The sequence below is a fragment of the Clostridium neonatale genome, assembly GCF_900465025.1.
Taxonomy (GTDB): domain Bacteria; phylum Bacillota; class Clostridia; order Clostridiales; family Clostridiaceae; genus Clostridium; species Clostridium neonatale.
This window is the reverse complement of record NZ_UICR01000001.1, coordinates 2,032,229-2,089,899: the sequence shown is the minus strand read 5'-3', so window position 1 is coordinate 2,089,899 and position 57,671 is coordinate 2,032,229. Positions and strand designations below refer to the sequence as shown.

General features: G+C 27.0%; 56 protein-coding genes, 1 pseudogene and 1 other annotated feature (1 of these 58 cut by a window edge). Of the genes and pseudogenes, 13 read left to right on the top strand and 44 right to left on the bottom strand.

Translation table 11 applies throughout. The annotated features are described in order from the left end of the window. The 3 genes from CNEONATNEC86_RS09730 to CNEONATNEC86_RS09720 form a co-directional block, all read left to right on the top strand. Positions 1-674: the end of a putative bifunctional diguanylate cyclase/phosphodiesterase gene (locus CNEONATNEC86_RS09730; RefSeq protein ID WP_058295037.1), read on the top strand. It extends 1,495 nt beyond the left edge of the window; 674 of the gene's 2,169 nt are visible here — the last part of the coding sequence; the start codon falls outside the window, past its left edge; its stop codon occupies positions 672-674. A 191-nt stretch (positions 675-865) separates the two neighbouring features. Further along, positions 866-1,966: an HD-GYP domain-containing protein gene (locus tag CNEONATNEC86_RS09725; RefSeq protein ID WP_159116156.1), complete on the top strand. Its 1,101-nt coding sequence runs from the start codon at positions 866-868 to the stop codon at positions 1,964-1,966. 122 nt (positions 1,967-2,088) lie between these two features. Next, positions 2,089-2,451, top strand: coding sequence for a YccF domain-containing protein (locus CNEONATNEC86_RS09720; protein ID WP_058295035.1), 363 nt, complete (start codon positions 2,089-2,091; stop codon positions 2,449-2,451). A gap of 33 nt (positions 2,452-2,484) precedes the next feature. Here the strand turns inward: CNEONATNEC86_RS09720 and CNEONATNEC86_RS09715 are convergent, their stop codons facing one another. The 19 genes from CNEONATNEC86_RS09715 to CNEONATNEC86_RS09625 all read right to left on the bottom strand — a co-directional run bounded on the left by CNEONATNEC86_RS09715 (position 2,485) and on the right by CNEONATNEC86_RS09625 (position 22,867). Continuing rightward, complete coding sequence (locus CNEONATNEC86_RS09715; protein ID WP_058295034.1) at positions 2,485-3,135, bottom strand: trimeric intracellular cation channel family protein; 651 nt, start codon at positions 3,133-3,135, stop codon at positions 2,485-2,487. 132 nt (positions 3,136-3,267) lie between these two features. Continuing rightward, complete coding sequence (gatB, locus tag CNEONATNEC86_RS09710) at positions 3,268-4,707, bottom strand: Asp-tRNA(Asn)/Glu-tRNA(Gln) amidotransferase subunit GatB (protein ID WP_159135895.1); 1,440 nt, start codon at positions 4,705-4,707, stop codon at positions 3,268-3,270. Positions 4,708-4,719: 12 nt separating this feature from the next. Next, positions 4,720-6,159: an Asp-tRNA(Asn)/Glu-tRNA(Gln) amidotransferase subunit GatA gene (gatA, locus tag CNEONATNEC86_RS09705; RefSeq protein WP_125150288.1), complete on the bottom strand. Its 1,440-nt coding sequence runs from the start codon at positions 6,157-6,159 to the stop codon at positions 4,720-4,722. A 12-nt stretch (positions 6,160-6,171) separates the two neighbouring features. Then, entirely contained in the window at positions 6,172-6,453 is a 282-nt protein-coding gene (gene gatC / locus CNEONATNEC86_RS09700) for an Asp-tRNA(Asn)/Glu-tRNA(Gln) amidotransferase subunit GatC (protein WP_125150287.1), read from the bottom strand. A gap of 171 nt (positions 6,454-6,624) precedes the next feature. Continuing rightward, positions 6,625-7,914 carry an aspartate--tRNA(Asn) ligase gene (aspS, locus tag CNEONATNEC86_RS09695; protein ID WP_159116153.1) on the bottom strand — a complete coding sequence of 430 codons (1,290 nt, stop codon included), beginning with the start codon at positions 7,912-7,914 and terminating at the stop codon, positions 6,625-6,627. A gap of 125 nt (positions 7,915-8,039) precedes the next feature. Then, positions 8,040-8,339 (bottom strand) — a binding site (T-box leader). A gap of 202 nt (positions 8,340-8,541) precedes the next feature. Beyond that, positions 8,542-8,940, bottom strand: coding sequence for a DUF2500 domain-containing protein (locus tag CNEONATNEC86_RS09690; RefSeq protein ID WP_159135894.1), 399 nt, complete (start codon positions 8,938-8,940; stop codon positions 8,542-8,544). Positions 8,941-8,961: 21 nt separating this feature from the next. Next, on the bottom strand, positions 8,962-9,516 hold the full coding sequence (locus tag CNEONATNEC86_RS09685; protein ID WP_058295028.1) for a GNAT family N-acetyltransferase: 555 nt from the start codon (positions 9,514-9,516) through the stop codon (positions 8,962-8,964). A gap of 84 nt (positions 9,517-9,600) precedes the next feature. Then, entirely contained in the window at positions 9,601-10,716 is a 1,116-nt protein-coding gene (locus CNEONATNEC86_RS09680; protein WP_058295027.1) for an alpha/beta fold hydrolase, read from the bottom strand. A gap of 105 nt (positions 10,717-10,821) precedes the next feature. Beyond that, positions 10,822-11,163 carry a hypothetical protein gene (locus CNEONATNEC86_RS09675; RefSeq protein ID WP_058295026.1) on the bottom strand — a complete coding sequence of 114 codons (342 nt, stop codon included), beginning with the start codon at positions 11,161-11,163 and terminating at the stop codon, positions 10,822-10,824. 205 nt (positions 11,164-11,368) lie between these two features. Beyond that, positions 11,369-13,660: a sensor histidine kinase gene (locus tag CNEONATNEC86_RS09670; RefSeq protein WP_230131950.1), complete on the bottom strand. Its 2,292-nt coding sequence runs from the start codon at positions 13,658-13,660 to the stop codon at positions 11,369-11,371. Beyond that, positions 13,632-14,339, bottom strand: a complete 708-nt coding sequence (locus CNEONATNEC86_RS09665; protein ID WP_159116150.1) for a response regulator transcription factor — start codon at positions 14,337-14,339, stop codon at positions 13,632-13,634. The genes CNEONATNEC86_RS09670 and CNEONATNEC86_RS09665 overlap by 29 nt, the downstream gene beginning before the upstream one ends. Positions 14,340-14,410: 71 nt before the next feature. After that, positions 14,411-14,650, bottom strand: coding sequence for a hypothetical protein (locus CNEONATNEC86_RS09660; RefSeq protein WP_058295023.1), 240 nt, complete (start codon positions 14,648-14,650; stop codon positions 14,411-14,413). Between the two features lie 151 nt (positions 14,651-14,801). After that, positions 14,802-16,055: an HD domain-containing phosphohydrolase gene (locus CNEONATNEC86_RS09655; RefSeq protein WP_159135893.1), complete on the bottom strand. Its 1,254-nt coding sequence runs from the start codon at positions 16,053-16,055 to the stop codon at positions 14,802-14,804. Between the two features lie 148 nt (positions 16,056-16,203). Further along, positions 16,204-17,004 (bottom strand): histidinol-phosphatase HisJ, encoded by an 801-nt coding sequence (hisJ, locus tag CNEONATNEC86_RS09650; protein WP_159116148.1) that lies wholly within the window; start codon positions 17,002-17,004, stop codon positions 16,204-16,206. A gap of 32 nt (positions 17,005-17,036) precedes the next feature. Then, positions 17,037-17,573 (bottom strand): cysteine hydrolase family protein, encoded by a 537-nt coding sequence (locus CNEONATNEC86_RS09645; protein ID WP_058295021.1) that lies wholly within the window; start codon positions 17,571-17,573, stop codon positions 17,037-17,039. A gap of 36 nt (positions 17,574-17,609) precedes the next feature. Next, the gene (locus CNEONATNEC86_RS09640) at positions 17,610-18,500 is read right to left on the bottom strand and encodes an NUDIX hydrolase (protein ID WP_159135892.1); all 891 of its coding nucleotides are present in this window, start codon (positions 18,498-18,500) and stop codon (positions 17,610-17,612) included. Between the two features lie 625 nt (positions 18,501-19,125). Next, positions 19,126-20,343 (bottom strand): L-lactate MFS transporter, encoded by a 1,218-nt coding sequence (locus CNEONATNEC86_RS09635; protein ID WP_159116147.1) that lies wholly within the window; start codon positions 20,341-20,343, stop codon positions 19,126-19,128. 152 nt (positions 20,344-20,495) lie between these two features. Beyond that, complete coding sequence (locus CNEONATNEC86_RS09630) at positions 20,496-21,218, bottom strand: LytR/AlgR family response regulator transcription factor (RefSeq protein ID WP_159135891.1); 723 nt, start codon at positions 21,216-21,218, stop codon at positions 20,496-20,498. Continuing rightward, positions 21,215-22,867: a LytS/YhcK type 5TM receptor domain-containing protein gene (locus CNEONATNEC86_RS09625; protein WP_159135890.1), complete on the bottom strand. Its 1,653-nt coding sequence runs from the start codon at positions 22,865-22,867 to the stop codon at positions 21,215-21,217. Before CNEONATNEC86_RS09625 ends, CNEONATNEC86_RS09630 begins: the two co-directional genes overlap by 4 nt. Before the next feature lie 194 nt (positions 22,868-23,061). On the opposite strand from CNEONATNEC86_RS09625, the gene CNEONATNEC86_RS09620 reads away from it, so the two are divergent. From CNEONATNEC86_RS09620 to CNEONATNEC86_RS09600, 5 genes are all read left to right on the top strand, one after another. Beyond that, positions 23,062-23,802 (top strand): NADPH-dependent oxidoreductase, encoded by a 741-nt coding sequence (locus tag CNEONATNEC86_RS09620; RefSeq protein WP_159135889.1) that lies wholly within the window; start codon positions 23,062-23,064, stop codon positions 23,800-23,802. 83 nt (positions 23,803-23,885) lie between these two features. Further along, positions 23,886-24,929 carry an NADH:flavin oxidoreductase/NADH oxidase gene (locus tag CNEONATNEC86_RS09615; RefSeq protein ID WP_058295015.1) on the top strand — a complete coding sequence of 348 codons (1,044 nt, stop codon included), beginning with the start codon at positions 23,886-23,888 and terminating at the stop codon, positions 24,927-24,929. A 183-nt stretch (positions 24,930-25,112) separates the two neighbouring features. Next, the gene (locus CNEONATNEC86_RS09610; RefSeq protein WP_083498770.1) at positions 25,113-25,280 is read left to right on the top strand and encodes a spore coat associated protein CotJA; all 168 of its coding nucleotides are present in this window, start codon (positions 25,113-25,115) and stop codon (positions 25,278-25,280) included. A gap of 17 nt (positions 25,281-25,297) precedes the next feature. Then, positions 25,298-25,564 (top strand): spore coat protein CotJB, encoded by a 267-nt coding sequence (locus CNEONATNEC86_RS09605; protein ID WP_058295014.1) that lies wholly within the window; start codon positions 25,298-25,300, stop codon positions 25,562-25,564. A 3-nt stretch (positions 25,565-25,567) separates the two neighbouring features. Further along, the gene (locus tag CNEONATNEC86_RS09600; protein ID WP_058295013.1) at positions 25,568-26,131 is read left to right on the top strand and encodes a manganese catalase family protein; all 564 of its coding nucleotides are present in this window, start codon (positions 25,568-25,570) and stop codon (positions 26,129-26,131) included. Between the two features lie 99 nt (positions 26,132-26,230). On the opposite strand, the gene CNEONATNEC86_RS09595 is transcribed toward CNEONATNEC86_RS09600, so the two are convergent. From CNEONATNEC86_RS09595 to CNEONATNEC86_RS09555, 9 genes are all read right to left on the bottom strand, one after another. After that, complete coding sequence (locus tag CNEONATNEC86_RS09595) at positions 26,231-27,364, bottom strand: DUF116 domain-containing protein (protein WP_159135888.1); 1,134 nt, start codon at positions 27,362-27,364, stop codon at positions 26,231-26,233. A 111-nt stretch (positions 27,365-27,475) separates the two neighbouring features. Next, positions 27,476-28,009: an NUDIX domain-containing protein gene (locus CNEONATNEC86_RS09590; protein ID WP_159135887.1), complete on the bottom strand. Its 534-nt coding sequence runs from the start codon at positions 28,007-28,009 to the stop codon at positions 27,476-27,478. Between the two features lie 380 nt (positions 28,010-28,389). Continuing rightward, positions 28,390-29,028, bottom strand: a complete 639-nt coding sequence (locus CNEONATNEC86_RS09585; RefSeq protein WP_125149019.1) for a DUF3793 family protein — start codon at positions 29,026-29,028, stop codon at positions 28,390-28,392. A gap of 20 nt (positions 29,029-29,048) precedes the next feature. Then, positions 29,049-29,465, bottom strand: coding sequence for a flavodoxin (locus CNEONATNEC86_RS09580; protein WP_058295008.1), 417 nt, complete (start codon positions 29,463-29,465; stop codon positions 29,049-29,051). A 169-nt stretch (positions 29,466-29,634) separates the two neighbouring features. Further along, positions 29,635-30,522, bottom strand: a complete 888-nt coding sequence (locus tag CNEONATNEC86_RS09575) for a DMT family transporter (RefSeq protein ID WP_125149025.1) — start codon at positions 30,520-30,522, stop codon at positions 29,635-29,637. Positions 30,523-30,661: 139 nt separating this feature from the next. After that, positions 30,662-31,186: a GNAT family N-acetyltransferase gene (locus CNEONATNEC86_RS09570; protein ID WP_159135886.1), complete on the bottom strand. Its 525-nt coding sequence runs from the start codon at positions 31,184-31,186 to the stop codon at positions 30,662-30,664. Between the two features lie 241 nt (positions 31,187-31,427). After that, positions 31,428-32,270 (bottom strand): DUF2971 domain-containing protein, encoded by an 843-nt coding sequence (locus CNEONATNEC86_RS09565; protein ID WP_159135885.1) that lies wholly within the window; start codon positions 32,268-32,270, stop codon positions 31,428-31,430. An 87-nt stretch (positions 32,271-32,357) separates the two neighbouring features. Next, positions 32,358-33,224 (bottom strand): SDR family oxidoreductase, encoded by an 867-nt coding sequence (locus tag CNEONATNEC86_RS09560; RefSeq protein ID WP_058295004.1) that lies wholly within the window; start codon positions 33,222-33,224, stop codon positions 32,358-32,360. Between the two features lie 163 nt (positions 33,225-33,387). Next, positions 33,388-33,753, bottom strand: coding sequence for a hypothetical protein (locus CNEONATNEC86_RS09555; protein WP_125149022.1), 366 nt, complete (start codon positions 33,751-33,753; stop codon positions 33,388-33,390). A gap of 393 nt (positions 33,754-34,146) precedes the next feature. Here CNEONATNEC86_RS09555 and CNEONATNEC86_RS09550 point away from each other — a divergent pair. Continuing rightward, positions 34,147-35,486, top strand: a pseudogene (locus tag CNEONATNEC86_RS09550) (MATE family efflux transporter). A gap of 83 nt (positions 35,487-35,569) precedes the next feature. Here CNEONATNEC86_RS09550 and CNEONATNEC86_RS09545 read toward each other — a convergent pair. From CNEONATNEC86_RS09545 to CNEONATNEC86_RS09530, 4 genes are all read right to left on the bottom strand, one after another. Then, positions 35,570-35,743 carry a hypothetical protein gene (locus CNEONATNEC86_RS09545; RefSeq protein WP_159116142.1) on the bottom strand — a complete coding sequence of 58 codons (174 nt, stop codon included), beginning with the start codon at positions 35,741-35,743 and terminating at the stop codon, positions 35,570-35,572. Between the two features lie 74 nt (positions 35,744-35,817). Further along, the gene (locus tag CNEONATNEC86_RS09540) at positions 35,818-37,518 is read right to left on the bottom strand and encodes a molecular chaperone HscC (RefSeq protein ID WP_159135884.1); all 1,701 of its coding nucleotides are present in this window, start codon (positions 37,516-37,518) and stop codon (positions 35,818-35,820) included. A 28-nt stretch (positions 37,519-37,546) separates the two neighbouring features. Continuing rightward, on the bottom strand, positions 37,547-40,753 hold the full coding sequence (locus CNEONATNEC86_RS09535; RefSeq protein ID WP_159135883.1) for a J domain-containing protein: 3,207 nt from the start codon (positions 40,751-40,753) through the stop codon (positions 37,547-37,549). 59 nt (positions 40,754-40,812) lie between these two features. Next, positions 40,813-41,940: a DUF6348 family protein gene (locus CNEONATNEC86_RS09530; RefSeq protein WP_159135882.1), complete on the bottom strand. Its 1,128-nt coding sequence runs from the start codon at positions 41,938-41,940 to the stop codon at positions 40,813-40,815. A gap of 267 nt (positions 41,941-42,207) precedes the next feature. Between CNEONATNEC86_RS09530 and CNEONATNEC86_RS09525 the strand changes: the two genes are divergently transcribed. Continuing rightward, on the top strand, positions 42,208-42,765 hold the full coding sequence (locus CNEONATNEC86_RS09525) for an NUDIX hydrolase (protein ID WP_159135881.1): 558 nt from the start codon (positions 42,208-42,210) through the stop codon (positions 42,763-42,765). A 165-nt stretch (positions 42,766-42,930) separates the two neighbouring features. Here CNEONATNEC86_RS09525 and CNEONATNEC86_RS09520 read toward each other — a convergent pair whose 3' ends face one another. Both CNEONATNEC86_RS09520 and CNEONATNEC86_RS09515 read right to left on the bottom strand, forming a co-directional pair. Next, positions 42,931-43,200: a late competence development ComFB family protein gene (locus CNEONATNEC86_RS09520; RefSeq protein WP_058294996.1), complete on the bottom strand. Its 270-nt coding sequence runs from the start codon at positions 43,198-43,200 to the stop codon at positions 42,931-42,933. An 83-nt stretch (positions 43,201-43,283) separates the two neighbouring features. Next, positions 43,284-45,323, bottom strand: a complete 2,040-nt coding sequence (locus CNEONATNEC86_RS09515) for a penicillin-binding transpeptidase domain-containing protein (protein ID WP_159135880.1) — start codon at positions 45,321-45,323, stop codon at positions 43,284-43,286. 139 nt (positions 45,324-45,462) lie between these two features. Here CNEONATNEC86_RS09515 and CNEONATNEC86_RS21250 point away from each other — a divergent pair, with 139 nt between their 5' ends. After that, the gene (locus CNEONATNEC86_RS21250) at positions 45,463-45,606 is read left to right on the top strand and encodes a hypothetical protein (RefSeq protein ID WP_200847552.1); all 144 of its coding nucleotides are present in this window, start codon (positions 45,463-45,465) and stop codon (positions 45,604-45,606) included. Between the two features lie 84 nt (positions 45,607-45,690). On the opposite strand, the gene CNEONATNEC86_RS09510 is transcribed toward CNEONATNEC86_RS21250, so the two are convergent. The 10 genes from CNEONATNEC86_RS09510 to yjeM form a co-directional block, all read right to left on the bottom strand. Then, on the bottom strand, positions 45,691-47,013 hold the full coding sequence (locus CNEONATNEC86_RS09510) for a CCA tRNA nucleotidyltransferase (protein WP_230131948.1): 1,323 nt from the start codon (positions 47,011-47,013) through the stop codon (positions 45,691-45,693). Positions 47,014-47,081: 68 nt separating this feature from the next. Further along, complete coding sequence (locus tag CNEONATNEC86_RS09505) at positions 47,082-47,978, bottom strand: MurR/RpiR family transcriptional regulator (protein ID WP_058294993.1); 897 nt, start codon at positions 47,976-47,978, stop codon at positions 47,082-47,084. Between the two features lie 194 nt (positions 47,979-48,172). Next, positions 48,173-48,889, bottom strand: a complete 717-nt coding sequence (locus tag CNEONATNEC86_RS09500) for a pseudouridine synthase (RefSeq protein ID WP_125148369.1) — start codon at positions 48,887-48,889, stop codon at positions 48,173-48,175. A 208-nt stretch (positions 48,890-49,097) separates the two neighbouring features. After that, the gene (locus CNEONATNEC86_RS09495; protein WP_097919347.1) at positions 49,098-49,379 is read right to left on the bottom strand and encodes a ground-like protein; all 282 of its coding nucleotides are present in this window, start codon (positions 49,377-49,379) and stop codon (positions 49,098-49,100) included. Positions 49,380-49,485: 106 nt separating this feature from the next. Continuing rightward, on the bottom strand, positions 49,486-50,013 hold the full coding sequence (locus tag CNEONATNEC86_RS09490) for an ECF transporter S component (protein ID WP_058294990.1): 528 nt from the start codon (positions 50,011-50,013) through the stop codon (positions 49,486-49,488). A 261-nt stretch (positions 50,014-50,274) separates the two neighbouring features. Next, a complete protein-coding gene (locus CNEONATNEC86_RS09485; RefSeq protein ID WP_125148372.1) occupies positions 50,275-51,336 on the bottom strand; it encodes a hypothetical protein in 1,062 nt (353 codons plus the stop codon). Then, a complete protein-coding gene (locus tag CNEONATNEC86_RS09480; protein WP_125148373.1) occupies positions 51,320-52,213 on the bottom strand; it encodes an ABC transporter ATP-binding protein in 894 nt (297 codons plus the stop codon). Before CNEONATNEC86_RS09480 ends, CNEONATNEC86_RS09485 begins: the two co-directional genes overlap by 17 nt. Continuing rightward, entirely contained in the window at positions 52,197-52,595 is a 399-nt protein-coding gene (locus CNEONATNEC86_RS09475; RefSeq protein ID WP_058294987.1) for a GntR family transcriptional regulator, read from the bottom strand. The genes CNEONATNEC86_RS09480 and CNEONATNEC86_RS09475 overlap by 17 nt, the downstream gene beginning before the upstream one ends. A 15-nt stretch (positions 52,596-52,610) precedes the next feature. After that, on the bottom strand, positions 52,611-53,144 hold the full coding sequence (locus tag CNEONATNEC86_RS09470) for a hypothetical protein (RefSeq protein ID WP_125148374.1): 534 nt from the start codon (positions 53,142-53,144) through the stop codon (positions 52,611-52,613). 337 nt (positions 53,145-53,481) lie between these two features. Then, entirely contained in the window at positions 53,482-54,972 is a 1,491-nt protein-coding gene (yjeM, locus tag CNEONATNEC86_RS09465; protein ID WP_125148375.1) for a glutamate/gamma-aminobutyrate family transporter YjeM, read from the bottom strand. A gap of 367 nt (positions 54,973-55,339) precedes the next feature. Between yjeM and CNEONATNEC86_RS09460 the strand changes: the two genes are divergently transcribed. Together CNEONATNEC86_RS09460 and CNEONATNEC86_RS09455 are read left to right on the top strand one after the other, a co-directional pair. Then, positions 55,340-56,329 carry a sulfide/dihydroorotate dehydrogenase-like FAD/NAD-binding protein gene (locus CNEONATNEC86_RS09460; RefSeq protein WP_159135879.1) on the top strand — a complete coding sequence of 330 codons (990 nt, stop codon included), beginning with the start codon at positions 55,340-55,342 and terminating at the stop codon, positions 56,327-56,329. Beyond that, positions 56,326-57,603: an FAD-dependent oxidoreductase gene (locus CNEONATNEC86_RS09455; RefSeq protein ID WP_058294978.1), complete on the top strand. Its 1,278-nt coding sequence runs from the start codon at positions 56,326-56,328 to the stop codon at positions 57,601-57,603. The genes CNEONATNEC86_RS09460 and CNEONATNEC86_RS09455 overlap by 4 nt, the downstream gene beginning before the upstream one ends. Positions 57,604-57,671 lie beyond the last annotated feature (68 nt).

The window sequence follows — 57,671 nt, the reverse complement described above, 5'->3', positions numbered from 1 at the left end:
CAGAAGCATTAGTTCGTTGGCTTCCACCAGATGAAAATTTAATTCCTCCAAAGGATTTTATTCCTTTATTTGAAAAAAACGGGTTTGTAGTTGAATTAGATTTTTATGTTTACGAAGAGGTATTTAAAGTTTTACGAAAATGGCTTGATGAAAAAAGATGTTTAGTTCCTATTTCTTTAAATGTATCTAGGATTCATTTACGAGATTATAATTTTGTTCCTAGACTAACTTCTTTAATAAATAAATATAATCTTCCAACAGATCTTATTGAATTAGAAATTACTGAAAGTACATTCTTTGAAAATATAAATCAATTACTTAAAGTCATTAGTGAATTAAAACATTATGGATTTACTTTTTCAATAGATGATTTTGGTTCTGGATATTCATCACTAAATATTTTGAAAGATCTACCTATTGATGTCTTAAAATTAGATAAAGGATTTTTTCCAAGAGATAATATTAGTAAAAAAGAAAAAATAATTGTTTCAACTATTGTTGATATGGCAAAGAAATTAGATATAAGAGTTATATCTGAAGGCATTGAGACTATTGAACAATGTGATTTTTTAACTAACATTGGTTGTGATATGGTTCAAGGTTATTTATTTGCGAAACCAATGCCTATTTCTGAATTTGAAAAGATAGTTTCTAGTTCTAATTATGATTTTTAAAATAGAATAGATTATTATTTAGTCTATTTTAATATCATAAAATTCACAGGAAATATCTTTGTTCTAAAATTTATATATTATTTATAAAAATAAATATCTATCTAATTGCATAAATTTAAGTTATTGCATCACATATCGAAATTAATAATATATATTTAATATATATTATAGTATGATAGGACTGATATTGTATGGATGGTAATATAAAAATTTTAACTTGTAATGAATTAACTCCTGGTATGGTGTTAGCAAAATCCATTTTAAAAGATGGAAATGTTTTGGCTTATAGAAATTCACCTCTAAAAGAAAAAGATATTCTTACTATAAAAAAAGAAATTCCAAATGAAACAATTTTTGTTTATGATAGCATAATATATTCTGATGAAAAAGTTGCTGTAAACGGCAGCTCAAAAGTTAAACCTTTCATTCCTAAAACATTAAAAGAACAAGTACAGAATTTGGAACAAAAATATAATGAACTTTCTATGGCTTTAAATAGTATTTTTTATAAACTTAAGATATTCCAAAACTCTAATATTAAAGAAATTCGAGAATTCTCTAATGTTCTTATCTCTCAAACAAAAGATACGAACACACTAATACAAGATCTTGTGTTCTTTGGAAGTAGTGATGATCCCATTTACAGACATGGAATTAATGTTGCACTTCTTAGCAATCTTCTTGGAAATTGGATAGGCCTAAGAGAAGAACAACTTAATCTACTTACATTTTCCGCTTTATTACATGATATTGGTAAAGCTCGTATTAATAAAGAAATACTAACTAAAAAAGCTTCCTTGAACTTCTCAGAACGAGAAGAATATAAGGAACATGTAAAGCATGGATATAACATTGTCAAAGAAATAGTATACCTAGATAAGTCTGTAGCACAAGGTGTACTATTTCATCATGAAAGACTGGATGGCAGCGGATATCCATTTAAATTAACCTCTGAAAGAATACCTGAATTTTCAAAAATTATAGCAATTGCTGATTCATTTGATAATGCAAATTCTTCTAGAGGAAACTGTAAAAAACTAAACCCATTTGAAGCAATTGAAAAAATAAAACAAGAAAGTTTTGGCAGATTAGATTATGGATATTCAAACATTTTTATAAATAATATATTAAATTTCTTTATTGGAAAAGATGTTCTTCTTGATAATGGTGATAAAGCCCAAATTATACTTATGAATGTTAATGACCTTAGTCGCCCTATCATAATTCTAAATAACGATATTATTGACTTATTAAAAAGCAAAGAGCTTAACATTAAAGAATTTGCTTTTTAAGCAAAAAATATATTAAGGTTTTCTTATTATATTCTTAAATATCATATATACTGTACAAAATATCTATTTTCTAATATATAATATTTCATGTATTTATATATAATGTTTTAAAAGGAGATATTATGAGTTGTTTAGGTAATATTATTTGGTTTATCTTCGGTGGATTTTTTAATGCTATAGGCTGGTTCTTTACAGGAATACTTTGGTGCATAACAATTATTGGAATACCTATAGGGCTTCAATGTTTCAAGATGGCAGGTTTACAGCTTGCTCCTTTTGGAAAAGAAGTTGTAGAAACAAATTTTGGAATCGGAAGCCTCTTTTTAAATATATTATGGATTATATTTGGTGGCTTAGAATTATGTATAGCTAATCTTTTAAGTGCATTTTTCTTATGCATTACTATTGTAGGAATTCCATTTGCTGCTCAGTCTTTAAAATTAGCTAAGCTTTCCCTTATGCCGTTTGGCAAAGAAATACGTTAAAATAGGATTAGATAGTAAGTATACTATCTAATCCTATTTTTTTATCTTTGGTAAATTCCATTTATATTTTGCTGATGCAATTCTTATTGCTATTACAATTAATGAACTTAATACCATGGATAAAATATTATCTATCTCTAATTTAATAAATAATATATAACTTATAGCTCCAATGATAGATGCAGAAGCATATACATGTTTTACAAGTACAAAAGGAGTTACTCCAGCCATTATATCTCGTATCATTCCCCCACCTATACCTGTTACTACGCCAACAAATGTAAGTAAAAAAATATTATCTTCTATTCCCATATTAATTGCTGTATTTATTCCTACTACTGTAAATATTCCAAGTCCAATAGCATCAAATAAAATCATGATCTGTTCATAGTGTTCTAAAAATTGACTGCTTAAAATTTCATTTTTAATATATATAATTAAAAACAAAATACATGATATTAAAATTGATATTGTTACATATATATAATTTCTAAATACACTTGGTGGTGTTATTCCTAAAATCAAATCTCTTATTATACCACCTCCGATTGCAGTCGTAATTCCTAGTACATTAACTCCAAATATGTCCATATTCTTCTTTATACCTACCATAGCACCAGAAGATGCAAATGCTATTGTTCCAACCATTTCCATAACAAATACCATAAATTCTGTATATGTCATTATACTGTCATCCCCCCCTTATAAGAATCTAGTTGCAAACATGTCTATAATACACTGTTTAAGATAAAAAAACAATTTATATAAGAAAAAAACACCTAAAAATTTTAGATGCTTTTTCTTATATAAATCTTATTATAGTTTACTTAACTTATCATCAATAAGTTGTTTACAAACTTTAGGATTAGCTTTTCCTTGACTCTTCTTCATTACTTGCCCCATTAAGAATCCTGATGCTTTGGTTTTTCCTGCCTTAAAATCTTCTACTGATTGAGGATTAGCTACTATTACTTCATCAACTATTTTTTCTAGTTCATCGCTTGAACTTATTTGCATAAGTCCTTTTTCTTCAATTACTTTTATTGGATCTTTATTTTCATCAAATATGTCTTCAAGAACCTCACGTCCTATATTATTGCTTATTTTTCCTTCACTAACAACATTAAGAAGCTTTGCAAAGTTTACTGAATCTAATGTCATTTCTAATGATTCTGTCTTTCTGTCCTTTAATATTCTTAAAATATCTCCAAGGATCCAGTTCGCTGCCATCTTAGGTGCTATTCCTTCTTTAGCGACAGCTTCAAAGAACATAGCAAGACCCATATCTGAAATTAATATATCTACTTCTTTTTCAGTTAACTCGTATTCATTTAAGAATCTTTCCCTTTTAACCTCTGGCATTTCTGGAAGTGATTTTTTAATTACATCTATTTGCTCATCATATAGTATTATTGGTGGTAAATCTGGTTCAACTACATATCTATAATCATGTGCTTGTTCTTTTGAACGCATAGATATAGTCTTTCCTTTTGCAGCATCCCATCTTCTAGTTTCTTGAACAACTTTATATCCTTCATTAAAGCTATATAATTCTCTTTGTCTTTTTTCTTCTTTTTTAAGAGCTTTTTCAAGCTCTCTAAATGAGTTTATATTTTTAAGCTCAACTTTTGTGCCAAATTCTTCTTGTCCTACAGGTCTTAAAGATATATTAGCATCACATCTTAATGATCCTTGCTCCATACGGCAATCTGAAACGCCGGCATATTCTAAAATAGACTTTAACTTTCTTAAAAATTCTACAGCTTCACCAACACTTCTCATATCTGGTTCTGTAACTATCTCAGCAAGAGGTACGCCAACTCTGTTATAATCAATTAATGAAATTGGTTCATCTTCTACGTGAATAAGCTTACCAGCATCTTCTTCTATATGAATTCTATTTAATCTTACCTTAACTGTTTTTCCTTCATATTCGTATTCAATAACACCACCTGAACATATTGGCATATCAAATTGTGAAGTTTGATAGTTTTTAGGAAGATCAGGATAAAAGTAGTTTTTTCTATCCATTTTGTTAAACTTATTTATTTTGCACCCAAGAGCTGTACCAGCTTTTATTGCTAAATTTACAACTTCTTCATTAAGCACTGGAAGTGTTCCTGGAACCCCTGTACATATAGGACATGTATTTGTATTAGGCTCTGCTCCAAATGCTGTTGAGCATGAACAGAATATTTTTGTTTTAGATTTTAATTCAGCATGTATTTCAAGACCAATTACTGTTTCAAAGTTCATTTTTCTTACCTCCTATAACTCAACATTTAAGCTTTGTTCTAAGCTATATGCAGCTTTAAAGATTTTTTCTTCACATAGCATATCTCCCATAAGCTGAATACCAATAGGAAGACCTTCTTTTGATATGCCTCCCGGAATTGATATTGCAGGAATTCCAGCTAAGTTTACGTTTATTGTATAAATATCAGCTAAATACATGGCAAGTGGATCTGCATTTTTTTCACCTATCTTAAATGGTAATACTGGTGATACTGGTCCAAGTATTAAATCATACTTTTCAAATGTTTTTGATAAATCATATTTAAGCTTAGTTCTAAACTTATCTGCTTTATTATAATATGCATCATAATATCCTGAACAAAGTGCATATGTTCCTATCATGATTCTTCTCTTAACTTCTGGTCCAAATCCTTCTGTTCTACTTCTTTCCACTAAATCTTCAACATCTACAAATTCCTCTGGTCTATATCCATATCTTATACCATCATATCTTGAAAGATTTGTTGATGCTTCAGCAGATGACATTATATAGTACGCTGCAAGGCCATCTTTCATTATTGGAAGTGAGAATTTAGAAACTTCAGCACCATTTTCTTTTAATACTTCAATAGCTTTTACTACAGTCTCTCTTATTTCTTCATCTAATCCCTCACCAAAGAATTCTTCTGGAATCCCAATTTTCATACCTTTAACACCATCTTTTAAATTCTTTGTATAATCTTTTACTTCTAGATCTCTTATACTTGTTGAATCATAAAAGTCAGTTCCAGCTATTACATTAAGCATATAAGCACTATCTTCAACATTTTGTGAAAATGGACCAATTTGATCTAAAGATGATCCGAAAGCTACAAGACCAAATCTAGAAACTAATCCATAGGTTGGCTTAAGACCTACAACTCCACAGAATGCAGCTGGTTGTCTTATTGATCCACCAGTATCTGATCCCAAAGATATCGGACACATATCCGCTCCAACTGCTGCTGCTGATCCACCTGATGATCCACCTGGAACTCTGTCTAAATTTCTTGGATTGTGAGTCTTTTTAAATGCTGAGTTTTCTGTTGAAGATCCCATTGCAAATTCATCCATATTTGTTTTTCCAATTATTATTGCATCTTCCTCAAGTAATTTTTTTACAACTGTTGCATCATATGGAGGAATAAAATCTTCAAGCATTTTTGATGCACAACTTGTATTTACACCTTCTGTACAAATATTATCCTTAATAGCTATAGGAATTCCAGCAAGTTTTCCTAGTGCTTCTCCTTTTGCTATTTTAGCATCTATTTCTTTGGCTTTTTCTAAAGCCTCATCACATGAAAGACTTAAAAAAGCATTAACTTTAGGTTCTTTCTCTAAAATATTTTCAATATAAGATTTAACTAATTCTTCACTGGTCATTTCTTTAGACTTTATTTTTTCTACCATTTCTTTTAATGTCATTTTCATTTATTTCACCACCTATTCAATAATCTTTGGTACTTTGATGTACGTATCTTGTTTTTCTTTAGCATTTCTAAATAAATCGTTGCATTCAAATTTCTTTACTTCATCTTTTCTAACTATAGGTTTTAATTCCTTTTTTATTTCATCATCATTTATTTCTAAATCCAATTCACTTAAATATTTGAAATTTTCTAAAATACCTTCAAATTCGCTTGCAAACTTTGCTGCTTCTTCATCTGTAAATCTAAGCTTAGAAAGCTTAGCTATATATTTAACTTCATCAATTGTTACGTTCATTTTTAACACCTCATTTTTTTATTTTTTAATGAAACTCGGACTCACATTCGTTCGTTCGAGTAAGCGATTCACACAAAATCATAGATTTTGGTTCTCTGCTTATGAAACTCGGACTCATATTCCTTCGTTCGAGTAAGTTCCAGCAACCAAATCATAGATTTGGGCTGTCACTTATGGTTCAATTCTCTTCATATCTCTTGGGAATAATGCTGCTTCTCTTATATTTGAAAGATCAAGAACTTGCTTTGTAATTCTTTCAAGACCTATTGCAAACCCTCCATGTGGTGGCATTCCATATTTAAATGTATCTAAATAGAATTTAAATGCTTCTAAATCTAATCCAAGTCTTTCCATCTTACCTTTAAGCATTTCATAATCATGAATTCTTTGACCACCAGTTGTAATTTCAAGTCCTTTGTAAATTAAATCAAAACTCTTAGTAATTTCAGGATTATCTTCACATTCCATTGCGTACATAGGGCGTTTTGCTGTTGGATACTCAGTTAAGAATACAAAATCACAGTTATATTTTTCTTTTACATATTGTGCAAATAACAATTCACCTTCATTATCAATATTTCCAACTGGTGATTTCTTTCCATACTCAGCTAGTAATATTTCTTGTGCTTCACTTAATGGAATTCTTGGAATATTAAGTTCATCTGGAAGCTCTGTATCATATAATTTTAATTCTTCCTTGCAAGTTTCTTTTAAGTGCTTAAACATATATCTTAAGAAGTTTTCTTCAATATCCATTAAATCTTTTTCATCTTTTATAAAGCCAATTTCAACGTCTAAGCTTATATATTCATTTAAATGTCTATAAGTGTTGTGAAGCTCTGCTCTGTATGCATATCCTACTTCAAATACTCTTTCAAATCCTGCTCCAACCATCATCTGCTTATAAAATTGTGGACTTTGTGCTAAAAATGCTCTTCTACCAAAGTAGTCTACAGTGAACATTTCAGATCCACCTTCAGTTCCTGAGTTTATAATCTTTGGAGTATGAATTTCTTCAAAATCATTTTCTTTAAAAAATCTTCTAAAACTTTCTTCAATTTCATTTTGAATCTTAAATATTGCTTTCTTTTTAGGTATTCTAAGACTCATTGTTCTATAATCCAATTGAGTTTCTAAGGAAACCTTGGTTTTATATCCTTGAATCTCAAATGGAAGCTTATCGTAATAAACTTTTCCAACCATATCTATTTTTTCAGCTTCTATTTCAATTCCTCCGAGTGCTTTTTCATTTTCGCGAACCATTCCAGTAACTTCTATTGAATTTTCAAGTCTTAAACCTTTAATTTGTTCCTTAGTACAAACGAGTTGAATTATTCCACTTTTATCTCTAAGCATTACAAATGTTACACTTGCTAAATCTCTGATTTTGTGAACCCATCCTCTTAATAATACTTTTTCTTCTTCACATACTTTTAAATCTTTTATAAATGTTCTTTTCATATCTCTTACTCCTTTTTACTTATTTTGAATTTTATTGAAACGAATGTTTAGAAATCTCTTGTGTTTAACCTTTATTACTAAGTTTAAAATTTAAACAATAAAAAAATCTCGTTCCTATGCTTTCGCATAGGGACGAGATATAATAATCATATTCCGCGGTACCACCCTGTTTAACCTGATAACAAGTTCACTTAATAAATACAGAGTGCATAATGTAAAAATTTTGAGATACTTTCGTAAACACACTACTACTCTATATCCTTCACTTTTAACGGTGTGATTCCGGCTAAGTCTACTATTACGTACTTGTAATTTCGGTTAACTGCTCCAAAGTGTTCTTTCATTCAAGACTCATACAGATATTCCACCATCATCTGCTCTCTAAAAATCATCATAGAATTACTTTTCTTTATCGTTGCATTTATTCATTTCCTAATGTTGTATTCATTATATTGCACTTTTTTTTATAAATCAACACTTTTTTTAAATTTTTTTTATCTCTTTACTTTCTTAAGTTATATAATATTATCAGAATTCAATTTAATCTTCCAATTTTACTAGTCTCTCTAATAATTTCATATTTTAATATATTATACCCAAAAACTTTATTTAATTAAGGAAGCAAACTTAATTTTTCTCTCTTAAAAAGCATTTATATCTTGTCCCTTGAAAAGTTAGAGTTCCATAATCACCTTCAGCTAACATACCGTATTGCTCTCCCGTTACTGAAAATTCCATTCTGTCTCCACTATTTACTTCAAATGTAATATAATAATAAGTCGTGGATGAATGCATCATATTATTTTCACCTGTATTTGTAACATTATGCGAAACATCTGCTCTTTTACTAACTACGGTTGCTTTAACCTCAAGAACTGGTGAATTATTATTTTTGTTCCATTGTGAAAGCCCCTTTATGGCTCTATATATAAAAGTTCCTATAACAATACAAAAAATAATAAAAATAAATACCTGCCCAAAACTAAACATAAAACCATATCCAAATTCATTATATGATAAGTCCATTTACATCCCTCCAATATATATTTATATTCTCTTCATAAAAACGTACCTTCTCAAACCTCCATATTTTTCTTTTTCACATACAATTTCAAACCCTAACTCCTTAATATTATCAGAACTGTATTTATTATCTGGTGCTGCTGTAGCACAAATATACTTTATATTATCAGCTTTTGCTAATTCTTCAAGCTTTTCAATAAGTATTTTTTGAAGCTTATTTCCTCTATAATCTGGATGTACAATTGTAGATTCAAAATTTGCAATGTATAGCAACTCTTCCCCTTTAACACCAATGTCATATCCATAATTTTCTTCATCATATCCAAACTTTGCATATACTCCAATAGCAACTAATTCGTCAGTTGACTCCACAATGCAGCCTAAAATTTTACCCCTCTCAGTTAAATCTTTTTTTAAATCTTCTTCACTGCAACACGAATAAAATTCTTTTTCCTCTAATAAATCATATATATATTTCTGGAGTTCTAAAATCTTATCTAAATATGAAATATCTAATAATTTGATTGTAGCTTTTACTTTTTCTCCATCTCTTCTCTTTAATATAAGTTCTGCATTCATTGCTTATACTCTCCTATATTTATTATACCAAATGTTGAAATTTAATATTTTCACTATAAAGCAGAGCTTAATTTATATTACGTTCTATTTTAAATTTTCTTCATAAAAATTTAAAACATATATTAAATAGGAAATTTGAATTTTATCAACTTCTCTATATATTTCATGCCTAGAAGTTTCAAATTTTATTAATTTACAATTTTCTGCATATCTTTCAAACTTTCTTTCACCTTTAGGTGTAACATAAATATCATTACCTGCTTCACATAAAAGTATTGGTATTTTTAATTTTTTTATATTTTTCTTTTTAGTTGTTTCTCTGCATAACTCTAATGCTTCATTTAACCATTTATAACTTGCTCCACCTTTTTGAAATTCTACTTTTTTTTCAACATAATCATCATAATATTTATGCCGTACCTTACTTGATGTAGCCCATTTATCCATATCTTCTTCTGGTAAATATCTTCTAAAACCAATAACATAAACATGCCCCTTATTAAGTGCGATAGCAGCTTTTGATAATAAATGAGTAAAAAAATCTGGTATTGAGCCTGTGTTAAGGCTAAGCATTGGAGCACTTAAAATAGCAGCATCAAAATATTCTGGATATAACTGTATGAACCTTGCACCTATTCCTCCACCCATAGAATGTGAAAAAAGAAATATTTTTTTTGAATTTTTATATGGCATCACTACTATATCCATAAATGTTTTAAAATCATATATATAATCTTCATAATTTTCCACATACATCTGACTAATATCATCTACTCCAAGATTTTCTGATCTTCCATGCCCTCTATGCTCTATTCCAAAGACATTAAATCCAGCTCTTAAAAAATAGTATATTATTTCATGATATTTATCCAGGCTTTCTGTATATCCATGTGATATTACAATGTTTCCTTTATTTTTGTCTAAAATATAATTTTCATAATATATATCTTTATCTTCTATACCTTTGAAGGATCCTTGATCTATTAATTTATTTAAATATGGCTCTACTTCATTAACCATTAAATTTTCATATTGATTTTCATTAATATGAATTGCATTTATTAAATTTTCTGTATTTATAGCATAACTGATATTTTGTGCAACTGATACAAAAATGCAATTTATCAAAAATATTGTAAATATCAAAAAAATTAAAATTCTTGAATAAATATAATATTTTTTATTTTTTAAAAATTTCATATGATATTCACGCATCCCTTCGTAAACTTAAAATCATAATTTTAAGTTTAAATCTATACGCATATATCTTTTGCATTTTATTTTTTTATACTACTAAATTTAAAACTATTCTAAAATAGAAATAACCCATTTATTACATGCTGTACACTTATGTATTGTTATCACAAATAAATCAAATTGTTTCTTATCAGCCATAAAGCCCATTTTATCACGCTCATTTTTAGTAACAAATTCATCATTTTCATCTACATATCCAATGATTTCAACTAGATAATTTTTTTTAGTATCATTGCAGCATCCATTGGATCCTGCAATTTCTATGATTTCATAATCTAATTCTTCACTTAACTCTTGTACTATATCAATTATGTCTTCATAGTCATGTATATCTTCAACGAAATCTTCTTCATAAAATTCTAAATCTTTAATTTGAAATAATTTATTCATACATTTCTCCAATCTTATATTAATTTAATTCTATATTTTAAATTATATATGTGCAACTATCATAAAGTAAACAAAAATAATAAAAGCCATTATAAATTGCATTTTTATAGTTTTTAACTTTTTTTATAAAAAACATAAAAAATTGAAAAAACACTAAATTAACAAAATAATTAAATTTCATTAATTTAGTGTTTTTTAAGTCAAATTATTTTTTAAATGTAATTATTACTTTAAATAAGTCTCCATCAATTTCAATATTAAAATTGCCTCCTTGTGCTTCCACAAAACTTTTAGCAATTGCAAGACCAAGTCCTGATCCTTCAGTATTTCTTGATTTATCTCCTCTTTGAAATCTTTCTACGATTTCATCAGGTGTAAAATTAATTTCGTTTGCAGACATATTTCTAATTGTAATTTCTGCTGTATCAATATTATCCACTATATTTATATATACCCTTGAATTTTCCATAGCATACTTAGCTACATTATTTAAAAGATTTTCAAATACCCTATAAGTTTTTTGACTATCTAAATTAAGTATTATTTTATTTTCCGGATAGTCATTTCTAACTACAAGTTTTGAATTTTTTAATTTATCTTGAAGCTCTATCTGTGTTTGTCTCATAAGCTCTACTATATCAACTTTTACTAAGTTCAATTTAATATTTCCGCTTGTAGCCTTGCTTACTTCAAATAAATCTTCAATTAAAAATTTTAATCTTTGAGATTTTTTATCTAATGTATCTATATATGATTTTCTTTCTTCTTCTGTAATCTCAGGATTCTTTAATAAATCAACATAAGTTATTATTGATGTTAATGGGGTTTTTAAATCATGTGATACGTTTGAAATCAATTCAGTTTTCATTCTTTGACTTTTTACTTCTTCATCTACAGCATTTTTAAATCCCTTCTTAATATTAAGAATTGCTTCTTTGACTGGATTAAATATTCCTAAATCTTCATCTATTTCTATACCTAAATTTCCTTCTGCAATTTTATTTGTTGACTCTAAAAGTTTTGAAAACTTTATCTTTATATCGTCAACATATTTAGTTACTATAAAGAATAATACAATAGAATAAATAGCCGCTGCGCCAATTCCAAAGATCCAAATTGCTGAAATTAATGATAGTATTAAAAAGTTAATTAGAATAATCTTTATTATCATTTTATTAGATTTATCCTTTAAATCTAAATGATATAGTTCATTTCTAATATTATTTATTTTTCTAACAAAAAATCTATAAAGCTTACATAGAAGCATGTTTTCTTTTAAATATGTTTTAAGCCCTGTTGTAAATATATATTTTAATAACATAACTCCAGAAAAAATTGAATATATAGATATACTCCACATAAAGATATTTGCTATAAATAGTATTGTATTTGAATAACCTGTACCTAAGCGCAAATTATTAAGTGCTTTAATAGCATTTCCATCTAAAGTGCTTTGAAGTCCGAGTAAACAAAGTGCTGCTATACTCAAAGCCAAGCATATATAAATAACTATATTTATTTCTGTTGGAATCTTATTTATAAATCTTATACCAACTATATTTTTTCCTTTATTATATGGAAGAAAAAAGGATACTATAAGAATGACAACAAATACAGAACCAACAAATGCCATAATTACATTTTGATCAACGCCTTCATTATATGAAGTTCTTAATTCAGTTATATAATCTACATATTTCAGTTCTTTTGGAATTGCATATATAAATTTACAATCGCTTATTGAATTTAAAGATGCCTTAGTGTAATTATACTGATAGGTTTCGTTTTTGTTATAATTATAATTTGACATTCTATTACTAAGTAAATCTTCATCTATTCCATGACTTTTTAATATATCTGCCAATCCATTTTTATTAAATGCTAATTCAACATAAAAATCATATTTTTCTTTAATATTATCAATATTTAAAAGATCTTGCTCTACATTACTTGCTATTAAATTATTATCATTATCAAATACTGCATATTGTACATTTCTTAAATCATTTTGTAATGTTCTTTTATTCTGCAGATAGTTTTCATCTAAATTTCTTACTATGTTTTTCTTATCTGCTTCAATTTCTTTATCTAAACTGATATTAACCTCTGATTTTGTTATTTCTCTATTCCCATCTTCATAATTAGATTCATCTGAAAAAGACCCAGTACCATAATAATTATCTTGGTAATAATCATCTACTAAGTACTCTTTTATATAGGCTTCTTCAATTGATATTTCTGAGCCCTTTTTATGTTCTAAAACATCCTTATATAACATATAACTTGAATCATATATTTTATCTAAAAAATAGTTATCTTCATAAATTTGTGTTTTATCCATTTTTGCACATTCTTTTAACTTTGGATAAAAAAGCATTATTCCACCAGAAATTATAACTAAAAGAATTATTGCAATTATATTGATATTAATATTTTTTTTATTAGAATTATTTTTTATTATTTCAGTATTATTTCTGTTTTTCAATTTTATAGCCAACTCCCCACACCACCTTTAAATATCTAGGATTCTTTGAATCAATTTCAATCTTTTCTCTTATGTTTCTTACATGTACCATAACTGTATCAGTATTCACTGCCTGCTCCTTCCACACACTTTCGTATATTTCTTCTGCTGAAAATACTCTTCCTGGATTTTTCATTAATAAATGAAGAATCTTAAATTCAATAGGTGTAACTTTTATATTTTCTCCATCAACATATATCTCTTTTGTTTCAACATTTATTTCAAGTCCACCTACTACCACATTATTATTTTTCTTCTCTAAATTATTTATTATATTTAAATATTTTGAATATCTTCTAAGCTGTGAATTAACTCTTGCAATTAATTCCATAGGATTAAATGGTTTTGTTACATAGTCATCTGCGCCAATATTTAGTCCCATAATCTTATCCATTTCTTCGGATTTAGCTGTAAGCATTATTACTGGAAATTCATGTTCTTCTCTAAGCTTCATAACCATTGTTGTTCCATCCATCCTTGGCATCATTATATCTACTATTGCCAAATGTATATCTTCTTTTTCTATAATTTCAAGACCTTCTATTCCATTATTAGCTTTAAATACATTGTATCCCTGATTTCTTAAATATATTGCAACTCCATCACAGATTTCTTTTTCATCTTCAACTATTAAAATATTATATGCTTTCATTATTTTCCCACCTTTATATAATTGTATGATTAGTATTTATAGAATCATATAATATATTATCATAACTTATTTTAACTTTGTCTTTTTATTAATTTAATAGTTGAATTTCTTTTTACACATTCATTTATAATTAAAAATGTAATTATAATCCCCCCTAAAGCTACTAAAATAAATTTAATTGCAAAATTAAAGTTTAACTGCAAAATACTATCTTTTATATTCAATATAAAAATATAAAAAAATGATGTATTTACACATTCACTTATTAAAAGTAATAGACTAGCAATATAGATAATAATTAATTTTTTCAATCTCAAATTCCCCCTTTCTTTTGATCTAAACAAATTGTAATTCTAAAAATTTAAGATATACATCTAAAAAAGCTAAAGAATTTCTAAAGAAAAATAAAATAACACTTAAAGTAATTGCAATACCTTAAGTGTTATCTTTAAAATTCAAATTCTAACTAAATCTATGTAACATTTCATTATATTCTTTTTTTATATTTATATATGACTGCATTAACTCTTGAGATCTAATGTTAGCTTGACCAATTACATAATCATATTTTTCTACAAATAAATTTACTACTTTCTTATCTATTTTTTTATTGCTCACCATATCATTCAATATTTTTATTATTTCTTCTTTCTTAAATTCTTCTTTATAACTACGTCTTCCTATTAATGCACTGATAATATCAGCGACTGCTACTATTCTCATCTCTAAAGTTAATTTATCTTCTTTCAATCCAAATGGATACCCAGTTCCATCTAATTTTTCATGATGAAGCGTTGCTATATCTCTTATATCATCGATATTAAGTCCACTTAATATATCATATCCTATCTTTGCATGACTTTTCATTATCTCAAATTCTTCATTAGTTAGTTTACCTGGCTTCTCTAGGATCTCAGTTGGAATGCTTATTTTCCCAATATCATGTAATGTTGCTGAAAGCGCTATTTTATTAACTGTTTCTTCATCTAATTCGCATAACTTTGCTATTTCATAAGAAATAGCTTCAACAGCTATTGTATGCTTTACTGTAGCTTCACTTCTAAAATCTATTGAATATGCAAGCATTTTACTATACGCTAAAACATCTTCTCTTAAAAATGTCTTCTTCTTAAAGAATTCCATAAATTCATCTATATATGTTCCATCTTTAAGTTTTGAGATAAATCTATATTCTTTATCTGCTTTGTTTAATAAATCTAAAAATTTATTTGAATAATTTGCTATTATATATTTATTTTTCTCAATATCAACATATCCATTTTTAACTGTTATTCTATCTACATAATCTGCAAAACTAAGCAACAATCCCTCTTTTGATATAATATCTATATTTCTCTCTCTATAATATCTTTCAGTAAAGTGATGTGTTAGTACCATCTTATATTTATCTGAAAGAGGTGAAAAATATTTTATAAATAATGAACCATAGATGGCATGATTAAATGGTGAATTTTCTTCTACATCTGCTAATTTTTCTCTTTCTGCCACTTTATATGCTCCCAAATCATGAAATATAGAAATAGTACATATTTCAAATATTTCTTCCTCTGTATAATTCTTTTCGAATTTTAAAAGATTCATCATTATATACGCAACTCTTTTACCATGATCTAAAAGTTTTTCATCGATAGAATTAATAGCTTTATAAATAACCAAAATTATATTATATGCAGGTATTCTTATTTTATTTTTCATATTACTTTATCTCCAAACTCTCAAATAAAATATACAATCAGACCTTCTAAGCACTTATTCATATTATATCCCTCCTCATTACCACTTGAAATTCTTCTTAAATATTAATAATTCGAAATATATATGAAAAATTTGCTTATTAGTTCCATTATTCCTTGTCAAAATCCCGCCCTACATCTTTACTTGTGTGTGAATCTGAGCCATATACTTTCTTTACATTATATTCTTCAACTAATTCTTTAAATATACCGCTCACATAAAGTTCTTTGCAATATGGCTTTCTAATCCCAGCTGTATTCACATCCACTTCATAATTTTTATATTTAATGGCTTTTACTATTTCCTCCAATATAAATCTATTCTTATATTCAATTGGATATAACTCATTAAATATACGTATTAAATTAGGATGTCCTACTCTTTTAGGTTTATAAGTTCCCAAATCACTTTGTATTGCCAAGAGTAAAGTTTCATAATACTTATCATAAACATTTTCTACTGATCCTAAGTTTTCTAAAGCTCTTTCAAATCCTTTTATTCCATCAATATCTGTATATTCACCATTATTTAGTTTTATAAAGTGTAGTGACAACAGTGCATCTTCTAAATTTTCTCCATACTTATTTAAAAGCCTTGTTGTTTTATCTTCATATCCTTCTATAAAATCTACTTCAAGTCCAATATTTATTTTTATTTTATTTTTATATTTTTCTTTAATAAGTTTTAGTTCTTCAAAATATTTTTCTATTTGCTCTTCATTTGGTGAACATTCATCTAAAAATTTCTTATCATCCATAAAATATCCTGGAAGCGGCATATGTTCTGTAAAGCTTATTTCTTGAAGCCCTTGCTCTATTGCTTTTTCTATATACTTTTCAAAAGAATCATTTGTTCCATGTGGACAAAATGGCGAATGTATATGCCCATCTCTAATTATTTTTTCTTTCATTTTATTGCCCCTCTCCATCTAAAAATTATAATTTATTTTATCACTTGAACTTGCAACCCTTCCATAACATCTAATACTTTTTCATGTAAAGATTCATCAAAACTTGCACAAAGATTACTATCTACAGTTATTTGCGCATTAGGATATTGTGCCTGAAAAGTACATACATTACTTATAACGCAAATATTTGATACAACTCCTACTAACTCTATTTCATCAATATCTCCAAGTTCTTCTGCAAGTTTAATCATATCTTTAGGAGCTATTCCAAAAGCTTCTTTCTTTACGTGTATTGTATTTTCTTCATTTATAAAATCTTTTAAATTTCCATATAAATTATGACCTTCACTGCCTAAATAACAATGTGGAACTGGAAGATGCTTTCCCTCTTTTGTATCTAAATAATTTTCAAAATGTGTATCATATGTGAATACAACTTTATTATTATTATCTAAATATTCTTTTACTTTATTGTATATACCTGCCTCTAATGTTTCAGCTTTTTTAAACCCTAATGCACCATCTACAAAATCTTTTTGATAATCAATAACTGCTAATATCTTTTTCATAATTTCCTCCTTTATTTATATCTTAATATTACTTACTTAAAAATTATGTTCATATTCCTCATTATATTTAAACATCTTAGCTGGTCTAAATGGTTTTCCTTCAATTATTTCATCAGTTTCTATTATCATATCTCCCATTTTGCGTCTAAAATTCAATATTTCTCTTCCCATAATTGCCTCATACACATTTTGTAGTTCTTTTACAGTAAATAATCTAGGAAGTAAATTTAAAGCAATTGGAGTATATTCAACTTTATTTCTTATTCTATCAATAGCATAATCTAATATTTTATAATGATCAAAGGCCAATTCATCTTTTCCCAAAATATTGTTATATATTTCATTTTTTCTTTTTAATATATTTTTTTCAACTTTCTCTGTAATTTCATATTTAATTTCAATATTTCCATCTTCACTTATCAAACTTAATTCATATATATTTATAATATAATCTTCACTATTTACTTTATTTAATATTTTTTTATTTATCCAAAACCACATTGATTCCATATTTTTATTAGATTTATTATAATTAATATTCTCTTTAGATATTAACGCTATATTTCCAATACTTATTACTCTTGTTCTAGAATCTCTATTAGTTTCACCAAAAGTATATAATTGTTCCATATAAACATTATCCATTCCTGTTTCTTCTTTTAATTTTCTTGTTGCGCCATCTTCTAAACTTTCATTAATATGCACAAAGCCACCAGGAATTGCCCACTTTCCTTTTTCAGGATACTCATCTCTTTTAACTAAAAGAACCTGCATTCCTTTTCTGGGAACTTTTCTTATATTCTCTTCTTCCATATTCTCTGTTGTAAAAATTATTAAATCATTTGTAACACTAGGCTTATCAAACTTATTAGAGTCATAGTCTTTTAAAAACTCTTCTTCACTACTATAAATTTGTTTCTCTTTCATTATGATCACCTCTATGATTTTAAAATCAAATATAGATTTTACTATTCTAAATTAATATATTGTATTAATCAGATACTTTAAAATTGATATTATCTATGTAATATTATATCATATATTTTAATCAATAGGATTTATTTTGATTCATTCTGAATTTCAATTTATATAAAAATAAAAATTATGATGTCACACAGAATGAATAAAGGACGTAGAATCAGAGTTTAGTGGATAACAGTCGAAATTCTATATCTGAATATATTGTTGCCTTCTTAAAAATTATAAAATATTAGCTTGCTTAAATAACTATTCCTTAATTTAAAAATATATTTATGTGTAACACCAATAATACTGAAACTTTGAGCTTAGATGAAACAAAGAAATAAAGCTCTCATATTGGGCGGAGACTTGCATTCCAAAATGGAGCTTTAAAATTTTTACATCAATGATTGTTCCAAAATTGTTTGTCTAATTTTACATTGGAGCAAACGGTTTTGGGCACGATCATTGATGTTTAAATTTTTAGCTTCATTTTGGTAGCAAGCGAGCCCAATTTGAGAGCTTTATTTCGGTGTCATTCACTAAACTTTAGTTCTACGTCCTTTATTTATTCTATGAACAATAGCCACAATTATTTTTCTAATATTATCCTATTGTTAAATGCACTTTTTGCTAAGTGCTTATGTGGAGCATTTATTGTAGCTATTATTATTATTGAAACTAGACATAGTATTGCAATTGCTATAAATGTCGGTTTAAATCCACCTGTTAATGTAGCAATAAATGTTCCTAATAATGATCCAACTCCAAAGCCTTGATATATGATGCCATAATTGTTAGTCTCATTATTTATCCCAAAGAAATCTCCTACTATTCCTGGGAATACTGTGATACATCCGCCAAAACAAAATGCAATAGCTGCAATACATACGAAAAATGTTATTAAATTCAACTGTACAAAACTTAAAACTATTACTGATACTGCTGTTATTACCAATGCATACATAACAACTTTTAGTTGTCCTATTTTATCTGATAATGAACCCAAAACAATTCTGCCCATAGTATTAAATATAGCTACCATAGCTACTGCATTAGCTGCAACTAAAGGTGTTAATCCCACCAAATCAACTCCTATATCTTTTACTATTCCTATTACATAAAGGCCACTCATACATGCTGTAATAAATACTAAGAATAACAAGTAAGCTTCCTTAGTCTTTAACATTTCTAAAACCGTAAACTCTTTGTCACCTGAAGTACCACTTGTTTCTTCTTGAATCTCTGGGGCATCTTTTAAAAATTTACCGCCTACAACTATTAATATCATGGCAAGTATCCCCCAATAGAAAAATGCTGAAGATACCCCTTTTGAATTTATCATATATCCATTAATATATTTAAAAATCAAACTGCCTGTTCCATATGCACCAACTGAAATTCCTGATATTAATCCTTTCTTTTCCGGAAACCATTTTATGCAATTTGACAATATGGATAAATATGCAATCCCATCCGCTGCACCAAGTATAATTCCTGCTGTAACATATAACATAACTACTGAATCGATTTTTGATGCTAAAAGCAAGCTAATCCCTAAAACAATTCCTGATACTATTGTAAGTTTTTTAATTCCTATCTTTTCTTGAATTTTACCCGCAAATAGTGTGGAAAATGCTAATGAAATACTTGTTATTGAAAAAGTTACTGATATCTTATTAAAATCCCAGCCAAATTCATCAGCAATCGGCTGATTAAATAAACTCCAAGTATATATTGTTCCTAGTCCTATCTGTGCAATAACAGTACCTATTATAATTAACAAACGACTATCTAATTTCTTCTTCATTTTATTGCACTCCCTTCATTTATATAATAAAATCTTCTGTATTTAAATAATCTCAATAAACATTACCTTTATTGTTTAGCTAATTATACATCTAATATAGACAATTCTATTAATAAATGATTGAAATGCTTAAATGTGTATTTAAAATACACTTATATATTCATAAGCTGCTTAAATTTTTTTATTTTACTTCTACTCACTGGTATTTCTTTTTCTATACCATTAAGTTTTAAATTATATGTATTATTAAACCAAGGTATTATTTCTCTTATCTTAGTTATATTTACTATGTAAGATCTATGACATTTATAAAATTTATCTTTTGGTAAACTATTATAGAATTCAGATATACTTGAATGTACTAAATATTCTTCATCTTTTGTATAAACAGAAGTTATACCATCTTTTGCAGTACAATAATATATCTCATCCATATCTAAAACTATAATTTTTTCATTCTTCCATAGATTTATTTTTCCTAAAGTATGATTTTCATTATTTTTATTTTTTTCAAGATTGTAATTCATTTCAAGTTTCCTAAGCATCGATATTATTCTATCTTCAGAATAAGGCTTTAGTATATAGTCAAAGGCTTCTATTTCAAAAGCTTCAGCTGCATGTTCTTTATACGCTGTAATAAAAATAATATATGGCTTTACAGCAAATTTACTTATATTTTTTGCAAGAAATACTCCATCCAAAGAGGCTATATTTATATCTAAAAATATAGCATCTACTTCATTTTCTTGAAGAAATTTAAGTACGTCTAAACCATCATCAAATTCACCCACTATTTCTATACCGCTATAATTTTTAATAAAATATTTAAGTTCCTCTCTAGATAAATACTCATCTTCAACGATTATTCCTTTCATTGTTTTACCTCCCTTACAAAAAACTCTATTTTAGTTCCTTTATTAAGCCTTGTTATTGTAAGGCCCTGCCCATAAATAAGTTTTAATCTTGAATTCACATTATAAAGCCCTATATTTTCCTTTGGAACCCCATCATTATACATGTTTTGTATTATCTCTTCATTTATTCCTATCCCGTCATCCATTATGATTATTTGAACATCTTCTTGATGCTTTTTTACAATTACTTTTATAGTTCCTTTTCCCTTGTTCTTTAAAATACCATGAACTATAGCATTTTCTACTAACGGTTGTATTATTAAACTTGGGATTTTTACATTTACATCATCTACATCACATACTACATTTATTTTATCTCCAAATCTAGCTTTTTCAATTTCTATATAATTTCTAACTTGCTGTAATTCATCATTTATATCTATAAATTCATCGTTTAATTCTAAATTATATCTTAGATAGCTAGAAAGATTAATAATAAGTTCTCTAGCTTTTTGTGGATTTATTCTTATAGATGATGCTATAGCATTTAATGCATTGAATAGAAAATGTGGATTTATTTGAGTTTGAAGGGCTTTTAATTCTGATTTATCAGCCATCTTTTTAATATCTTCTAATTTAGCAATTTCCATTAATGTTGAAATAATTTCTGCAAGACCTGTTGAAAGATTTATTAATGGTTCAGTTATTTTATTTTCTTTTATATAATATATTTTTAAACATCCAATAACATCTTTTTTGTCATGAAGTGGTAATATGATTGCAGATTTTAATATTCTTGTTCTACTTGGAAATCCATGATTTTTTATTATTATTTCATTGTTTTCTATTGCATCCTTTGCAACTTGAGTTATTATTTCATGTCCTATTTTATAATATTCTTTTCCAACTCCAACATAAGCCAAAATATTCTTCTTATCAGTTATTGCAACTGCATCTGCTTCTATATTTTCTTTAATAATTGAACATACTTTATTTAGAGAATCAGTATTTATGTTTCTAAAATAAGGAAGAGCTTCATTAGCAATATCTAATGATAACTTAGCATGTCTTGCTGCTAATTTTTCTTTTTCATCTTCAATACTTTGAATTATTTGTATAATGAATCCAACACTAATATTACCAATTATCATCGGAATACCTATCTTTGATACTATACTAAATCCTATAGAGTGAGGCTTACTAATAAGAATTATTAATATCATAGTTACTGTTTCAGATAGCATTCCAGTGGCTATTGCTGCAATCCATTGTAAACTTCTATCTGCTTTTTTATATACATATCCTGATATAAAACCTGCTAAAATACTGCTAATTAAACATGGAATAGAACTTATCCCATTCATATCTATTAGATATCTATGAATACCTGAAATAATTCCTGTTGTAATTCCCACAATTGGTCCAAAAAGTACTCCACCTGCTACTATTGTGATTATTCGAGCGTTTATTAAAGAACCATCAATTTTTATTCCAGTATATGTTGCAAATATGGCAAGTAATGAAAAAATAATTGAAATTATTATTTTATCTTTTTTGCTATGGCTTTTCTTCGCAAAAATATTTTTTAAAATATACACTCTAGTCAACAAAAATATACATATTAAAAGAAGCGTAATTCTACCTAAAAACTCGAATAATAAATCTAACATGCTTATTAAATACCTCCATAATTTATAAAAATTATATCATATAATTAATTCTATAATATATATTATAAACCTTAAATGTATATTACAAAATTAAATTGTATTAAATTTAATATACATCTATTGATTTTTATTCTTAGTAAGACTATAATTTCTAATAACAATATAATATAAAAATAAATGAAGGTGAAATATAGATGAATAATACAATAGAAATAATTAAAAATCATAGATCAATAAGACAATACTTAGATAAAGATATACCAGATGAAATTATTGATGAAATAATAATGTCAGCTCAAGCTATGCCAAACTCAATAAATGGTCAGCAAACAACTATAATCATAGTTAAGGACAAAGCTAAACGAGAAAAATTAGCAGAGCTTACTGGAAATCAACCACATGTTGCAGAAGCCCCAGTTTTTCTTGTTTTTCTAATTGATTTCTATAGGACATACCTTGCTGCCAAAAAAAATCATGTTGAACAAGTAGTTCATGAATATGTTGAAGGCACTGAAGTTGGATCAGTCGATGCTGGAATAGCTTTAGGTGCAGCTACAATTGCTGCTGAATCACTTGGACTTGGTGTAGTTCCAATAGGAGGTATTAGAAAGAATCCGGAAAAAGTTATTGAGCTTTTAGAACTTCCAAAATATACTTTTCCAGTAGTTGGATTAGTAGTTGGTTATCCAGCTGACAAATCGCACAAAAAACCAAGAATTCCTTTTAATAGTTATAGACATATTGATAAATACGATAAAAAAATTGTTGAATCTTCAATTGATTCTTATGATGATCAAATGGCTTCATACTTAAAAGATATCGGAAGATATGATAAAGAAAAAAATTGGAGTTCTCAAACATCTGGATATTACAAATTGAATTATTACCCAAAAGTTAAAGCTATTATGGAAAGGCAAGGGTTTACTAATAAATAATATTAATTTATAACAGTTGGTTGATTGTATAATTCATAAAAAAGAATTTACCAATCAGCCAATTTCTGAAAGGAGAATTTAATATGAGTGATTTATTTACACCTTATGAACTAAAGAGCCTCAAATTAAAAAACAGAATAGTTATGCCACCTATGTGTCAATATTCAGTAGAAAATAAAGATGGAATTGCTACTGATTGGCATTACATACATTATGTAAGCCGAGCTATAGGCGGAACTGGTTTAATAATCATTGAAATGACTGATGTAGAACCTGATGGCCGTATTACCGATTATGATTTAGGACTATGGTCAGATGATCAAATACCTGGCATTAAGAGAATTGTAGATGAATGCCACAAATATGGAGCTAAAGTTGCTATACAGATAGCCCATGCCGGGCGTAAAGCTGAAGATGCTAAAGTTCCTGTTGCTCCATCTCCAATTCCTTTTGATAATAAATCAAAGACTCCACATGAACTTACAACTGATGAAATTAAAAAAATCATAGAAAAATTTCGTCTATCAGTAAGACGTGCTGTAAAAGCTGGAGTAGACGCTATTGAAATTCATGGAGCTCATGGATATTTAATACATGAATTTCAATCTCCATTAACTAATAAGAGAACTGATGAATATGGACAAGATTTGTATAAATTCGGTAAAGAGGTCGTTGAAGTATCTAAAAGTGAAATGCCTAATGATATGCCATTAATTATGCGTATATCAGCAAAAGAATATGTTGATGGTGGTTATGGAATTAACGAAAGTATTCTATTTTCTAAAGAATATAAAAATGCTGGTGTTGATATATTTCATGTAAGTTCAGGTGGAGAAGGTCCAATTGGATCTTCTGGAAAACCTGGAACACATGCTGCATATCAAGTTCCGCTAGCTCGAAAAATTAAAGAAGCTTTAAATGTTCCTGTTATTGCAGTTGGAAAATTAGGTGATCCTGAGCTTGCTAATTCAATTATAGGAAATGATGATGCTGATCTTGTAGCAATTGGAAGGGATATGCTTAGAAATCCATATTGGGCATTGGAAGCCTCTATTAAATTAAATAAGGAAATTCTTATTCCTAGCCAATACAAAAGAGGATTTCCTAGAATAATTGAAAATAAATAATTAGATATGTCCTAAAACATTTTGTTTTAGGACATATTATTTTTCTATAAATTATAAAATTCTATATTAATAAGTATATTTAAACTTTAAATTTATAAAAATATTGTCATTTTCCCTCACATAAATAAGTTTCATGCATAATATAACTATTGAATAAGCAACAAATATGAGAGGAAAAATTTTATGTACAGACACGAAGAATGCATGCATAAATTTGATGAATATGCTCGTGCATATATATTACCACAAAAATATGAAGATTTATTTTCTTGCAAAGAGGGATTTACTAAAGGAACAATTTTTAAAGTTCTCTATGACCCTTATGTAAAAAGTAAACTTAGTGAATGTTAATTTGAGAGGTGATATGTATGTGTAAAATGAATGACTTATTAAATAGTATACAAGTTTATCAATTTTGTGCTATTGACCTTAACTTATTCTTAGACAATTACCCTGATAATACAAATGCCAAGGAAGATTATTGCAGAGTATCAGCAAAATTAAAAGAGTTAATTAGTCAATATGAAAAAGAATATGGACCATTAACTAACTTTGGATCAAGCTATATTGAAAATCCGGAAAAATGGATTAATACGCCTTGGCCTTGGGAGAATATGTATAAGGAGGATAAGTAGGTTATGTGGTATTACGTGAAAACATTAGAGCATCCAATAAATTTAAAATGTAAAGATCTTAATATGGCAAAGTATTTAATTACTCAATATGGTGGTCCTGATGGTGAATTAGGTGCTGCACTTAGATATTTAGATCAAAGATATACAATGCCAACAAATAAATCCAAAGGATTATTAACCGATATAGGCACTGAAGAAATGGCCCATGTTGAGATGATAGCAACTATGGTATATCAGCTAATGGAAAATGCAACTGTAGAAGAACTAAAAAAAGCTGGCCTTGGCGGTCAATATGCAGATCATAGAAAAGCATTATTTTATACTGATGCTACCGGCAATCCATGGACCGCAACTTATATTCAAGCTAAAGGTGATGTAATTGCAGATTTACATGAAGATATGGCTGCTGAACAGAAAGCCAGAGCTACTTATGAAAATTTAATCAATTTAACTGATGAACAAGATATAAAAGATGTGTTAAAATTCTTAAGGGAACGTGAGGTTGTCCATTATCAAAGATTTGGCGAAGCTTTAATGGATGTTCAAGATCATGTTTGTAAAAAATAATATCCTATTTTATTTCATATAAATATTATAAAAAATAATTAATATAAGTAGAATATAAAAGAACTTTAATACTATTAAAGTTCTTTTATATTTATATTTCTATCCATTAATTATTTTTTTTATATAATCTGTATTCGCATAACTCATTTTAGAACTTTCCAGCCAATGCTTTGAGCATCCACATTCATCTAAAATTACACATTGTGGTATAAAACCCATTCTAATAGCTTTCCACCCTCCAGAAATTAAATTTAAGACACATGCAACTCCAATAATTCCAATTTCACCATTATTATTATCTTTCAATTTAAGAAATGAGCTTTCATGAGATACTACATATGTAGAATAATGAAGTGCTTTCCCTAGGTCATTTATAATATTTACATTACAATCTTTTGAACAACACTTGCATACAAACCCCTTTTCACTTTTTATACCTAAGCATTTTGATTTATTTTGCCTCATACAAGATGGTAAAAAAACTATCTTTTCTCTGGTTTTTAAAAACCTATTTTTATAAATATCATTCATTATTTGACTACAGACCATATTAAAATAATACTGTAATTTGCTTTTACCACAATATATAATATTCTCTTTGTATTTATGATCTCTTTTATATTTTTTTAAATACAAGTCTACATTAGCCACATATTTGCTTAGTATATCTTCAGAAATACTATATAAATTATCTATACAAAAATTGCTTAATATCATAAATTCTGATATATCTTTATCTTTTAATTCAACAAAAAATAAATGCCATCTTTTTATTCTAATACCTTCTTCTTTAAAGTCTCCAGAAGCTTCAAGCCACTTAATTAGATATTCCATATCTTTTATAGATACTTCTTTATTTATTTTCTTAGACTTTAAAAGTATTTTCGTATTCAATATTCCTCTTATCTTGTCTACTTTTATTTTTAATATTTCATTTTTTCGCATACTATTTAAAATAGTAAAAATATAATTGAGCTTATATTTAAAGGCTCTAGCATTATCTATGTATTCATTAACAAGAACTCCTATTAAAACAATTTCTATTAAATATTCTTCTCTAGATCGTAGTTTTTCAATCTCATTGCTTTCTATAAACATCATAAATTCATTTATAAGTTTACTACATTTCTGCAAAACTTTATTCATAAATAAATCCTTTGCAGCTTTACTATCTTTATAATAATCAATTGAGCTTTTATTATCTAATTTCAATGAATATGTTTTAAATGACATACATATCCCCCTTTTAATATGTGTGTGACTAAACCAATATTTAATTATATATGTATGCTTTTAAATTTTAATTTTTTATTAAAATAAATCACCTAAAAAAATATAGGTGATTTAGAAGTTTAAAATATTTTTATTTATAGCATTTTCAATTTCTTTCAAAACATATGTTTCTCTATATATCCAGTTAGGAATATTTGATATATTATCTTCTATAATTAATTTATTTTGCAAAATTGCTTCCTCTATATTTATCCAAACCGGTTTAAATTCTAATTCTTTTTCATAATCATCAAGTTTCTGTTCCTTTTGTACATCAGAAACTTCCACAATATAATAATAAGATATCATTTTAAATAATTTATTATGATGAAACCTGTCTTTACTTTTTTCTGTTACTATTCCTATAATATCTTTTACATCCGAACAAACATACCCTGTTTCTTCTTCTACTTCTCTTTTTAATGCATCTAATTTTTCTTCATATTTTTTCACTCCACCTCCTGGAAATTTATAATCTTTATTTTTAGAATTTACCATTAATATTTTATTATTTTTAATTATTACCGCTCTTACTGCTTCTCTAAAATTAACTTTACCTATGGATTCATTTACTTTTTCTATTTCAATTATTTTATCAAATACCATAAACTATGCTCCCTTAAATAAAATATCAAGTTTTAATATTATCTTATAATATTAATTATACTTCAATTTATACTTTATATACAATAAGATAGGTTTATAAGATAAATCTATCTTATAAACCTTATGGTAATTTTATGAAATGCATTTGATTAAATATAATATATTTTAAATTGTTTGTACTGTGTTTACTATACATAGTCAATTTTATATTAATCTATCTTCTATTATTTAGCTGTGTGCGGAACTAAATAATAATTTTAATAACATATTTGAATAGTGTGGATATTTAAATATATTATTATTTTAAGATATATTTTTTTTATAATATATTAATTGTATGCAAAATTAATTATCATCTAAAAATTATAAATCTTGGAGCATTATATATATTTAACATTATTATAAAAGGAGTCTTTTATACTTACTATAAGGCTATGCGATGAGTTATTGCCTTTTAGTATATTTTTTATAGTATATTCTTTTATTTCATCATATTTATCAAATATCTTTTTTGCTTCAATCGTATTGTTGTATACCTTCCAATATCCACATAAAAGACACTTTTTTTCTTTGCATTCCATAAAATCTTTAACATCTTCAAATGGTATCCCTAAAAATAATCCTAATTCATGTGGACAATGATATTTATTATATCTATTTTTTAAATTCTTTATGCAATCATCTATAATAAAATTCTCTTTATATCCTAAGTTTATTAAGAATTCCTTATTTTCTTTTATATTTAGATTTTTGTCAAGAACATGTCTATCGTAAATCATTAATATTATATAGTCCATATTTTCCCTTAATTCAGTATATTCCAAATTAATTTCATTAATGAAATTTGTTCCAAATTTAACCCAACTATTATATAATCTATGATTACTTTTCTTTACAGTTATTGTAACTGCTGGCTTGATACCTGCAATAATTAAGGAAGTATTATATAAGAGATAATTTTCTATATATTCATCATCTTCCATTGAATTTAACTTATTATAAAAATCTAGATATTTCATTATGCCACATCACTTTCAAATTATAAATTAGCTACTTTTTTACCAAACTCTATACATTCTTCTTCTCTGTCATCTGGCTCATTTTGTATTATTAACGGTTCTTCATTTATTATGCAGCCATTACCTTCCATTCTTTCTTGCCAATCTCTCATCCATTGGCCATCACCCCATCCGTAAGAGCCAAATAGAGCTACCTTTTTACCAGAGATTTTACTTGAAATTTCCTCTATGAATGGTTCAAATTCTCCTTCCTCTAACACCTCATCTCCCATAGCTGAACATCCCAATATTAAAATTTCTTCTTTCAATACCTCTTCCACATTAGCTTCTGAAACCGAAATCATTTCAGCTTCTTTGCCAGCTTCTTCAATTCCTCTTTTTATAAGTTCAGCCATCTTTTCTGTGTTACCTGTTCCTGACCAATAGACTATTTTCATATTTCCATCCCCTTATCAATTATTTTTGAAAATCATTCTCAATTAGTATATTAAATTATATTGATAATGTTGTCAAGTCTTATATAAAAAATTTTTATATAATTAAAATCACTAAAATATTCTTATAAAATCAATGGCAACAGGATTTGCTTTCCTGTTGCCATTAATCTTATTTTTCCTTATCAAGTTTTTTATTAAATGCAAATATTGCAAATGATGCAAGAAATATAATAACATATCCTACTACACTTACCCAATCTGGTAATACGCCAAAAAGTATTAAACTAATTAAAGCTGAGAAGATAATATTTGTATAATCAAATATTGATATCTCTTTTGCCGGAGCAAATTTATACGCTAGTGTAATTCCAAATTGCCCTAAACTTGCAAATACACCCGCTAATAATAAATAAGCTAGTTGTTGAATACTCATTGGTTTATATACTCCTAACATAAGCGGAAGCGTAACCATGCTTGAAAAGAACGAAAAATAAAATACTATAGTGTTCGGTTTCTCTTTATTTCCCAAACCTCTTACACAAGTATATGCACCTGCTGCACTTATTCCGCCTAAAAGTCCAATTAATGCCGGTATAGTTTCAAGATTAAAAGATGGTTTTATAATAAATAATGAACCTATAAATGCCACTGTACATGCCATGCTTACAACAATTCCTTGTTTAGGCTTCATCTTTTCTTTTAAGAATATGGTTGAAAAGATTATTGAAAAGAATGGACTTAATTTATTTAGCATATTTGCGTCTGACAACACTAATTTATCAATAGAATAAAAATTAAATAATATTCCTAATGTTCCAAGTGTTGACCTAAGTATTAAGAGCTTTTGATTTTCTTTCTTCCCAAAAAATGTCCCTTTATTTTTAATAATTATCGATGCTGCAACTGCTACCGAAACTATATTCCTAAAAAAAGTTTTTTGAAGTGATGGTAAATCTCCTGATAATTTAACAAATGCAGACATCATAGCAAATCCAAAAGCTGACATTATAATAAAGAATATCCCCTTGCTTCTGTCACTTAAACTATCAAATTTCATATTAATTATCCTTTCATGATATTTTTTGATTTTAATAAAAGCTGAAAATTAGATATAACCTAATTCTCAGCCATCAAAAGAAATTTTATTAACATGCATATATTACCATAGTTATTTTTTTTAGTCAATTTTCATTGTTTTATTCTATAAATATCTTTTCTAAAAAATCTTTATCTTTTAAAGTTTGACAGTCTTTTCTATCTATACATATATTAATTAAATCCTTATCACAACACATTATACTATCTTTTATCTCATTACCAATCCTTTTTAAAAGTTTAATATTAAATTTATCAAACCTATGAACATTACAATATATTTTATCCAGGTTAATCACATTAAAAATATAATCACAAATATAAAATATTATAGTAGAAATTATATCTCTTTCTTTAAAATGTATATCTTGTATGCTATATTCTAAACAACATTCCTTATTTTTTATATCTATATTATTTATATTTATCACACCTATTTTTATATTATTAATATCTATAATCCAATATTTGCACATTTCATCAGTCATAATTTTATTAAACCATATTCTTTCTTTTTCTAGATTAAATTGAATTTCTGAGCTATGTTTGTTTAAAAATTTATTATTAATTCGCCACTTTCCCAATAGATACAAATCATCTTCTTTTAATTTCCTTAAAGATATCATATCTTCCTCCTATAACTATCGATCTCACTGCATACCTGTTATGTTTAATAAATGTGGCATCCATTTTTTTATCTATTCAAATTATAATATTAACAATTATTACTATAAAATATAATATTCCGCTTATATTTTATAGTTACTAATATAAAAATTAAATGTGAGAAACATTAGTTCAGCTTGTCTCTCACATTTTTATTTTAATTATAGTTATTTTCTTTTTTATATGTAACTAATGCTCTTCTTAAATCTGCTTACTTATTAATTTATAGTCTACACCATATTTATTGAAATCCATCTTATATACATTACATTTTATCTTCTTTGATATATTAATCAATTCATTCACATAATCATCTTCACACTTATATCCAATATATATAGATTTTACATTCATATCTTCATCTTCTATTTTAATTACCTTTTCTGTATTTACTTCAATTTCATCTGTTTTATATAACATCCTATACTCATTTTCATATTCCCAAAACTTATTTTTACAACATAAAGATAAATAAAAATAAGAAAATATTTTATAGAATTCTTCTTTATGATTATTTAAATTACTGTAATAATCATAAAGTTCTCTAACCATATTTGTTAACTCCTTAGAATTATTATTTCTGAATTGCTCATAAAATACAGGATATATTTTTTCTGTGTTATTTATCTCATATTCTACACAATATCCTTTATGATTGTTAGCATAATGTGCCCACATAGGCATATTATCATTTATTGTTGTAAAACATGCTACAAGAATTTTATTTTTAAATGCATTTAAGAATTTATCTATTTCTTTAATATCATAATTTTCTTTTTGTAATTTATCCATGTCTACTGAAAGCATTTCAAATTCAAATGGATCATTAAAGCATCTATAATTAGTAACATAAATTTTGTTTTCTTTTAATGACTCTAATCTTTTTTCATTCTTTTCTATATAATTGTTATATCTTTTATCTAATAAAGCATTGTATTGGAATAATCTTTTTGGTATATACTCATTCTTATATTTTATTGCGGAATCCAGACCTTCTTTCTCTACAATATTGTTAAATTGATTAAAACCCATTTTTAATTCCATTGAATACTCCTTATAAATAAAAAATTCATTATCTAATATACTTTTATATCTTTTCCCATCCCGCTTTTAATTTATAATATTTTTCATCTAACTATTTAAAAAATCTCCACCATCTATATGTATCGTTTGGCCTGTAATATACGATGCTGAATCTGATGCTAAAAATACATATGCACCTGCACATTCCACTGGCTGCCCTGCTCTTCCCATTGGCGTTGTACTTCCATGCTTAGATGTTTTTATCTCATCAAAGCTTGATGGTATAAGAGGTGTCCATATTGGTCCTGGTGCAACAGCATTGACTCTTATCCCAGTCTTTCCCTTTGCTAGAGCTAAAGCCAAACTTCTAGTAAAAGCTACAAGGGCTCCTTTTGTCATTGAATAATCTATTAATATATCATTTCCTTTATATGCCACAACTGATGTTGTATTTATTATACATCCACCACTTTTTAAAACATTCATTGCTGCTTTTGTCATATAAAAAGTCCCATATACATTAGTCTTAAATGTCTTATCAAATTGCTCATCAGGTAATTGTTTTATATCTTTACACTCATATTGTACTGCACTATTATTAATCAATATATCTAGTTTTTTATATTCTTTTATTGTTAAATCAATTACTGAATTACAAAAATCTTTATTTGAAATATCACCTTCTATTAAGGTACATTTTCTTCCTATAGAATCTACTATTTTTTTTGTATCTTCTGCATCTTTCTTTTCATTATAATAAACTATAACTATATCGGCCCCTTGCTTTGCATAAGCAATTGCAACTGCTTTACCTATCCCACTATCTCCACCTGTTATTATGGCTACTTTATCTTTTAGTACTTCACAACAACTATTGTATTTTGGATCATCAAATATAGGCATTGGGTTCATTTCGTATTCAAGTCCCGGCTGAATATTTTGCTTTTGCTTTGGAAACGAAGTTGGAAAATTCATATTTAAATACTCCTTTCTATAAACACAATTTTAAATATTATTGTGTTTATTTTTACTTAAATTATTCATATATATAATCAAAAAATAACAAAGCTACCTCAATAAATGATTTGTAACTTTGTTATTCAAAATTAATGTAAACCTTTAAATAAAGTATGAAAATTTATCCACTTATAGCTAATTCATTTGCTGCTAATAAATTCCTACTTATTAAACATGCTATTTCTATTCTATCCTTAAATATATATTTATAAAAAGTTTCGTGATATCTATCAATTATCCACTGGTTATGAACATTTAACAATAACTTCTTTAATACATCCATTATATCATTATAAGAAATATAGTATTTATTAAATCTTTCTACTACATTTAAAAGTTTTTGATGAATCTCTAAAGTGTTATGTGTCTTGTCTACTTCTCCCAATCTAGATATGTATTCTGCATCTTCCATTATTTTAATATCATTTTTAACTTTATTTAAATTTACTAGTCCATCATATAAAACATTTATTACATATAAAAGCAAAAAAATCTCTCCTTACCTTCAAATCGTTTTCATACATTAACATAATTATACACTATTTATGTTACTTATTCTATATTTTTTTATAAAATCCTTCATAAAAAATTATTTATTAAAAGCTATCTCATAGAATAGTACCCATATAAATTCTTTTAAATACTTAATAACATATATTTATGCAAATATCCTGCTCATTATATACTTTTATTATTATGACACTTTTATCTAATTTAATATTCCATATAATTATGGAAACTTTTTTGTCATTTTATATTCTATATATCTCAAAATTCCCAACGTCATAAAAAAATAAATTCAATTAATTTTTTCTTGCAATTTTAAAATAAACGATGATATTCTAAAGTAGATTAATATATATTTAGAAATGATAAACATATGACAAAAGATATGACTACTGGCAATCCAGTTAAACTAATTTTATTCTTCTCAATTCCTCTGCTTATAGGAAATGTTTTTCAACAATTTTATAGTATGGTTGACACCATAATAGTTGGCAGATATGTAGAAGTACAAGCACTTGCTGCTGTAGGTGTTACTGGTTCTCTTTCATTTCTTATTCTTGGATTTACTTTTGGACTAACAGGTGGATTTTCAGTCATTATTGCACAACGTTTTGGTGCTAATGATGAGGATGGACTTAGAAAGTCTGTTGCTACATCAACTATTCTAAGCATTATATCAACTATTATAATTACACTTGCTAGTATGTTATCTGCAAAACCTGTACTTTCACTTATGAATACACCAGACGATATTATAAATGATGCTACAATATACATAATTATAATTTATGCTGGTACTTGTGCGACTGTATTTTATAATATGATTGCCGGAATATTAAGATCTCTTGGTGATTCTAAGACACCTTTATATTTTCTTATTCTATCTTCAATTTTAAATATTATATTGGACTTATTTTTCATATTAAATTTTAATATGGGGGTAAGAGGAGCTGCTTATGCAACTGTAATTGCTCAAGGAATTTCTGATATCTTATGCCTAATATATGCATTAAAAAAATATCCGATTTTAAGATTAAAAAAGAAGATTGGATATGGGATAAAAATTTTGCTTTAAAACACCTTAATGTGGGTATTCCTATGGCTCTTCAATTTTCAATTACAGCAACTGGAGTAATGGTTCTTCAAACTGCATTGAATGCCTTTGGATCTACTGTTATCGCAGCATACACAGCTGCATCTAAAGTTGAGCAAATAGTTACTCAGCCCGGTATATCATTTGGAACTACCATGGCTACATATTGTGGTCAAAATCTTGGAGCCGGTAAATATGATCGTATTAAAGAAGGCGTAAAAAAAGGTTCTATCATAACTATAATGGTTAGTATAATTGCTGCTGTAGTATTATTTGTATTCGGTAAATCATTAAGCACATTATTTATAAGCAGTGACCAAATTGAAGCACTTAATTACAGTAAGCAGTATCTTAATACTGTCGCTGCCTTTCTTCCTATTCTTGGAATGTTATTTATATATAGAAACTCACTTCAAGGAATTGGTGATGCATTTATACCAATGATGGCTGGTGTTGCAGAACTTGTTGCAAGGGTTATTGTAGCATTTACTTTGCCTGCATTTATAGGCTATATTGGTATATGTCTTGCTAGCCCTTTTGCATGGATTGGTGCAACCATTCCAATGGCAATCAAGTATAGAATTTTAATTAAAAGAATGCTAATAGAAAAAACTGAATAAATTACAGCTAAAAAAATTACCTTAGAGTTCTTCCTAAGGTAATTTCTTATATTTTCTTTAAAGTTTTAAAAAACTCATATCCTTTACCAATCCGGATTTGGAAATATCCTCATCAAAACCTCTTTATTTCCATCATTGTTTGACAAATAATTATATCCTTCATCATAATCTACAAGCTCATATCCATCAATCTCATCATTATAATTAGTTCCTTTTCCATATTTAGTTGAAATAACTTTATCACTTTTATTACTCATACTAAACTCTCCTTTATTACTAAATATAATAATAAGAGTTTCTCCAAGAAAAATAATCTTATTCTTTTATTTTTTTAATCAAGTCCATCATTTTCAACTATATCAAAAAATTTTTTTAATTCCTCTGCTGATACCTCTATATCATGCTTATTCTGTTTATCTAATGTTTCCTCAAAGTCTCTTAAATACATATCAATAGTACGTCTTGCCTCTCCAAAGCTTTCTTCATAGAGTCTTTCACCTTTTGCAAGTAAAAGTTTATTTTCTTCTTTATCTCTTGGATGTATTTTGAGATAACTTAACTCTTTAAGTCTTTCTTCAATTTCTTCTTCACTCATGGCGCCTTCATTTTTTTGTATTACAATTCGTTTTTTTAACTTTGTTGAAACTACTGTTACTTCTACTTCAAGTATTGAATTAATATCATAAGTATAAGTAACATCAACTGCTTCTCTTCCTGCTGGACCTTTTGGAACATCTATATTTAATTCACCAAGGAAAAGATTATTTTTAGCGAAACGACTTTCACCTTGAAGTATTTCTATGTTAATAGATGGCTGATTATCATATGTTGTATATAACCTCTCAGTTTTACTTACTGGAATAACTGTGTTTCTTTCTATTATTGGATAAAAGTGACCTGATTCATAAGAATCATCCTCCCTTCTTAATGAAACATTAGTTCCAAGTGTATATGAACACACATCAGTAAGTACAATTTCCTTTATTGCTTCATTTCTTTCCTTCATTGCTCCATGAATAGCAACGCCAAGTGCCACAGCTTCATCTGGATTTATATTAGTATTTGGCAATCTTCCAAATAGCTTGCCTACAAAGTTTCTAACAATTGATGACTTCGTAGCACCACCAACTAATATTATTTCATCTATTTCTCTAACCTTTATTGCAGCATCTTTTAGTACTCTTTCAATAGGTTTTCTTATTTTTGCCAAAAGAAGCTGACAATTCTTTTCATACTCTTCAATGAAAAATTCTTGTTCAATTAATTCTCCATTAATCTTACATTTCATAATAACATTTTTACTATTCGAGAATTCCTGCTTACAGAGTTCAGCCTGCTTTCTTACATGCTCAATAATTTTAGTATCAAATGAATTACATTTTATTTTTTTAGAATTGAAAAACATATTAACTAAAATTTCAGTAAAATCTTCTCCACCTAAGAAATTATCTCCTGCAACTGCTCTTACTTCCATAATATTTTTATACAGTTCTAAAATAGATATATCAAATGTACCTCCACCAAGATCAAATACTAAAAACCTAGTATTTAAATTTTCATTATGAAGTCCATAAGCAATGGAAGCTGCTGTTGGTTCATTTATCATCCTTTCGACTTTTAAACCTGCAAGTTTTCCAGCTCTTTGAGTTGCTTTTCTTTGTGCATCATTAAAATATGCTGGTACACTTATAACAGCTTCATTTATTGTTTGTCCTAAATATTCTTCTGCATCTTCTTTTAAAGAACGGAGAACAAATGAAGATAGCTCTTCTGCTGAGAATTCTTCTTCTCCAAGATGGAATTTCTTGTCTGTTCCCATACTTCTTTTAAATATATCTGCAGTTAAATTCGGATGAGTAATTTTTCTTTCCTTTGCTATTTTTCCTACATATATTTCTCCATTTTCTTCATTTATGCTGACTACAGAAGGAGTGAGATTATCTCCAAGCCTATTAGGTATAATAACTGGGCCACCTTCTGTAAAGTATGATACTAAACTATTTGTAGTACCAAGATCAATTCCTATAATCATATAACCCTCCAAATACTAAATAAAAGTTTTAGTCAATATTTAAAATTTTTTTTATTCTTTCTAAAGCTTCAACATGTTCTTCCAAATTATCTCGTATATCATATGCTTTTTTATAATACTTATAGGCCGTTTCATAATCTTTTTCATTCTCATACATTTCACCTAATATATAATACGCTTCATAGCATCCATCAAAATCGCAATTATTACATGGCTTTTCAATAGCTTTATTCAAATAAAAAACGGCTTCTTTATGCTTATTCAGCTCCATATAGCATCTTCCTATTTCACAAACATCAAATGATGAATCTCTATTCCTATCCATGTACAGCTTTAAAGCTTTTTTATAATAAATACGTGCTTTTATTTTCTGCTTTTTATATTTATATGCTCCTGCTAAACATATATAATTTAATGGATTATTATCATTTATTTTTATCTGCTTTAAATAATATGCAATTGCAGTATCATAATGATTTTTTCTTTCATAAGCATTTCCAATCTGTCTATATTCAAAACTATGATTAGGATTTAATTTTATTACCTTTTCATACCATATAATAGCATTATCATATTCTTGAAGTGCTTTATATGCATCACCTATTTCATCATAAAAATCTTCTTTATCTGCATCATTTAGCTTAGCTCCTTCAATATATACTTCTATTGCTTCTTCATATTTTCTCATAGCCATAAGAGTTTTTGCTTTATTATAATACAGACTTGGCTCATTTTCTAATTTGCATATTCCTTCATCGTAATATTTTATTGCATTATCAAATTCTTTTATGTTCTTATATGATTTTCCAATATTATTATAAAATTGAACATAAACATCATCATCCATTACTTCAATTGCTTTTATAAAATATTGAATTGCCTTTTCAAATTCGCCTCTATCCTTATAAATAACTCCAATGTTATTGTAAGCATGTGGATTTTTAGGATCTATTTTTATTGTCTCTTCATAGTCTTTAACTGCTTCATCTTCTCTATCTATTTTTTTATAAAGAAGTCCACGATTAATTAAATAATATGGTTCCTTTTTTACTTCTATTTGTTTATTATAATATTCTAAAGCCTTATCATATTCATGTAATTCTTCATAGATTTCTCCAATTTCATTATTAACATACTCATGTTTAGAATCTATTTCTAGAACCTTCTTATATTCAGTTATACTTTTTTCTTTGTCATTCTGAATTCTATAAATTTCAGCTTTTCTTAAATAAGAGAATATGTCTTCTGGAGCTCTATCTATTGCATAATCATAATCTTTAATTGCTTTATCATATTCCTTTAATTCTTTATAAATATATCCCCTGCAATAATAAAACTTTAATTTTCTTTTATCTATATCAAAAGACTTATTTATATATGATAAAGCTGTTTTATAATCACGTCTATCACAATAAATCAATGATAATTCATAATATACTTCATCAGCAATATTACATACATCATCATTTTCCTTAATTGAATTTAAAATATTTATAGCTATTTCTTCTGATTCATCTAATTTTTTCATGCTGTTTATTGTCTTCAATTTATATAAATTTATTTTATCGTCTACAACGCCTTGTTTTTCTACTTCTTCATATATTTCCAGTATTCTTTCATATTCTGAATGCTCATAATAAATTTCCATTTCTAAAGCATACGCTTCTGAATTATATGGATATATATTTATTGCTTCTTCTAAAGAATCTAAAGCATCTCTATGATAGCCAAGTTCATACAGTGATTCTGCTTTGTTCATATGGAATTTAACATTGGAATTATCTAGTTCTAATGCTTCTTCACTAATTTTTAAAGCTTCTTCAAACTTTTTTAGCTTATTTAATGAATATGATTTTATATATAAGCTTCCTATATTCTTATTATTGATTTCTAAACAATTACTGCAAATTTTAATTGCTTCTTCATATTTTTCCAACTTCATAAGAATTCTAGCTTTTTCGCAATAGATATATTCAAGTTGTCTATTATTATCTCTCTCTTCCGAATTTCTTGTATCTATTTTTTCACACCACATATTAAAATAATTCAATGCTTTTGAGTACTCTTCTAAAGAAGAATATGTTCTTCCCATTAAATCAAAATATTGGCTTTGATTTTCTTCATCACAATCTATCTCTTTTGATAATTCCAATATTTCATCATATCTATAGTTTTCATAAAGACACCATGCTATATTAAATTTTTCAGATAGAGATTTTTCTTCATGACTCTCTTTATACTGATCTATAAGTTTGTCGTTAGTTTCAGCTATCTTTCTTCTAACATAATCATCATATGAATTTCTTCTCATAAGATTTAAGTATAGATCTTTAGCTTTATCTAATTCATCTAGTTCTAAGTAGCAGTCAGCTAGTCCACAAATTGAATTATAGTCCTCTGGTAAAATTTCAAGCACTTTTTCATACAATAATTTTGCTTCATTCACATTCTTTTCGATCCATTCAACTTCTGCCATAGAATACATAACATCTGGTTCATTTGCGTATTCTTCAATTAATCTTTCACTTATGCTTCGTGCATTTTCAATATCATTGTTACTGATAAAATATCTTATTTTTAAAACCTCTAGTGATGGATGAAATATATTTAATTGTTCAATATTATCTAAAGATTTTTTAGCTTCATCTAAGTTTCTTTCATTTAATTCCCTTCTTATTTTATAATAAGATTCTATCCATTGATCATAATTTTTATTGTCATCAATATTTTCAAATAATTCATAATTTAATACATCAATATATTTTATTCTATTATCCACATAATCTATAAATTCATATGGAAACTTTTCATATAATTCTTCCTTTTGCTCTGTCCATTCAAAATAATTATTTAATAAAATCCATATCTTTTGTGGAAATCTGAAATTATCCATTAAAAATTCTAGAAGCTTTTCACTTGCATCTTCTTTAGTATCAATCCCATAACATACATCTTCGTTTAAAAGATTTTTCCATGCTTCTTCATTTATTCTTAGAGAAAATTTATCATAAACTTCATTTACTTTTTTAATCCAGATTCCAATCGGTGTATTATCTTCATCTATTACTTCATCTTTATCTGCTTCTTTCAAAGCTTCCTCATAAGATCTTCTTAAAAGTTTAAATCCTTCTTCATCATCTTCTGGATGCACAACAGAAAGTTTATTTAAATATGCTTTTTTTATTTCATCTTTGTTCTTTGTTGGGTTAATGTTTAATATACCCCAAATATTCATTGCTCCTCCTATATGACTTTTAAAATTATAGATTATGTTATGTGATTATATAGTATTATTTAAAAAGGCCTATACTTATCACTAATTCTCATACCTACTCCTATTGCTCTAAAATTGCTTAATTGCTTATTTTCTTTTAACACTTTTTCTATAGCATCATAAGTAGCACTTAAACATATTATTTTTTTTATACTTTCTTTTGTTATTTTTCTATTATATAAATTTTCAGATACGCTTTCATAAATATTATAGTAACTTGTAAATTGATTTTTATATACCTCTATATTTCTATCATTATTTATGAACATAATTTTATCAATATATTTTCCTTCTGAAAAAATCAATTCACATAGTATTTCTGGAATAAAAATTTTCAATTCAAAAGCAAGATTTTCATCATTTGTTATTTTACTTATGTCTTTTAGCATATTATCAAATTTTTCTTTGCTATCACAATTTGCAATTATCTCTATTGCTTTATTAGAAAAATTAATTATATCATCTTTACTATAAGGCACCTTTTTATAAGTTTCATCACTTTGTTTTATTATAAAGAACTGTTTTAATGATATAAAATTTCCAGAAAAATCAATAGATTCTGCAAGATTTCTTAGGTCATTTGTGATTTCTAAATTTAAAGTTCCTTTAATTCTACATTCACATATATAATTATTATCGGATGTTTTACAAATAAATATCTTCACCCAATTATATTTCTTATTTCCTAATCTCTTTTTTAATTTCCCTCCAAATATTTCCCAGAAATCTGTTATGTTTGTTTTTATGCTATCCCCCATACACTGTAGATCACTTTTAGTTAAATTCCACTTCTTACTTTCAAAAAAATGTGTTTCAAAAGTTTCAGAATATCTGTTATTCATACTATCAATAAATGTTAAAAGACAGCTTAATGCAAAATTAACTGAACATTGTTTTAATGCCTCTTCTTCACTTTTACCAATTCCTGCTGTAGACTCTATAAACACATCATTAAATTCTCCATTATTAATTGAAAAAATCAACTCTGCCATCACAAAATCCTTTTCAGTCTTAATACTTACAATTTCAGTTGTTACTATTAAATCAATTTCTTTTATAAATAATTTATTATCAAGAATTTCACCGTTATTAACCACTTTTTGTAATGATTCTAATACTATTTGTTCATTTGTTAATTTATTGTTCATAAAGCTCCTCCTATTTCTTTTCTCTTTCATTTGCTTAAGGTTATCATTGTATTTTTTCTATATGAATATATTATACTAAATGGAAAAAATTTTATATAATCAAAAATAATACCTTATAATTTAATTACTTTCGTTAAATCTATACATTATTGATAAATTAAATAAAAAAACATACTATTTTAATCCATATAAGAAAATATACTTCTTCTTGTAAATATGATAAAATATATTTCATTACTTAACAGTATGAAAATTGGAGGAAACAATATGCAATGGATAAATGATATAAAAAATTACACCCCATATAACGAACAAGAAGAAACAGATAAAAGACTTATATTGCAGTGTTTAGATATTTATGATAATTTGCTTAGCAGAGAAAATGTACTTGCACATATAACAAGCTCTGGATATATAATAAATGAATCTAAAAATAAAGTTCTTATGGTGCATCATAATATTTATAAAACATGGTCTTGGACTGGTGGACACGCTGATAATGATTCTGATCTACTTTATGTTTCCATTAAAGAAGCAAAAGAGGAAACAGGAATTCAAAATATAAAACCACTTTCTAAAAATATATTTTCTCTAGATGTATTGCCAGTAATTGGTCATATAAAAAATAATAAATATGTTTCTGCTCATTTACATTTATCTGTAGCGTATTTACTTGAGGCTGATGAACGTGATGAATTATTCATAAAAGCTGATGAAAATAGCGGTGTTAAATGGATTCCAATAGATAAAATACATGAGTATTCTAACGAGCCTGATATGGTAAAGCTTTATTGCAAATTTAATGAAAAACTTAAGTTCTTTTAATCAAAATAAATAAGGATATCGTTTATCCTTATCGATACCCTTATTTATTCTTTAATTACTTTATTAAAGAATAATTAATTTCTTAAAATACCATACATCTTTCCTATCTCTTTACCTTTAAAATTATCAAAATCAAATGATATTTTATTGTTTAGCTTTCGATTACTAAAAATTATGACTAGGGTTTTCACGAACTTTATTGATCGCCTTTGTTACCTGAATTATTATATCAGTTTCAAACTGATTTTCAGAATTAGCTAGCTTCGCCATAACTCTTCCTTTTTCAGTAGCTACATAATATGGCTTTAAATTATTTAAAGATAATGCAAAAATATCTCTTTTGCACTTTTCACATCTACAGCCGTTATCTTTTTTCAAAAGTTCTTCCATACAATCTCTTACCCAGTTTTCCATATAATTAGTGACTTCTTCCATTTTTTATCTATTTCCCCTTCATTTTCTATTATCCTATAAATATTATACAATATAAATTACTTTATGCAAAACACTTTTTATTTTTAATTATTTTCTACCATATTAAGAACTTTTCGAGCCTTCGGGACAACATAATGACTTGATCCCTTTTCTTTAACATCTTCAATCATAGTTAATACTATTATATTGTTATTTTTATCGTCATTAACTGTCATACCTATAAACCACCCTAATTCTGTTCCCATATTATCCTTTTGAGAATTTTTTATTTCTGCTGTTCCTGTCTTGCCTGCTATTTTTTTACCTTTTGTGTATACTTCATGTCCTGTCCCATTTATATTTTCAACAACTTGAACTAAATCATTTAATACCATATGTGCATTTTCTTTTGAAGTAACATTCTTTTTCCATATTGCTCCTTTATTATTGTCATTATAAATTAAACATGGATTTAATATATTTCCATCATTGTAGAATAAGGTATACATTGAAGCAAGTTGTACAGGATTCATTAATATTTCTCCCTGACCATATCCACTATCAGCTAATTGGACTTCTGTATTAAATTCATTATTTGATGATATTTGTGAATTAAATAATGGATATTCAAATTTTATTTTTTCTCCTATTCCAAATTCATTTAATCTTTTCTTAAAATCATCTTTTCCTATTTCTAACGCAATTTGTCCAAAATATATATTATCAGAATATATAAGTGCATTTAAAAGATTATTTTTTCCCTCATATTCCTTTACTCTTGTTATATAATAATTTCCCCAACTACTATCTTTTTGCCATGATATTCCTTTGATACTTCTATCTTTATTTGAATCTAGTTTTTTAGTATCTAAACCTATAAGCGCAGTAAATGGTTTAAAGCATGATCCTGGCGCAAATGTAGCTTGAAATCTATTAAATAATGGTTTATTTTTGTCCGAATTTATAGTATCCCATTTTTCCTTAGATAAACCTAATATAAAATCATTTGGATCATAACTTGGAGTACTTACCAGTGCTAAAACCTCTCCATTAGCTGGATTTAATATAACTGATGCTCCATTATCTTGTCTAAGTTCTTCGTACATAGTTTCTTGTAATTTAATATCAATAGTTAGTTTTAAATCTTTTCCATTAATTTGTGGCGTATATGATAGAGATTTCTTCTTTATATGATCCTTTGTTTCTATATATATATCATATCCATTAATCCCATGAAGTTTTTCTTCATATATTTTTTCAAGTCCACTTTTTCCTATCTCCGAATTTGAATCATACCCATTATCGTTGTTATTTTCTAATTCTTCACTGCTTATGTTTTGAACATATCCTGTTAAATGAGCACATTTCATTCCATATGGATATATTCTTCCCTCTTCTTCTTTGATCATAACTCCTTTTATTTTTGATAATAATTGAGCTCTTTTATCATCTTTACTGATTAGTTTAACTGGTATAAACATATCATCCTTTACATATGAGTGATTAAGTTTATTTTGTATATAATCATGATCCATTTCTAATATACTTGCAATTTCATTTATTGAATTTTTATTATTTTTTTTAATTTCTCCAGGCACAATTCCTACATTAAGTATATATCCATCTGTAGCTAATTTTTCATTATTTCTATCTAAAATATCTCCTCTTTTTGCTCTAAGAGTATCCACCATTAATTTATCGGAATCATTCAATTCTGGGAAAATGCAATTAGAATTCCAATTTATCACATAGCCTTTATCATATTCTTTATTTAACTCTACACTATTTTCAAACTTCATTTTTCCACATATTGTATCCATTATATTTTCATACTTTATAGTTACCATATCATTTTTTTTAATTATCTCTTCAATATTTATCTTAATATCTTTTGCATGAATGCCTTCATAAATATTTTTATTTCTTGAAATGAATGTCTCTTTATCAAATTCAGCTTTACTTTGAACTGATATCATATTGTACATATTCTCATATTCTTTATTATTTAAACATTCTATATAATTTAATAATGTTTCCTTTGGTTGGTTGTTTTCAGTATAAACATATCTACTTATTAAAACTATCCATATAAATAAAATAATACCTGTAGCTATTATTGTTATTAATTTTTTAGATTTTCTCATCAATCGTCCTCTTCTTTTCCATATATTTACATTAATTATACATTTTATTTTTTTATTAAACAATATAATATTTTATGAATATAATATTGCCAGTCTCATAAACTAAATAATGATTATTATTTATAAGGAGGTTCAAATTATGAAAGATGAGAAAAATCTTCATGAGCAAGCAAAACAAATGATTATAGATGGTGAATCTTTTGATACTATAATTGAAAAAACACATTTAAGACTAAAAGATTTAAAAAGAATTCAAAGAAACGAAATAGATCCTCATTTTTAGAATTATACATATAATAAATCTAAAAAAAATAGACCAAGGTACTTTTATATACAAAAAGCACCTTGGGTATTTCTATATTATGAACTAATTAATTTTCTCTTTTGCAAATTTTATGAGTTCTTCTGTATTATTAATTGCTTTATCTTCCATAACCATATCAAGAAGATAATTGAGCATTTCTCCAATTTCTTTTCCTTTTAAACCAACTTTTATTAATTCATTCCCACTTATTTTTAATTGTTTAATATTAAAGCATTCTTTATTTTCAATTATATTATTTAAGCATTTTTCTACGTCTAATAAATTTTTTAATTGAGCTTCTTTATATAATGAATTTTTACCTAAAATATCTGCTTTTTTAACTTTTAGCAGATCATATAAAAGTTCTTCTCCGATTTTATTAAGAAGACGTTTTACTGTTATCTTATCATCTAAAGGATAATCGTGATATTTTATTAAAATCAGAACATTTTCTATAGTCACATTATCATACTTCAATCCTTTAAGTACTTTCTTTGCAATTTCTATCGAACATTCCACATGCCCATAAAAATGTGAAATTCCATTTTCATCTGTAGTTTTTGTTTCTAATTTTCCCAAATCATGCAACAACATAGCAAGTCTTAAATGTAATTTAGCATCGATATTTTCCATACAAATAATTGTATGCATATATAAATCATAAACATGATACATATTATTTTGATTAAAGCCATATGCCTTTCTCATTTCTTTGATTATAAATTCCAAAAGTCCACATTCTCTTAAAAGATCAATTTTTCTTGGATTATAAATAATTATTTTATTGAATTCTTCTCTAATTCTCTCTTTTGATATCTTTATAATATTGTATTTTAGCTTTTTTATAGCATTTAAAGTCTCTTCTTCAATTTCAAAATTTAGTTGTGCAGAAAAACGTATTGCTCTTAGCATTCTTAATGCATCTTCTAAAAACCGTTTTTCTGGATTACCAACTGTTTTTATTATTTTATTTTTTAGATCATTTAAACCATTAAAATAATCTTTGAATCCATCTATATCATTGTATGCCATAGCATTTACTGTGAAATCTCTTCTGCTCAAATCTTCTCTTAAGCTCGTTACAAATTTCACTTCCTTTGGATGCCTTTGATCTTTATATTCACCGTCTATTCTAAAAGTTGTTACTTCATAATTTTCATTATTTAAAACTACTGTCACTGTCCCATGTTTAATACCTGTTAAAATAACCTTATCAAACAACTTAATAACTTCTTCCGGCTTTGCACTTGTTGTTATATCATAATCTTTTGGCTCTTTATTTAAAATAATATCTCTTACACAGCCACCTACAATATAGGCCTCAAAATTATTTTTTATTAATCGGTTTAATATATATTTAACATCCTTTTGTATTTTTATATCCAAACGTTCCACCTACCTTTAATATCAACCTAATATATTAAAATAGCAGTGCATTAAGCACTGCTTCTACATTAGTCGTCTGCAACATTTCTATTGTTATACGAATATACATTATAATTTTGCCATATTTCTTCTAATCCAGCAAATACATTAGATATATTCTCTTTTTCTCTCATTCCAACAGCAATTATTAAAGCATTTATAACTGATAAAGGAGCCACTAGTGAATCAACAAATGATGCCATATTACTTTGAGCTATCAATGTATAATCTGCTTTAGTTGCAAGTGGTGATAGTAAACTATCAGTAAGAGCCACTACTTTAGCACCTCTGTCTTGAGAAAATGCTAATGCATCTATAGTTTTTGCTGCATATCTTGGGAAGCCTATTCCTATTACCAAATCTCCTTCTGAAACATTTATCATTTGTTCAAATACATCTGAAATTCCATAGCTTACTACTTTTACATTTTGAAGAATTATATTTAAGTAAAATCCTAAAAATTCTGATAATGCAGTTGAACTTCTAAGACCTATTATATATATTCTTTTTGCCTCAAATATACTCTTTACAACATCCTCAAAAACATTCTCATTTATTTTTTCTAATGTTGCTCTTATATTTTCCATATCAGCTTTAAGAACTCCCTTTAAAGCATCACCATCAGAAAAATAATCATTTCTAAGCTCTAATCTCTGAACTGTAGTAAGTTTGTTTTTTATTAACTCCTGAAGCGCTTTTTGAAGCTTTGGATACCCTGAAAATCCAAGCTCATTAGCAAATCTTACAACAGTAGATTCTGACACTCCAACTGACACTCCAAGTTTTGCTGCTGTCATAAAAGCTGCTTTATCATAGTTTTTTAATATGTATTCTGCTATAAGCTTCTGCCCTTTACTTAAGCGTATAAATTTCCCCTGAATTAATCTCATTAAATCTTTGCTATTTTCATTATTTAATTCGTCCATTTTTAGCCTTCCTGTTTTTTTAAATTGAATTATATTATCTTAATTCTATCATCATTTATTAAAATATTCAATCTAATAACTTATTTTTTAAATATAATATTAAAACTTTGCAGGATTATAACTTAATCCATTCATCTTTAAGAAATTTTAATAAAAACTTACTAACTTTTTAAATTAAGAAATAATTTATATGGTTATAAGGAATTTATATATTCAATTTCTTCATCAGTTAATTCCCTATATTCTCCTCTTTTTAAATAAGCAAGCTTTATTTCTCCAATAGATACTCTTTTTAGAGATAATACATCATGATTTAATGCTGAACACATTCTTCTTATTTGCCTATTCTTACCTTCATGTATACTTACCTCAATAGTAGATATATTCTTTTCTTCGTCATAGCTTATAGTTTTAAGGGTTGCTGGTGCTGTTATATATCCACCAATATCAATTCCTTCTTTAAATGCTCTTACATCTTTTTCATTAATTTTGTTCTTGACTATAACAATATATTTTTTTATTATTTCTTTTCTTGGGTGTATTATCTTATTATACACTTCCCCATCATTAGTTAAGAGAATCAATCCAGAACTATCATAGTCAAGTCTTCCTATTGGATATACTCTTTCTTTAACTTTAACTAAATCTAGCACTGTTTTTCTATCCTTTTCATCCTTAACAGAACATATATATCCTTCTGGTTTATTTAGCATTATATATACTTTCTTTTCTTCTTTGCTTATTATTTTTCCATCATATTCAATAACATCTTTTTCTGGATTAACTTTTGTTCCTAATTCATTTACTAAAATTCCATTAACTTTTACTTTTCCAGCAAGTATTAATTCTTCACACTTTCTTCTTGATGCTACTCCACAACTTGCCATATATTTCTGTAGTCTTTCTTCCATTACTTTATCACTCCATTTAAAACACATTTGTGTTATTACACTCTAATATAGCCATTTTTGATTATACTTAAACAATCAATATTAATCAATGACATATCTTTAAATAATATTCGACATAAATTAATAGAGACGCTCTATTAAGCGCCTCTATCATCTTTAAACAAAATTAGTCTAAATTATTGTTTTACAGTAAGATTTATTGGTTTTACTAGAAGAATCCTCCAGGACAGCCTCCAAATCCACCAAATCCGCCACAGCCTCCACCGAAGCCAAGGAAGAAGATTAATAAAATCCAAATCCACCATCCTCCGCCGAAGCCAAGTCCGCCGCCGAATCCATTTCCACAGCCAAAATTGTTACCAAATCCACCATTATTACCACAGCCGCAATTATTACTGCAACAATTATTACTGCAGCAACATGAAGGCTGACAACAACAGCTAGTACATTTATTACAGCAGCAACAACAATCTTTAGATCTCTTTGACATTGTTCACCATCTCCTATTCTTTAGTTTAATATATTTTATTCAAATCTAATGATAATTGTTCATTGTGATTTTAAATAAAATAGAATAGGATAATATTATTTAAAAATTAACTGATAACTCCATATAGTTCTTCTAAACCACTCTTCACCTTTTTTAGCAATGGAGGAATTACTATAATTTGTAGAATCATTCCTGGAATCTGTTCTATTATTATTTTAATTATACTTTTTATTGAAATATCACCTACATTTATAATATTCCCTAAAAACCACATCCCACCAAAATAAATTACTCTCGCTAATATGAATAAAATTATTAAAATAATATATGTATTTATATTTTTATTTTTCAAAAAGCCAGCAATACATCCATAACAAAATAATTCAAAAATAATGAAAAATAATTCCTCAATATGTGGAAACCCACAAAATATATTACTTAAAATAGGTGTAAAAACTGCAACACTAATTCCACTGATTGGTCCTAATAATAATCCTGCTATTATTACTGGTATATGTATCGGTAATATAATACCATATAATCCTTTAAACACATTGATCATCATTGACAATACAATGCCAAAAACTATAAGTACTATATTAAATATTATTCTTTCAGCCGGTATCTCTTTCATTAAAATCCTTTCCTCCATCCCCAAATTATTGTTCATTTTCATTATATATCTTCATAGTATATATGAGTCAATTGGAGTAACTTACAATAAATACTGTAGTTGTCCACCAAGTACAGTAACTGCCTATACAACTTTAATATAAAAAATGAACAGACATCTTAAAAAAGAAAGTCCATTCATTTCTCATATCACAAATTATACAATATATTTCTTTGTATGTCTATTAATCTATATACTGACTAAATTTTCTATATTAAAATTCTAAGAAATTTTCTTAACAACTCTTTTACATATGTGAAGTATTATAAACGTTAATATTCCTATAGTTATAATTTCTGCACCCATAGTAAAAATCAGATCTTTTCCAAATAAGATTCCATTATTTCTTATATATAAAATATTGTTTAAAATTGAATTAGCTATTAAGCTCTCTAAAACTATTCCCACACTAATTGATAGCATTATAAGAATAAATTTTTCTGCTTTTTTTGATGTAAATAATTTTGTACTATTTTCTAGCTTATAATTTTTGCTGCTTATATTAAATATAATTAACATTATCCCTATTACAATTAACATTGTTAAAATTTCCACACACAAATATTTTAAATTTATATTCCTAATAGAGATGCTTCTAAGAATAGGATTTGCCAAAATATATGATCCATTACCATAAATACTTCTATCTATTATTCCCATAATGCTAATCTCCTTTCTTACCCCAAAATAACTAATAATAAAGCTTATTTTATTTATTATAGCAATACATGATATAGGCAACACAAATACTATTCCTATAATTGAAGCTGCAATATTAGAAAATAATAAATCACATATAATTAAAAATAATATTCCTATAGTCCCTAATATAATAACTTTTAGAAATTCAAATGCCATAACATTAAAATAACCATCAACTATACTCATTAATTCTATATTTCTTATATAAGCCATTATTGCTATATAGACATATGTCATTGTAAATAAAATTAATGTTATTAGTAAACATATAAGATGATTAATCCTTAATTGCTTTTTAGTATATGGTCCATTATATAAAAACATATCATTATTTCTTTTATTTATACCATGTCCAATAAAATATATTGCTATAAATATTACTCCCAGTGGGAAATACTGTTCTATCCTAAATGTGTAAAAACTATTTGTAGCATTATATGCTATCATGCTCTTTACATCAGAAATCCCAGAGTTTATTAATTCATTTGAAAGAAATCCCCACGCTAATATTCCAATTAATATAGCTATCTTGGTAGAATTAAACCACTGATACATCAAAGCTTTATTAAAGTACTTTTTCATCTGTCTCCTCCTTATCTAACTTATAAATAAATACATCTTCTAAACCCAAATCAATTTGCTCTACAAATAATGGATTCAACTTATTTAGGTTATTTATAAATTCTTCATCATATTCATCTGTTATGATTGTAAATACTCGTCCTATTCTGTCTATCTTAAATGTTCCTTTTAAATTTAATTCTTTTTCATCAATATCTTCTTTAAATGCTACCTGTATCTTTTTTATTTTATTTTTCATATTTTCTATTGAATTTTCATACGATATAATTCCATTTTCTAAAATAGCTACTTCATCACATATTTGTTCTAGTTCATTTAAATGATGAGAACTTATGATTACAGTAGTATTATTTTCAAATACTTCATCTAACAAGATATTTATTAATTTCTTTTTAAGTATTGCATCTAACCCAGATGTTGGTTCATCTAAAATTAAATATTTTGCTTTAATAGAAAGTGCTATCATAAGTGAGAGTCTCATTTTCATACCTTTAGATAATTGAAAGATGTATTGTTTTCTTGGAATTTTAAATATCTCGTTTAATTCATTGAACCTTTTTTCATCAAAACTTTCGTATGCTAATTTATTATATTTAATTATTTCTTCTACTTTAAATCCTGAAGGCATTATATTTTCATCTGCTACATATCCAATTTTACTTTTTACTTTTGGATTATCATATACAGATTCATTATCATATAGCACTTCACCATTTGTAGTACTATATATTCCACTTAAACATCTAAGTAAGGTTGTTTTTCCAACTCCATTTGGACCAATAATTCCAAATATTTTTCCTTCTTTTATGTTTAAATTTATATCATTTAAAATTTTATTTTCATCTATTTCAAATGACAAGTTATTTACTTTTATCATTATTATCAACTCCTAATTGTGAAAATATTTTTAAGGTCAAATCAATAAAATCCTCTTTAGTAATTCCACTATAACTTGCTTCAAGAATAATTTTTTTTAAGCTTCCTGAAATTTCTTCCATTCTTCTTTCATCAACCTTTCCCTCTATATTTTCACTTACAAAAGTTCCTTTACCTCTCAATGTTTCTATTATGCCTTCTCTTTCTAATTCACCATAAGCTTTGCTTATAGTATTAGGATTAATTGTTAACATTGAAGCAAGTTCTCTTACTGATGGAAGCTTTTCTCCCTGCTTTAATGCGCCTTTCATTATAAGCTCTTTAATGCCAAGCTCTATTTGTTCATAAATTGGAGTGCTACTCCTAGGATCTACTTTTATCATATATTCATCCTCTTCTTATTGTATTTCTTCTTCAGAAACAATATAGTCGATTACGAAACCTTCACCTTCATCAATGGCTACTAATGTTATTACACTATTTTCTTCCGAATATGATTCTATATATTTGCCATCTTCATATGAAGCTCCACTATCATAATAAACTTTCGCCTTTAATCTTATTGGCTCAATTAAATTAATTTTTCTATTGCTAACTAAATAGTTTTCTGTAAATCTATAGTAATCATCTAATATAGCTTTCTTTGATTTTTCATCAAGATCAATAATATCCTTTATTTCTATCTTAGAAGGATAGAAATCTGAGTATGTTAGTCTCTTTCTTTTAGACATACATTCTTTAGAGCTGTCCGTCTCATATTTCACTCCTTGCTTATTATAACTTTGTAATTTGTTTGTTCCTAGATTGTAAAGAAGTTCATTTGTAGTATTAAAATGTTTCTTTTTTAAATAAATATTCCCTGAGCTTGTTCCAAGCAAAATTGTAATTAATAATAATCCCACAACTCCTATTGCTATTTTTCCTTTTTTCATATATATCCTCCAAACGTGTATTAAGTGTACTATATTAATTAGTACACTTAATACTATACAGCCCTAATATTTTATTGTCAATATATTATGTGTAAAATTATTAAGCACATAAAAAAACTGCTGCACAACATAAATAAGTGTTTTTTCACAACTTATTTATTAAATGTGCAACAGCCATTTTTTAAAATACTATTTAATTACTTTTAAAATTTTAAAATCCATACTTCCAATCAGATTCCATAATTGCTCATTTATCAAGTCAAATATATGATTCTATTTTTTGCTAAAATATTATGAAACTCTTTCTATTTTATCTGATATTCAGGAAATATTATCCTTAACTTTTTTTCTCACCTAAATAATAAATTATCAGAGCTACTATGGTGAATATTATTGGTCCAGCTATCATAGCAAATGTTGAAACATAATCACCTTTTAATGATGGTTCAATTATAGTGAATATATTAGCAAAAGCCACAGTTATAGTAACTATAATAGCTATTATTACAGCTAAATTTTTATTTTTAAATATCTCAAATGGTTTCTTAATTTTTTCTTTCTTTTTAAAAGAAATATATGCTATTGTAAGAAATAAATATGGAAGTGTCATTGCAACATTAGTCATTAAAACAAGCATTTCAAAAAATGCTTTAGCACTTTTCCCACCTAATGATATTCCAAGTACCATTACAGCAACTATAATTGTTTGTACTTTCATTGCATTTATAGGTATCCCTTTTTTATCTATTTCAGCCATTTTACCAGGCCATAGCTTTTTAGGTGTTCCTTCTATTAATTGTTTTAATGGTGAATATGATAATGTAAAGAATGCTCCACTTAATGCTAAAAACATAGATAATCCTACAAATCTTGCAACCCATTTTCCTATCTCTACACAAGTTGATGCAGCAAGACCTAATGCTTCTCCAATAGAATAACCTAAATTGTTCATAACAACATATGCGACATTTGCCATGTTAACATCTGGAGCAGATAGTGAATCACTCCAGTTTGTAAATATACCAATCATAAATATTCCAACCGAATAACCAATTGATATTATTATTGCTGCTATTGCTATTCCTTTTGGAAGAGTTCTTTCTGGATTCTCAGTTTGATCAACTAGCCCGCTTACCGCTTCAATACCACCATAAGCAAATATAGCAAACACTAAGAATGACAACATTGAACTCACGGTTTTATATGCTGGATTTGGAGAATTTATAAAAGAAACCATTGAACTTATTGGTTCTGCTAATTGTCCTTTGTTTAATATCAGAACAATAATTCCAAACACTATAAGAACTACATTTAATAAAGCAACTGCTATGCCACCTACTGATGTAACTTTTGTAATCTTGCTCATACCATATCTTGATATGAAGAATACAAGGCATATCCATATTACACCTAATATTCCTAAAGTCACAGTTGGGCTTAGACCAAAAATACTCCATTTAGACGTTGTATCTACTCCCATAAATGTATTTGATAATGGTATCCATATTGTTGAACAGATATTTACCATCCAAATTACATATGATGCATACCACATAAATATCCCTACAAAAGCAAATCTAGGTCCTACACTTTTTTCCATCCATGAATAAATACCACCCTTTTCATCTTTAAAAGCAGCACCATATTCAGCCATCATAAATGCATATGGAACGAAGAATGTTATTGCTCCTAATATAAACCATGGTATGGCACCATATCCCATTAAATAAAATGATCTTGGCATATTTGCAAAACCAAAAACTGATGTGAATACCATAAGTATTAATGTAATTAAAGTTAATTTCTTTTGTTTTTCATTATTACTCATTTTTTTCTCCTTCTTTTTATAATTGTATCTTTTTGCTTATAAGGTTATCTTAGTATGGATAAGTTCTTAATAATATTATTTTACTTATGTTGTAAACTTATACTATACTATATTACTATTCTTCTATTTTTCATTTAAAATATAACTTTTTCTATCTAACCACCGATATAGTATTAATTTATGTTTCATATTATCCTAATTCTTCTTTGAAACTTATTTGATTCTTAAGATTGCTAATTTTATATTATAAATTAAATACTCTTTAATGGATTTTTTAAATTTATAATATTAGAAATATTTTGTGTAGCAATTTAGACTTTTAAAAATAACCTAGTATAAGAAGTAATTTTTTCTTAAAGGAGAAATCATGAGAAAAGAAGCTGTTGATTGTATAGATTGCGGAACTGAGTATTGTCCATGCAAATTGGCAGAAAGTGGAGAATGCCTTATTTGCTCTCAATGTCAAGGGAAATGCTTTTGTGACTGTTTAAATTGGAAAGGTGTCTGCGTCTATCAAGAACTTGATAATAATGATTACAAAGCAAAAGATGGAAGAAAAACTTATGATTGCTTAATTAAAGATATCGTAAAGTTTAGTGATAAATTAATCATGATAAAATTTAAAGCGCCTCATAAACTAGTATTAGATTTAGTAAAACCCGGTAGTTATATTTTCATAAGAACTGATCAAAATAATTATTTTGATATTCCAATTTCTATTATGAATTCAAACCTAGAGAATGATATTATTACTATAGTAGTTGAAATAAAAGGTATAAAAACAGATAAGTTGCTTAATACAAAAATTAGCGAAAACATAATAATTAGAGGTCCATACTGGAATGGTGTTTTTGGTTTAAAAAATATATACAGCCAAACTTCAGGCAAAGCTCTTATTTTGTCTCGCGGAATTGGTATGGCTCCAATGATGCCTGTAATAAGAAAATTATTGTCACAAAATAATGAACTAAAAATAATAGTTGATGAAACTCCATTTGACAATTCAATATCACATGATCTTTTGGCAGATTTTCACATAGATTTTAATAAAAGCATATTACTTGAAAAGGGCACACTATCTGATCATGGAAAAGTTATTATAAAAGATTCCCTCTTAGAAGGAACTAACTATATTCATATAGCAGGAGCTGATATTCTAACTTATGAAGTAATTAAATATTTGGATGCTCTTGATAGAAAAGATGTAAAATTATCATGTTGTAATAACTTTAAAATGTGCTGCGGAGAAGGTATTTGCGGTGCCTGTACCGTAAGATTTGCAGGGCATAAGATACGAAGATTTTGTAAAGAACAAACTGATCCAAGGAATATATTTGAAGGGAGAAGATTCATATGAAGATTGTTATTATTGGAGGAGGTTGGTCTGGATGTAGCGCAGCATTAGCCGCAAAAAAAGCTGGTTCAGATGTAACTTTAATTGAAAAAACCGATTTATTACTCGGACTTGGAAATGTAGGCGGAATAATGAGAAATAATGGCCGTTTTACTGCCTCTGAAGAGTTAATTGCCCTTGGATGTGGTGATCTAATTAAGATTACAGATATAGTATCTACTCACACTAATATAGATTTTCCAGGTCATAAACATGCTACATTATATAATGTAAATATGATTGAAGGTGAGGTGAGAAAATATCTTGTATCATGCGGAATCAATCTTATGATGGAAAGCAGAGTTAATGATGTTGAATTTGATGGCAAAAAAATTAAAGGTGTTTATTTAAGTGATGATACTTTTATTGAAGGTGATGCTTTTATTGAAACAACTGGTACCACTGGCCCTATGGGAAACTGTTTAAGATATGGTAATGGCTGCTCAATGTGTGTATTGCGCTGCCCTTCATTTGGTCCAAGAATAAGTATAAGCGGCCGTTGTGGAGTTCAAGATATTCAAGGTGAAAGAAATGATGATTCTTTAGGTGCATTCTCAGGCTCATGCAAACTCGCAAAGGAAAGTCTTTCTGATGAAATAAGAAATGAGCTTGATACCAAAGGCGTTGTTGTACTAAAAGTCCCAGCTGAGGATGTTAACTATGGAAAGCTTGCTACTAAAGTATGCCAGCAATATGCGCTAAAAGAATTTGCTGAGAATGTAGTACTTCTTGATACTGGACATGCTAAGCTGATGACCACATATTATCCACTTCATAAACTCAGAAAAATTCCTGGTCTTGAAAATGCTAAATATGTTGATCCATATGCAGGAAGCAAAGGAAATTCAATTAGATATTTATCAGTTGCACCTAGGACAAATGATTTAAAAGTTATAGGAATAGATAATTTATTCTGTGCAGGCGAAAAGAGTGGCTTATTCGTTGGCCATACCGAAGCTATATGCACCGGAGCATTAGCCGGTCACAATACTGTTCGTTATTCCTTAGGAATACCACTTTTAATTCTTCCTGATTCAACATGTATAGGAGATATAATAAGCTATGCAAATGAAAAAGCTAAATCCAGAGAAGGCAGAAAGGATCGTTATACATTTGCTGGCTCTGGATATTTCAAGAGAATGAAGGAACTTGGACTTTACACAACTGATATTGATGAAATTCAAACTAGAATTAAAAAATTAAATTTAGATAATATATTTAACACTAAGCTATGCTAGATTAATTAATATTAGAATAATTAGAAAGTTTTAGATTAAAGAACTATATCAAAATTAAACAATAATTT

What these genes read in the sequence shown, in the direction of transcription:
- CNEONATNEC86_RS09460 (WP_159135879.1), top strand. Translation starts at nt 55,340, where the DNA reads ATGAGAAAAGAAGCTGTTGATTGTATAGATTGCGGAACTGAGTATTGT.
- CNEONATNEC86_RS09520 (WP_058294996.1), bottom strand. Translation starts at nt 43,200, where the DNA reads ATGGAAGAAGTCACTAATTATATGGAAAACTGGGTAAGAGATTGTATG.
- CNEONATNEC86_RS09605 (WP_058295014.1), top strand. Translation starts at nt 25,298, where the DNA reads ATGTGTAAAATGAATGACTTATTAAATAGTATACAAGTTTATCAATTT.
- CNEONATNEC86_RS09535 (WP_159135883.1), bottom strand. Translation starts at nt 40,753, where the DNA reads ATGAATATTTGGGGTATATTAAACATTAACCCAACAAAGAACAAAGAT.
- CNEONATNEC86_RS09725 (WP_159116156.1), top strand. Translation starts at nt 866, where the DNA reads ATGGATGGTAATATAAAAATTTTAACTTGTAATGAATTAACTCCTGGT.
- CNEONATNEC86_RS09485 (WP_125148372.1), bottom strand. Translation starts at nt 51,336, where the DNA reads ATGAAAAAGTACTTTAATAAAGCTTTGATGTATCAGTGGTTTAATTCT.
- CNEONATNEC86_RS09615 (WP_058295015.1), top strand. Translation starts at nt 23,886, where the DNA reads ATGAGTGATTTATTTACACCTTATGAACTAAAGAGCCTCAAATTAAAA.
- gatB (WP_159135895.1), bottom strand. Translation starts at nt 4,707, where the DNA reads ATGAACTTTGAAACAGTAATTGGTCTTGAAATACATGCTGAATTAAAA.
- CNEONATNEC86_RS09580 (WP_058295008.1), bottom strand. Translation starts at nt 29,465, where the DNA reads ATGAAAATAGTCTATTGGTCAGGAACAGGTAACACAGAAAAGATGGCT.
- CNEONATNEC86_RS09575 (WP_125149025.1), bottom strand. Translation starts at nt 30,522, where the DNA reads ATGAAATTTGATAGTTTAAGTGACAGAAGCAAGGGGATATTCTTTATT.
- CNEONATNEC86_RS09635 (WP_159116147.1), bottom strand. Translation starts at nt 20,343, where the DNA reads ATGAAGAAGAAATTAGATAGTCGTTTGTTAATTATAATAGGTACTGTT.
- CNEONATNEC86_RS09500 (WP_125148369.1), bottom strand. Translation starts at nt 48,889, where the DNA reads ATGGAAGAAAGACTACAGAAATATATGGCAAGTTGTGGAGTAGCATCA.
- CNEONATNEC86_RS09545 (WP_159116142.1), bottom strand. Translation starts at nt 35,743, where the DNA reads ATGAGTAATAAAAGTGATAAAGTTATTTCAACTAAATATGGAAAAGGA.
- CNEONATNEC86_RS09475 (WP_058294987.1), bottom strand. Translation starts at nt 52,595, where the DNA reads ATGATAAAAGTAGATCCTAGGAGTAGCACTCCAATTTATGAACAAATA.
- CNEONATNEC86_RS09630 (WP_159135891.1), bottom strand. Translation starts at nt 21,218, where the DNA reads ATGAAAGGAATAATCGTTGAAGATGAGTATTTATCTAGAGAGGAACTT.
- CNEONATNEC86_RS09665 (WP_159116150.1), bottom strand. Translation starts at nt 14,339, where the DNA reads ATGAAAGCATATAATATTTTAATAGTTGAAGATGAAAAAGAAATCTGT.
- CNEONATNEC86_RS09525 (WP_159135881.1), top strand. Translation starts at nt 42,208, where the DNA reads ATGCAATGGATAAATGATATAAAAAATTACACCCCATATAACGAACAA.
- CNEONATNEC86_RS09495 (WP_097919347.1), bottom strand. Translation starts at nt 49,379, where the DNA reads ATGTCAAAGAGATCTAAAGATTGTTGTTGCTGCTGTAATAAATGTACT.
- CNEONATNEC86_RS09645 (WP_058295021.1), bottom strand. Translation starts at nt 17,573, where the DNA reads ATGAAAAAGATATTAGCAGTTATTGATTATCAAAAAGATTTTGTAGAT.
- CNEONATNEC86_RS21250 (WP_200847552.1), top strand. Translation starts at nt 45,463, where the DNA reads ATGAAAGATGAGAAAAATCTTCATGAGCAAGCAAAACAAATGATTATA.
- CNEONATNEC86_RS09455 (WP_058294978.1), top strand. Translation starts at nt 56,326, where the DNA reads ATGAAGATTGTTATTATTGGAGGAGGTTGGTCTGGATGTAGCGCAGCA.
- CNEONATNEC86_RS09595 (WP_159135888.1), bottom strand. Translation starts at nt 27,364, where the DNA reads ATGTCATTTAAAACATATTCATTGAAATTAGATAATAAAAGCTCAATT.
- CNEONATNEC86_RS09490 (WP_058294990.1), bottom strand. Translation starts at nt 50,013, where the DNA reads ATGAAAGAGATACCGGCTGAAAGAATAATATTTAATATAGTACTTATA.
- gatA (WP_125150288.1), bottom strand. Translation starts at nt 6,159, where the DNA reads ATGAAAATGACATTAAAAGAAATGGTAGAAAAAATAAAGTCTAAAGAA.
- CNEONATNEC86_RS09515 (WP_159135880.1), bottom strand. Translation starts at nt 45,323, where the DNA reads ATGAGAAAATCTAAAAAATTAATAACAATAATAGCTACAGGTATTATT.
- hisJ (WP_159116148.1), bottom strand. Translation starts at nt 17,004, where the DNA reads ATGAAAGAAAAAATAATTAGAGATGGGCATATACATTCGCCATTTTGT.
- CNEONATNEC86_RS09715 (WP_058295034.1), bottom strand. Translation starts at nt 3,135, where the DNA reads ATGACATATACAGAATTTATGGTATTTGTTATGGAAATGGTTGGAACA.
- yjeM (WP_125148375.1), bottom strand. Translation starts at nt 54,972, where the DNA reads ATGAGTAATAATGAAAAACAAAAGAAATTAACTTTAATTACATTAATA.
- CNEONATNEC86_RS09680 (WP_058295027.1), bottom strand. Translation starts at nt 10,716, where the DNA reads ATGAAATTTTTAAAAAATAAAAAATATTATATTTATTCAAGAATTTTA.
- CNEONATNEC86_RS09530 (WP_159135882.1), bottom strand. Translation starts at nt 41,940, where the DNA reads ATGAACAATAAATTAACAAATGAACAAATAGTATTAGAATCATTACAA.
- CNEONATNEC86_RS09565 (WP_159135885.1), bottom strand. Translation starts at nt 32,270, where the DNA reads ATGGAATTAAAAATGGGTTTTAATCAATTTAACAATATTGTAGAGAAA.
- CNEONATNEC86_RS09540 (WP_159135884.1), bottom strand. Translation starts at nt 37,518, where the DNA reads ATGATTATAGGAATTGATCTTGGTACTACAAATAGTTTAGTATCATAC.
- CNEONATNEC86_RS09505 (WP_058294993.1), bottom strand. Translation starts at nt 47,978, where the DNA reads ATGGACGAATTAAATAATGAAAATAGCAAAGATTTAATGAGATTAATT.
- CNEONATNEC86_RS09600 (WP_058295013.1), top strand. Translation starts at nt 25,568, where the DNA reads ATGTGGTATTACGTGAAAACATTAGAGCATCCAATAAATTTAAAATGT.
- CNEONATNEC86_RS09640 (WP_159135892.1), bottom strand. Translation starts at nt 18,500, where the DNA reads ATGAAAGAGAAACAAATTTATAGTAGTGAAGAAGAGTTTTTAAAAGAC.
- gatC (WP_125150287.1), bottom strand. Translation starts at nt 6,453, where the DNA reads ATGAACGTAACAATTGATGAAGTTAAATATATAGCTAAGCTTTCTAAG.
- CNEONATNEC86_RS09585 (WP_125149019.1), bottom strand. Translation starts at nt 29,028, where the DNA reads ATGAAATATCTAGATTTTTATAATAAGTTAAATTCAATGGAAGATGAT.
- CNEONATNEC86_RS09620 (WP_159135889.1), top strand. Translation starts at nt 23,062, where the DNA reads ATGAATAATACAATAGAAATAATTAAAAATCATAGATCAATAAGACAA.
- CNEONATNEC86_RS09570 (WP_159135886.1), bottom strand. Translation starts at nt 31,186, where the DNA reads ATGATATCTTTAAGGAAATTAAAAGAAGATGATTTGTATCTATTGGGA.
- CNEONATNEC86_RS09480 (WP_125148373.1), bottom strand. Translation starts at nt 52,213, where the DNA reads ATGATAAAAGTAAATAACTTGTCATTTGAAATAGATGAAAATAAAATT.
- CNEONATNEC86_RS09560 (WP_058295004.1), bottom strand. Translation starts at nt 33,224, where the DNA reads ATGAATTTTCCAACTTCGTTTCCAAAGCAAAAGCAAAATATTCAGCCG.
- CNEONATNEC86_RS09675 (WP_058295026.1), bottom strand. Translation starts at nt 11,163, where the DNA reads ATGAATAAATTATTTCAAATTAAAGATTTAGAATTTTATGAAGAAGAT.
- CNEONATNEC86_RS09685 (WP_058295028.1), bottom strand. Translation starts at nt 9,516, where the DNA reads ATGAATGCAGAACTTATATTAAAGAGAAGAGATGGAGAAAAAGTAAAA.
- CNEONATNEC86_RS09655 (WP_159135893.1), bottom strand. Translation starts at nt 16,055, where the DNA reads ATGAAAAATAAAATAAGAATACCTGCATATAATATAATTTTGGTTATT.
- CNEONATNEC86_RS09720 (WP_058295035.1), top strand. Translation starts at nt 2,089, where the DNA reads ATGAGTTGTTTAGGTAATATTATTTGGTTTATCTTCGGTGGATTTTTT.
- CNEONATNEC86_RS09590 (WP_159135887.1), bottom strand. Translation starts at nt 28,009, where the DNA reads ATGGTATTTGATAAAATAATTGAAATAGAAAAAGTAAATGAATCCATA.
- CNEONATNEC86_RS09610 (WP_083498770.1), top strand. Translation starts at nt 25,113, where the DNA reads ATGTACAGACACGAAGAATGCATGCATAAATTTGATGAATATGCTCGT.
- CNEONATNEC86_RS09470 (WP_125148374.1), bottom strand. Translation starts at nt 53,144, where the DNA reads ATGAAAAAAGGAAAAATAGCAATAGGAGTTGTGGGATTATTATTAATT.
- aspS (WP_159116153.1), bottom strand. Translation starts at nt 7,914, where the DNA reads ATGAAAAGAACATTTATAAAAGATTTAAAAGTATGTGAAGAAGAAAAA.
- CNEONATNEC86_RS09625 (WP_159135890.1), bottom strand. Translation starts at nt 22,867, where the DNA reads ATGTTAGATTTATTATTCGAGTTTTTAGGTAGAATTACGCTTCTTTTA.
- CNEONATNEC86_RS09690 (WP_159135894.1), bottom strand. Translation starts at nt 8,940, where the DNA reads ATGGACTTATCATATAATGAATTTGGATATGGTTTTATGTTTAGTTTT.